Annotated in this window: 57 protein-coding genes (1 of these 57 running past the window's edge); 33 read left to right on the forward strand and 24 right to left on the reverse strand. The window is 46.2% G+C overall.

Annotated features, from left to right (window positions below):
- Positions 1–168 precede the first annotated feature (168 nt).
- The 4 genes from gyrB to dnaA form a co-directional block, all read right to left on the reverse strand.
- Complete coding sequence (gene gyrB, locus AB4209_RS15595; RefSeq protein ID WP_017058811.1) at positions 169–2,586, reverse strand: DNA topoisomerase (ATP-hydrolyzing) subunit B; 2,418 nt, start codon at positions 2,584–2,586, stop codon at positions 169–171.
- 17 nt (positions 2,587–2,603) lie between these two features.
- Positions 2,604–3,683, reverse strand: coding sequence for a DNA replication/repair protein RecF (gene recF, locus AB4209_RS15600; RefSeq protein ID WP_017058810.1), 1,080 nt, complete (start codon positions 3,681–3,683; stop codon positions 2,604–2,606).
- A 53-nt stretch (positions 3,684–3,736) separates the two neighbouring features.
- A complete protein-coding gene (gene dnaN / locus AB4209_RS15605) occupies positions 3,737–4,837 on the reverse strand; it encodes a DNA polymerase III subunit beta (protein ID WP_017058809.1) in 1,101 nt (366 codons plus the stop codon).
- An 81-nt stretch (positions 4,838–4,918) separates the two neighbouring features.
- Positions 4,919–6,340: a chromosomal replication initiator protein DnaA gene (gene dnaA / locus AB4209_RS15610; protein WP_017058808.1), complete on the reverse strand. Its 1,422-nt coding sequence runs from the start codon at positions 6,338–6,340 to the stop codon at positions 4,919–4,921.
- Positions 6,341–6,651: 311 nt separating this feature from the next.
- Between dnaA and AB4209_RS15615 the strand changes: the two genes are divergently transcribed.
- The 23 genes from AB4209_RS15615 (at position 6,652) to glmU (ending at position 26,847) form a co-directional block, all read left to right on the forward strand.
- Positions 6,652–7,401, forward strand: coding sequence for an amino acid ABC transporter substrate-binding protein (locus tag AB4209_RS15615; protein WP_009848135.1), 750 nt, complete (start codon positions 6,652–6,654; stop codon positions 7,399–7,401).
- Positions 7,402–7,536: 135 nt separating this feature from the next.
- Positions 7,537–8,208, forward strand: coding sequence for an amino acid ABC transporter permease (locus AB4209_RS15620; protein ID WP_009848134.1), 672 nt, complete (start codon positions 7,537–7,539; stop codon positions 8,206–8,208).
- The gene (locus AB4209_RS15625) at positions 8,205–8,942 is read left to right on the forward strand and encodes an amino acid ABC transporter ATP-binding protein (RefSeq protein WP_017063027.1); all 738 of its coding nucleotides are present in this window, start codon (positions 8,205–8,207) and stop codon (positions 8,940–8,942) included. The genes AB4209_RS15620 and AB4209_RS15625 overlap by 4 nt, the downstream gene beginning before the upstream one ends.
- 206 nt (positions 8,943–9,148) lie before the next feature.
- Positions 9,149–9,283, forward strand: coding sequence for a 50S ribosomal protein L34 (gene rpmH / locus AB4209_RS15630; RefSeq protein WP_004735800.1), 135 nt, complete (start codon positions 9,149–9,151; stop codon positions 9,281–9,283).
- A 45-nt stretch (positions 9,284–9,328) separates the two neighbouring features.
- On the forward strand, positions 9,329–9,652 hold the full coding sequence (gene rnpA, locus AB4209_RS15635; protein ID WP_017055478.1) for a ribonuclease P protein component: 324 nt from the start codon (positions 9,329–9,331) through the stop codon (positions 9,650–9,652).
- On the forward strand, positions 9,619–9,876 hold the full coding sequence (gene yidD, locus AB4209_RS15640) for a membrane protein insertion efficiency factor YidD (RefSeq protein ID WP_004735802.1): 258 nt from the start codon (positions 9,619–9,621) through the stop codon (positions 9,874–9,876). Before rnpA ends, yidD begins: the two co-directional genes overlap by 34 nt.
- 2 nt (positions 9,877–9,878) lie before the next feature.
- On the forward strand, positions 9,879–11,501 hold the full coding sequence (yidC, locus tag AB4209_RS15645) for a membrane protein insertase YidC (RefSeq protein WP_017069558.1): 1,623 nt from the start codon (positions 9,879–9,881) through the stop codon (positions 11,499–11,501).
- A 130-nt stretch (positions 11,502–11,631) separates the two neighbouring features.
- A complete protein-coding gene (gene mnmE / locus AB4209_RS15650) occupies positions 11,632–12,993 on the forward strand; it encodes a tRNA uridine-5-carboxymethylaminomethyl(34) synthesis GTPase MnmE (RefSeq protein ID WP_029235098.1) in 1,362 nt (453 codons plus the stop codon).
- Positions 12,994–13,043: 50 nt separating this feature from the next.
- Entirely contained in the window at positions 13,044–13,478 is a 435-nt protein-coding gene (gene mioC / locus AB4209_RS15655) for an FMN-binding protein MioC (RefSeq protein WP_017058804.1), read from the forward strand.
- 482 nt (positions 13,479–13,960) lie between these two features.
- Entirely contained in the window at positions 13,961–15,856 is a 1,896-nt protein-coding gene (mnmG, locus tag AB4209_RS15660; protein WP_017058802.1) for a tRNA uridine-5-carboxymethylaminomethyl(34) synthesis enzyme MnmG, read from the forward strand.
- Positions 15,856–16,488: a 16S rRNA (guanine(527)-N(7))-methyltransferase RsmG gene (rsmG, locus tag AB4209_RS15665; RefSeq protein WP_017058801.1), complete on the forward strand. Its 633-nt coding sequence runs from the start codon at positions 15,856–15,858 to the stop codon at positions 16,486–16,488. Before mnmG ends, rsmG begins: the two co-directional genes overlap by 1 nt.
- A gap of 14 nt (positions 16,489–16,502) precedes the next feature.
- Positions 16,503–17,276 carry a ParA family protein gene (locus AB4209_RS15670; protein WP_029235097.1) on the forward strand — a complete coding sequence of 258 codons (774 nt, stop codon included), beginning with the start codon at positions 16,503–16,505 and terminating at the stop codon, positions 17,274–17,276.
- Positions 17,277–17,299: 23 nt separating this feature from the next.
- Complete coding sequence (locus AB4209_RS15675) at positions 17,300–18,181, forward strand: ParB/RepB/Spo0J family partition protein (protein WP_017058799.1); 882 nt, start codon at positions 17,300–17,302, stop codon at positions 18,179–18,181.
- A 192-nt stretch (positions 18,182–18,373) separates the two neighbouring features.
- Entirely contained in the window at positions 18,374–18,763 is a 390-nt protein-coding gene (locus AB4209_RS15680; RefSeq protein WP_017058798.1) for a F0F1 ATP synthase subunit I, read from the forward strand.
- A gap of 8 nt (positions 18,764–18,771) precedes the next feature.
- Positions 18,772–19,569 (forward strand): F0F1 ATP synthase subunit A, encoded by a 798-nt coding sequence (gene atpB / locus AB4209_RS15685; protein WP_017058797.1) that lies wholly within the window; start codon positions 18,772–18,774, stop codon positions 19,567–19,569.
- A gap of 48 nt (positions 19,570–19,617) precedes the next feature.
- Positions 19,618–19,875 carry a F0F1 ATP synthase subunit C gene (gene atpE, locus AB4209_RS15690; protein ID WP_004411110.1) on the forward strand — a complete coding sequence of 86 codons (258 nt, stop codon included), beginning with the start codon at positions 19,618–19,620 and terminating at the stop codon, positions 19,873–19,875.
- Positions 19,876–19,934: 59 nt separating this feature from the next.
- Complete coding sequence (gene atpF / locus AB4209_RS15695; protein ID WP_032545592.1) at positions 19,935–20,405, forward strand: F0F1 ATP synthase subunit B; 471 nt, start codon at positions 19,935–19,937, stop codon at positions 20,403–20,405.
- Between the two features lie 15 nt (positions 20,406–20,420).
- Complete coding sequence (gene atpH / locus AB4209_RS15700; protein ID WP_017058795.1) at positions 20,421–20,954, forward strand: F0F1 ATP synthase subunit delta; 534 nt, start codon at positions 20,421–20,423, stop codon at positions 20,952–20,954.
- Between the two features lie 13 nt (positions 20,955–20,967).
- The gene (gene atpA, locus AB4209_RS15705; RefSeq protein ID WP_102321083.1) at positions 20,968–22,509 is read left to right on the forward strand and encodes a F0F1 ATP synthase subunit alpha; all 1,542 of its coding nucleotides are present in this window, start codon (positions 20,968–20,970) and stop codon (positions 22,507–22,509) included.
- A gap of 48 nt (positions 22,510–22,557) precedes the next feature.
- Positions 22,558–23,424 carry a F0F1 ATP synthase subunit gamma gene (atpG, locus tag AB4209_RS15710; protein WP_017058793.1) on the forward strand — a complete coding sequence of 289 codons (867 nt, stop codon included), beginning with the start codon at positions 22,558–22,560 and terminating at the stop codon, positions 23,422–23,424.
- A gap of 34 nt (positions 23,425–23,458) precedes the next feature.
- Positions 23,459–24,862, forward strand: a complete 1,404-nt coding sequence (atpD, locus tag AB4209_RS15715; RefSeq protein ID WP_372056428.1) for a F0F1 ATP synthase subunit beta — start codon at positions 23,459–23,461, stop codon at positions 24,860–24,862.
- An 18-nt stretch (positions 24,863–24,880) separates the two neighbouring features.
- Positions 24,881–25,303: a F0F1 ATP synthase subunit epsilon gene (locus AB4209_RS15720; protein WP_004735742.1), complete on the forward strand. Its 423-nt coding sequence runs from the start codon at positions 24,881–24,883 to the stop codon at positions 25,301–25,303.
- A gap of 182 nt (positions 25,304–25,485) precedes the next feature.
- Positions 25,486–26,847, forward strand: a complete 1,362-nt coding sequence (glmU, locus tag AB4209_RS15725; RefSeq protein WP_372056430.1) for a bifunctional UDP-N-acetylglucosamine diphosphorylase/glucosamine-1-phosphate N-acetyltransferase GlmU — start codon at positions 25,486–25,488, stop codon at positions 26,845–26,847.
- A gap of 124 nt (positions 26,848–26,971) precedes the next feature.
- Here glmU and punC read toward each other — a convergent pair whose 3' ends face one another.
- Positions 26,972–28,183: a purine nucleoside transporter PunC gene (gene punC / locus AB4209_RS15730; protein WP_017063021.1), complete on the reverse strand. Its 1,212-nt coding sequence runs from the start codon at positions 28,181–28,183 to the stop codon at positions 26,972–26,974.
- Positions 28,184–28,346: 163 nt separating this feature from the next.
- Between punC and punR the strand changes: the two genes are divergently transcribed.
- On the forward strand, positions 28,347–29,261 hold the full coding sequence (gene punR / locus AB4209_RS15735) for a DNA-binding transcriptional activator PunR (protein WP_017058788.1): 915 nt from the start codon (positions 28,347–28,349) through the stop codon (positions 29,259–29,261).
- Between the two features lie 100 nt (positions 29,262–29,361).
- On the opposite strand, the gene ilvA is transcribed toward punR, so the two are convergent.
- Genes ilvA through ilvG form a run of 5 tightly spaced genes read right to left on the reverse strand, consistent with a single transcriptional unit; the run spans position 29,362 to position 35,698 of the window.
- Complete coding sequence (gene ilvA / locus AB4209_RS15740) at positions 29,362–30,906, reverse strand: threonine ammonia-lyase, biosynthetic (RefSeq protein ID WP_017063019.1); 1,545 nt, start codon at positions 30,904–30,906, stop codon at positions 29,362–29,364.
- A gap of 3 nt (positions 30,907–30,909) precedes the next feature.
- Positions 30,910–32,751, reverse strand: a complete 1,842-nt coding sequence (ilvD, locus tag AB4209_RS15745; protein WP_017063018.1) for a dihydroxy-acid dehydratase — start codon at positions 32,749–32,751, stop codon at positions 30,910–30,912.
- Between the two features lie 33 nt (positions 32,752–32,784).
- The gene (locus AB4209_RS15750; protein WP_372056432.1) at positions 32,785–33,753 is read right to left on the reverse strand and encodes a branched-chain amino acid transaminase; all 969 of its coding nucleotides are present in this window, start codon (positions 33,751–33,753) and stop codon (positions 32,785–32,787) included.
- A 12-nt stretch (positions 33,754–33,765) separates the two neighbouring features.
- Positions 33,766–34,050, reverse strand: a complete 285-nt coding sequence (ilvM, locus tag AB4209_RS15755) for an acetolactate synthase 2 small subunit (protein WP_017055442.1) — start codon at positions 34,048–34,050, stop codon at positions 33,766–33,768.
- Position 34,051: 1 nt separating this feature from the next.
- Entirely contained in the window at positions 34,052–35,698 is a 1,647-nt protein-coding gene (ilvG, locus tag AB4209_RS15760; protein WP_102331971.1) for an acetolactate synthase 2 catalytic subunit, read from the reverse strand.
- Between the two features lie 472 nt (positions 35,699–36,170).
- On the opposite strand from ilvG, the gene AB4209_RS15765 reads away from it, so the two are divergent.
- Positions 36,171–37,694 (forward strand): YifB family Mg chelatase-like AAA ATPase, encoded by a 1,524-nt coding sequence (locus AB4209_RS15765; RefSeq protein WP_017058783.1) that lies wholly within the window; start codon positions 36,171–36,173, stop codon positions 37,692–37,694.
- 62 nt (positions 37,695–37,756) lie between these two features.
- Here the strand turns inward: AB4209_RS15765 and AB4209_RS15770 are convergent, their stop codons facing one another.
- The 6 genes from AB4209_RS15770 to AB4209_RS15795 form a co-directional block, all read right to left on the reverse strand.
- A complete protein-coding gene (locus AB4209_RS15770) occupies positions 37,757–38,713 on the reverse strand; it encodes a DUF2860 domain-containing protein (protein WP_372056434.1) in 957 nt (318 codons plus the stop codon).
- A 140-nt stretch (positions 38,714–38,853) separates the two neighbouring features.
- On the reverse strand, positions 38,854–39,453 hold the full coding sequence (locus AB4209_RS15775) for a thiol:disulfide interchange protein DsbA/DsbL (RefSeq protein WP_017063015.1): 600 nt from the start codon (positions 39,451–39,453) through the stop codon (positions 38,854–38,856).
- 55 nt (positions 39,454–39,508) lie between these two features.
- On the reverse strand, positions 39,509–40,495 hold the full coding sequence (locus tag AB4209_RS15780; protein ID WP_017058781.1) for a serine/threonine protein kinase: 987 nt from the start codon (positions 40,493–40,495) through the stop codon (positions 39,509–39,511).
- A gap of 72 nt (positions 40,496–40,567) precedes the next feature.
- Entirely contained in the window at positions 40,568–41,986 is a 1,419-nt protein-coding gene (ccoG, locus tag AB4209_RS15785; protein ID WP_017058780.1) for a cytochrome c oxidase accessory protein CcoG, read from the reverse strand.
- Between the two features lie 326 nt (positions 41,987–42,312).
- Entirely contained in the window at positions 42,313–42,576 is a 264-nt protein-coding gene (locus tag AB4209_RS15790) for a YihD family protein (protein ID WP_009848104.1), read from the reverse strand.
- 131 nt (positions 42,577–42,707) lie between these two features.
- Positions 42,708–42,875, reverse strand: coding sequence for a hypothetical protein (locus AB4209_RS15795; protein WP_004739323.1), 168 nt, complete (start codon positions 42,873–42,875; stop codon positions 42,708–42,710).
- 283 nt (positions 42,876–43,158) lie between these two features.
- Here AB4209_RS15795 and AB4209_RS15800 point away from each other — a divergent pair, with 283 nt between their 5' ends.
- Positions 43,159–43,950 (forward strand): sporulation protein, encoded by a 792-nt coding sequence (locus tag AB4209_RS15800; protein ID WP_017058778.1) that lies wholly within the window; start codon positions 43,159–43,161, stop codon positions 43,948–43,950.
- A gap of 156 nt (positions 43,951–44,106) precedes the next feature.
- Positions 44,107–44,760, forward strand: a complete 654-nt coding sequence (locus AB4209_RS15805; RefSeq protein WP_017063010.1) for a hemolysin III family protein — start codon at positions 44,107–44,109, stop codon at positions 44,758–44,760.
- On the opposite strand, the gene AB4209_RS15810 is transcribed toward AB4209_RS15805, so the two are convergent.
- From AB4209_RS15810 to def, 6 genes are all read right to left on the reverse strand, one after another.
- The gene (locus AB4209_RS15810) at positions 44,757–45,332 is read right to left on the reverse strand and encodes a DUF3157 family protein (protein ID WP_372056436.1); all 576 of its coding nucleotides are present in this window, start codon (positions 45,330–45,332) and stop codon (positions 44,757–44,759) included. The genes AB4209_RS15805 and AB4209_RS15810 overlap by 4 nt on opposite strands.
- Before the next feature lie 26 nt (positions 45,333–45,358).
- Complete coding sequence (locus tag AB4209_RS15815) at positions 45,359–46,804, reverse strand: TrkH family potassium uptake protein (RefSeq protein WP_017077319.1); 1,446 nt, start codon at positions 46,802–46,804, stop codon at positions 45,359–45,361.
- Between the two features lie 80 nt (positions 46,805–46,884).
- Positions 46,885–48,261: a Trk system potassium transporter TrkA gene (gene trkA / locus AB4209_RS15820; RefSeq protein ID WP_004735766.1), complete on the reverse strand. Its 1,377-nt coding sequence runs from the start codon at positions 48,259–48,261 to the stop codon at positions 46,885–46,887.
- A 109-nt stretch (positions 48,262–48,370) separates the two neighbouring features.
- Entirely contained in the window at positions 48,371–49,651 is a 1,281-nt protein-coding gene (gene rsmB, locus AB4209_RS15825) for a 16S rRNA (cytosine(967)-C(5))-methyltransferase RsmB (protein ID WP_017058774.1), read from the reverse strand.
- Positions 49,652–49,743: 92 nt separating this feature from the next.
- A complete protein-coding gene (fmt, locus tag AB4209_RS15830; protein WP_017058773.1) occupies positions 49,744–50,691 on the reverse strand; it encodes a methionyl-tRNA formyltransferase in 948 nt (315 codons plus the stop codon).
- 37 nt (positions 50,692–50,728) lie between these two features.
- Positions 50,729–51,241 (reverse strand): peptide deformylase, encoded by a 513-nt coding sequence (def, locus tag AB4209_RS15835; protein ID WP_017058772.1) that lies wholly within the window; start codon positions 51,239–51,241, stop codon positions 50,729–50,731.
- A gap of 140 nt (positions 51,242–51,381) precedes the next feature.
- Between def and AB4209_RS15840 the strand changes: the two genes are divergently transcribed.
- Genes AB4209_RS15840 through AB4209_RS15855 form a run of 4 tightly spaced genes read left to right on the forward strand, consistent with a single transcriptional unit; the run spans position 51,382 to position 54,644 of the window.
- Positions 51,382–52,473: a LysM peptidoglycan-binding domain-containing protein gene (locus AB4209_RS15840; protein ID WP_372056438.1), complete on the forward strand. Its 1,092-nt coding sequence runs from the start codon at positions 51,382–51,384 to the stop codon at positions 52,471–52,473.
- Positions 52,470–53,582, forward strand: a complete 1,113-nt coding sequence (gene dprA, locus AB4209_RS15845) for a DNA-processing protein DprA (protein ID WP_017071760.1) — start codon at positions 52,470–52,472, stop codon at positions 53,580–53,582. The genes AB4209_RS15840 and dprA overlap by 4 nt, the downstream gene beginning before the upstream one ends.
- A 3-nt stretch (positions 53,583–53,585) precedes the next feature.
- Positions 53,586–54,062 carry a DUF494 family protein gene (locus tag AB4209_RS15850; protein ID WP_372056440.1) on the forward strand — a complete coding sequence of 159 codons (477 nt, stop codon included), beginning with the start codon at positions 53,586–53,588 and terminating at the stop codon, positions 54,060–54,062.
- Positions 54,063–54,074: 12 nt separating this feature from the next.
- Positions 54,075–54,644: a type I DNA topoisomerase gene (locus tag AB4209_RS15855; RefSeq protein WP_004735775.1), complete on the forward strand. Its 570-nt coding sequence runs from the start codon at positions 54,075–54,077 to the stop codon at positions 54,642–54,644.
- A gap of 86 nt (positions 54,645–54,730) precedes the next feature.
- On the opposite strand, the gene AB4209_RS15860 is transcribed toward AB4209_RS15855, so the two are convergent.
- A complete protein-coding gene (locus tag AB4209_RS15860; protein ID WP_372056442.1) occupies positions 54,731–55,861 on the reverse strand; it encodes a 5-(carboxyamino)imidazole ribonucleotide synthase in 1,131 nt (376 codons plus the stop codon).
- A 5-nt stretch (positions 55,862–55,866) separates the two neighbouring features.
- Positions 55,867–56,352, reverse strand: a complete 486-nt coding sequence (gene purE, locus AB4209_RS15865) for a 5-(carboxyamino)imidazole ribonucleotide mutase (RefSeq protein ID WP_004735777.1) — start codon at positions 56,350–56,352, stop codon at positions 55,867–55,869.
- A 195-nt stretch (positions 56,353–56,547) separates the two neighbouring features.
- On the opposite strand from purE, the gene AB4209_RS15870 reads away from it, so the two are divergent.
- Together AB4209_RS15870 and hemF are read left to right on the forward strand one after the other, a co-directional pair.
- Complete coding sequence (locus AB4209_RS15870) at positions 56,548–57,105, forward strand: L-threonylcarbamoyladenylate synthase (protein ID WP_372056444.1); 558 nt, start codon at positions 56,548–56,550, stop codon at positions 57,103–57,105.
- A 19-nt stretch (positions 57,106–57,124) separates the two neighbouring features.
- Positions 57,125–57,671 carry the 5' portion of an oxygen-dependent coproporphyrinogen oxidase gene (gene hemF, locus AB4209_RS15875; RefSeq protein WP_372056446.1) on the forward strand. The gene runs 371 nt beyond the window's last position, so only the first 547 of its 918 coding nucleotides appear in the window; the start codon lies at positions 57,125–57,127; its stop codon lies beyond the right edge, outside the window.

Here is a 57,671-nt window from a genome sequence, read left to right on the forward strand (position 1 = left end):
TCGGCGCACCATAAAAAAGCACCATCCAAAGGATAGTGCTTTAAAATGATTTTAGTTTTTTGAGACGAAGCTATTTGGCTTTAGTTCAAGGAAGAGGCGCGGAGCATACGAATGTATGTGAGCACCTCTGACACAGAAATTAAGCCAAAGAGCGAAGTATCAAAGAGACTAAACGTCTAGGTTTGCTACTTTCAGTGCATTCTCTTCGATGAAGTTACGACGAGGTTCAACTTGGTCACCCATTAGCGTCGTAAACAACAAATCAGCACCAACAGCGTCTTCAATTGTTACTTGCATCATACGGCGAGTTTCAGGATCCATTGTGGTTTCCCAAAGTTGATCCGGGTTCATCTCGCCTAGACCTTTGTATCGCTGTAGGCTTAGACCACGACGAGACTCTTTCACTAACCAGTTCAGAGCATCAACGAAGCTAGAAACTTCTTGAGTACGCTCACCACGCTTAATGTAAGCGCCTTCTTCAATCAAGCCATCAAGAGCTTCAGAAAGATCCGCTAGCTTACCAAACTCTTTAGAGTTAATAAGATCGATGCTTAGTAGGTGTTCATGAGTCACACCATGAGTACGAACCACAATCTTAGGAACGCTTAAGCCTAGCTCTTCGTGTTTTTCAACTTCAAGGCTGTATTGGCTTGCACCTACTTCTTTCGCGTTTAGCTGTTCAACAAGCTGCTTACCCCAAGCTTCAACTGCCGCGTCATCATGACACTGCTCGGCCGTTAGACGAGGAACGTAAATCAGTTCGTGAACCAATGCGCGTGGGTAACGGCGGCTCATACGATCAACAAGCTTGATGCCTGCATTGTATTGCTGAACAAGCTTCTCTAAACCTTCACCTGCAAATGCTGGCGCTTCAGGGTTTACGTGCAGTTCTGCGTTGTCTAAAGCCAAAGATACTTGATACTGGTTCATCGCATCTTCATCTTTAATGTACTGCTCTTGCTTACCTTTCTTCACTTTGTAAAGTGGCGGTTGAGCAATGTAGATGTAGCCACGTTCAATCAGCTCTGGCATTTGACGGTAGAAGAACGTCAGTAGCAGGGTACGGATGTGAGAACCATCGACATCGGCATCGGTCATGATGATGATGTTGTGGTAACGCAGTTTATCTGGGTTGTATTCGTCACGACCAATACCACAACCAAGAGCGGTGATTAGCGTTGCTACTTCTTGAGAAGACAGCATTTTATCGAAACGTGCTTTCTCTACGTTAAGGATTTTACCTTTCAGCGGTAGGATTGCTTGGTTCTTACGGTTACGCCCCTGCTTAGCTGAACCGCCAGCAGAGTCTCCTTCCACAATATATAGTTCAGACAGTGCAGGATCTTTTTCCTGACAGTCAGCAAGCTTACCAGGAAGACCCGCTAAATCTAATGCGCCTTTACGACGAGTCATTTCACGAGCTTTACGCGCTGCATCACGAGCACGTGCTGCATCAATAATTTTAGAACAAACTGTTTTCGCTTCACCTGGGTTCTCAATAAGGAACTCAGACAACTTCTCACCCATTGTAGATTCAACGGCAGACTTCACTTCTGAAGAAACCAGCTTATCTTTAGTTTGGCTTGAGAACTTAGGATCAGGCACTTTAACAGAAACAATCGCCGTCAGACCTTCACGAGCATCATCACCAGAGGTCGCAGTCTTCGCTTTCTTAGAGAAGCCTTCCTTGTCCATGAAGCTGTTCAGAGTACGCGTTAGCGCCGCACGGAAACCTGCTAAGTGAGCACCACCATCGCGTTGAGGGATGTTGTTGGTGAAACAGTAGATGTTTTCTTGGTAGCCGTCATTCCACTGCATCGCAACTTCAACGGTAATACCGTCTTCGCGCTCAGAGTTAAAGTGGAAGATTTTTTGGATGATTGGCGTTTTGTTAGTATTAAGGTGTTCAACAAACGCTTGGATACCGCCTTCGTATTCGAAGTGATCCATTTTGTCTTCTTCGCGCTCGTCAATTAGCTTAATTGATACACCTGAGTTCAAGAATGATAGCTCACGTAGACGCTTAGCTAAAATGTCGTAATGGAACTCGATGTTAGTGAAGGTTTCTTCACTCGGCCAGAAACGAATCTCTGTACCTGTTTTATCCGTGTCACCGATAACCGCTAGTGGCGCTTGAGGCTCACCGTGGCTGTAGGTTTGAGTGTGGATTTTGCCACCGCGGTGGATAGTAAGAGTAACTTGCTTAGAAAGTGCGTTCACTACTGAAACACCAACACCGTGCAGACCACCAGATACCTTGTACGAGTTATCATCGAACTTACCACCAGCGTGAAGAACCGTCATGATTACTTCGGCTGCAGATACGTTTTCTTCTGGGTGCAATTCTGTTGGAATACCACGGCCGTCATCGCTCACAGACACAGAACTATCTTCATGGATAGTTACAATGATGTCATTACAGTGACCAGCTAGCGCTTCATCAATAGAGTTATCTACCACCTCAAAAACCATGTGGTGCAGACCGGTACCATCATCCGTGTCGCCAATGTACATTCCAGGACGCTTACGTACCGCATCCAGACCCTTCAGTACTTTAATACTCGATGAATCGTAATTATCTGACATAGTTACTCTCTGACTAATTATCCTTGCTCTATTTTGCCATGTTCCACATGAAACATCCTGCTATTTTCGTCATGCATATCTGCAATCTGATCAGCGGTAATAGAGCTTACAAAAACTTGAGCCTGGGTCGCCTTTAAACACTCAGCAAGACGTGCTCGGCGTTGGCTATCTAATTCGGAAGCGAAGTCATCTATCAAATAGATGCACTGCTTACCTGTCATTTGAGTGAGGTGTTGCCCTTGTGCTACTCGTAGCGCGCACACCATCAACTTCAATTGACCTCGTGACAAGACATCTTCCACTGGAGTGCCGTTCACTTTTATCTTCAGATCCGCTTTGTTTGGCCCACTAAAGGTGTAACCAAGCTGCTGATCCCTTTCAAAATTCTTTTCTAATATATCGGCGTACGGGGTGTCTTTGTCCCAGCCACGATAGTAGTTAATCTTTATCTCAAACTCAGGAAGGAAGGTCGCACAGATTTCTTCGGCGACTTCTTTGAGCTGATCAACGTAGGTGGCACGCCACTGACTGATGCTTTCTGCTAAACGGGCCAATTCTTGGTCCCAATAGCTCAGCTCTCGATAGTGCGTTGCCGTTTTCAATAAGGCGTTTCGCTGCTTATTGAGGCGCTTTACCCTGCCCCACGCATCATAAAAGCCCGACTCACTGTGGAAGACTCCCCAATCAATGAATGCTCGGCGATGCTTAGGTCCATCGGTTAGTAAATCAAACCCTTCAGGGTGAATCAACTGCAAAGGTAAGACTTGAGCTAACTGAGCCAACTTTTGCCCAGTTTGACCGCTTATTTTAACCTCTGTCGTGCCATCGCGCTGCTTATTAATGCCAATTGGCAGCTCAAATTGATCCGAGGTCATAAAACGGCCATGTACAAACAGCTCACTACACTCGTTTTGTATGATACGACCGGTAAGTGAACTCTTGAATGAGCGACCATGTCCGAGCAGATACACAGCTTCAAGGACACTGGTTTTGCCGCTTCCGTTAGCCCCTATAAGAAAGTTAAAGCCTGATGACGGTTGAATGTCACAGGCTTCAATATTTCTAAACTGCTTAACGATTAAGCGCGATAAAGGCATAACGTCTTCATATTAATCTTCAATCACGACTCGGTAGGTCAACATAGGGCTGCTTATAAGCGAATTGGCATAACAACGTACATCGCGCTGTCATCTTGTGCGTTCTCGATAAGAGCACTCGCATTGGCGTCTGACATTGAGATGCGAACCTGTTCACAACGCAGTGTGTTCAGAACATCCAATACGTAGCTTACGTTGAAGCCAATCTCTAGCGCGTCACCGTCGAAGTTAACATCGAGTACTTCTTCTGCTTCTTCTTGCTCTGGGTTGTTCGCGGTAATGCGCATCTCGCTATCCGCAAGGTTAACGCGAACACCACGGAATTTTTCATTCGATAGAATCGCAGCACGAGAAAATGCTGAACGTAATTCATCACAGCCAGCTTCAAGTGTCTTGGTGGTATTTTGCGGCATTACGCGGCGATAATCAGGGAAACGACCATCAACCAGCTTAGAAGTGAAGACATAGTTGTTCACTTCAGCTCGCACGTTAGAGTTACCAATTTGCAGTGTTACTGGCTGTTCAGGTGCATCCAATAGCTTCACTAACTCTTGAACACCTTTACGAGGAACAATGATCTGCTTCTGAGCAAAATCCGCACCCAGTTGTGCTTGAGATACTGCCATACGGTGACCATCGGTCGCTACGCTGCGCAGGATAGAGCCTTCAATCTCAAACAACATACCGTTGAGGTAGTAACGAACATCTTGGTTCGCCATTGAGAATTGTGTTTTCTCGATAAGACCGCGAAGTTCAGCTTGTGTCACTGACACTTCAACTTCACTGCTCCAGTCTTCAATATTTGGAAAATCTGCCGCAGGTAATGTTGCTAAAGAGAAGCGGCTACGACCAGAGCGAACCTGAATACGGTCACCATCCAATACCACAGTGATCACTGAGTTATCTGGCAATCCACGGCAGATATCTAGGAATTTACGTGAAGGTACGGTAATGCTACCCGCTTCGAAATCACCTTCAAGCGTTACACGGCTGATCAGTTCAACTTCTAGATCCGTCGCTGTCATCGACAACACGTTATCTTCTACTTTAATCAGTAGGTTTCCTAGAATTGGAAGCGTTGGCCTGCCACCGAGTGCGCCAGATACTTGTTGTAATGGCTTAATCAGGTGACTACGTTCAATGGTAAATTTCATATCTTGCTCTTACGGTCTAAATGGCACTGCGTAATAGTACGTGGCCAAGATTCTGCTTATTAAGGTTAAGAATACTGTGTATTAAGAAGAAAGGGTACGAATCAAGTTCGAATAATCTTCTTTAATGTCGTGGCTCTCTTCACGCAGCTGAGCAATCTTACGACAAGCATGCAGTACCGTCGTGTGGTCACGACCACCGAATGCATCGCCAATCTCAGGCAAGCTGTGGTTTGTTAGCTCTTTCGCCAGTGCCATCGCCAATTGACGTGGACGAGCAACAGAACGAGAACGACGCTTAGACAATAGATCAGCGACTTTGATTTTGTAGTACTCGGCTACTGTCTTTTGAATGTTATCAATAGTGACCAGTTTTTCTTGCAGTGCAAGTAGGTCACGCAGTGCTTCACGCACGAAGTCGATCGTGATCGGGCGGCCAGTGAAGTTTGCATTCGCAATAACACGGTTCAATGCGCCTTCCAGTTCACGAACGTTAGAGCGTAGACGCTTGGCAATAAAGAACGCCACTTCATCCGCAAGGTGAATTTGGTGGTCTTCGGCTTTCTTCATCAAGATCGCAACACGTGTCTCAAGCTCTGGTGGCTCAATCGCTACCGTCAAACCCCAGCCGAAACGAGATTTAAGACGATCTTCTACCCCGTTGATCTCTTTTGGATAACGGTCAGACGTTAGGATGATCTGTTGATTGCCTTCAAGCAGCGCGTTAAAGGTATGGAAGAACTCTTCTTGAGAACGCTCTTTATTAGCAAAGAATTGGATGTCATCGATAAGCAATGCATCAACACTACGGTAGTAGCGCTTAAATTCTTCGATCGCGTTGTTTTGCAGAGCCTTTACCATATCCTGAACAAAACGCTCTGAGTGCATGTAAACCACTTTCGCATTCGGCTTATTATCAACAATGGCGTTACCCACCGCATGCAACAAGTGCGTTTTACCTAAACCAGTGCCGCCGTATAGGAACAACGGGTTGTAGGCTGTACCTGGGTTATCAGAAACCTGACGTGCCGCAGCCAAACCGAGTTGGTTCGACTTACCTTCAACAAAGTTATTGAACTTATGTTTTGGGTTCACGTTTGAGCGGTGATTCAAGTCAACCGCGACAGGCTCTTCATCACGCCAGATATTATGGACAGGTTTGCGAGCTTGTAATTGCGCAGGTGCTGATGACTCAGCGGCCACATCAGCCGCAGTGCGAGTCTGAGTTGGTGTCGGTGTCGCAGGCTTTGGTGCAATCACACGCTTGCTTCCCACTTCAAAATGAAGATGTGGGATATCGTTACCGCAATATTCTTGCAGCAGACGGTTAATGCTATTTAGATACTTATCACGAACCCAATCGAGTACGAAACGGTTCGGTGCAAATAGAGTTAGAGTATTGTCATTGAGTTCCGCTTGTAACGGACGAACCCACATACTGAATTCTGTAGCTGGTAACTCTTCTTGAAGCTGTTGCAAACACTGCAACCAAAGCGAAGATGACACGGTGCCCTCACTCTATTTAAAGTAATATGAAATGACCGCTAATTTTACCTGTTGATAAGTCAGATCACCAGCAATTGATCACAGATCCAGTGAATAAGATCCAAGTTATTCACAATAAATTTGTAATTTATCGGTGGATCCACACATCTTGCCCCTAATTTACTCACACAATGATCCACTTATGCCCGGATCCTTGCTAGTTATCCCCAAATCGGGAATTCAATCTGGTTATGGTTAATAACATCTGGTTATTTATTCTAGTGAGCATTTTCCCAGTAACATCCAAACCCATAAATATAAGGAGTTACCAAATGAATAACTGGATTAAGGCTGCAATTGCGGCTATCGCACTCTCTGCTGCTACTGTTCAAGCTGCGACTGAAGTTAAAGTCGGCATGTCTGGTCGCTATTTCCCGTTTACGTTCGTTAAACAAGACCAGCTACAGGGTTTTGAAGTGGATTTATGGGATGAGATCGGTAAGCGTAACGATTACAAGGTTGAATACGTAACGGCAAACTTCTCTGGTCTGTTTGGTCTTCTTGAAACGGGTCGCATCGATACCATTTCAAACCAAATTACAATGACGGATGCACGTAAAGCGAAATACCTATTCGCAGACCCATACGTAGTAGACGGCGCACAAATTACCGTTCGTAAAGGTAATGACAGCATTAAAGGCATCGAAGACCTTGATGGCAAGACGGTTGCGGTAAACCTAGGCTCAAACTTTGAACAACTGCTTCGCAGCTACGACAAAGATGGCAAGATCAATGTAAAAACCTACGATACAGGTATTGAACATGACGTGGCACTGGGTCGTGCCGATGCATTCGTAATGGATCGCCTATCAGCACTAGAGCTTATCAAGAAGACTGGTCTACCATTACAACTAGCAGGTCAGCCATTCGAAACAATTGAAAACGCTTGGCCTTTCGTCGACAACGATAACGGCAAAAAACTGCAAGCAGAAGTAAATGAAGCATTAGCAGCAATGCGCGCAGATGGTACGCTAGAAAGTATCTCTCAGAAATGGTTTGGTGCGGACATTACTCAGAAGTAATTACTCACTTTCTCCATTCAAGGCCCACTGCTTTATACAGCGGTGGGCTTTTTGCTTTTGTGCACTGATTAAAAAACCTGATACAACAGTACTTACATATAGAACAACACTGCCAATAAAAATACGAGATAGATTATGGGATTTGACTTTAATTACATGCTAGAGCTGTTGCCAATACTACTGAAGTATTTAGGCACCACGATGGAGATGGCGACCTGGGGCTTGTTCTTTGCTCTGATCCTGTCTCTGATACTGGCGAATATTCGTGTATTCAAAATCCCAGTGCTCGACCAACTGAGCCAGCTGTACATTAGCTTCTTCCGAGGCACACCACTGTTGGTGCAGCTGTTCCTCCTTTATTACGGCTTACCACAAGTCTTCCCGTGGATGGTTGGGTTGGATGCCTTCAGCGCCGCTGTGATTGGCTTAACCCTGCACTTTGCCGCGTATATGGCAGAAAGTATTCGTGCCGCGATTATCGGTATTGATCGCAGCCAGATGGAAGCCAGCCTTTCGGTCGGTATGACAACCAGCCAAGCGATGCGCCGAGTGATCTTACCGCAAGCAACTCGCGTGGCACTGCCGTCGTTGATGAACTACTTCATCGATATGATCAAGTCGACTTCACTTGCCTTCACCCTAGGTGTCGCCGAAATCATGGCTAAAGCTCAGATGGAGGCTTCTTCAAGTTTCCGCTTCTTCGAGGCTTTCTTAGCAGTCGCACTGATTTACTGGGGCGTGGTGGTTATCCTCACTCGTATTCAAATTTGGGCCGAAGTGAAACTGAATAAGGCGTATGTACGATGATCAAATTACAAAGTATCCACAAGCAGTTTGGTGACACCGAAGTTTTGAAAGGGATCGACCTAGAAATCAAACAAGGTGAGATAATTGTCATCATAGGTTCAAGTGGTACGGGTAAATCTACCCTACTGCGTTGTGTGAATTTTCTAGAGCAAGCCGATCAAGGCACGATTTCGATTGATGATATCAAGGTTGATACTCAGAAACACACTAAGGCAGAGGTGCTTGCACTGCGTCGTAAGACCGGTTTTGTGTTCCAAAACTATGCACTGTTCGCTCACCAAACCGCGAGACAGAATATTGCTGAAGGTTTAATTACCGTTCGTGGTTGGAAAAAACAGCAAGCCCATGAAAAAGCACAACAAATACTTGATGATATTGGCTTAGGTGACAAAGGTGATAGCTACCCAGCCGCGCTCTCTGGTGGCCAGCAACAACGGGTGGGTATTGGCCGTGCAATGGCACTACAACCCGAGCTTTTACTGTTTGATGAGCCGACTTCAGCGCTCGATCCTGAGTGGGTTGGCGAAGTGCTTAACCTAATGAAAAAACTGGCAAATCAGCATCAAACCATGCTGGTGGTTACCCATGAAATGCAGTTCGCGAGAGAGGTCGCAGACCGAGTGATCTTCATGGCTGACGGTCATATTATCGAGCAGGGATCTCCACAGGATATTTTTGGTAATCCACAGGATCCTAAATTAAAAAAATTCTTAAATAAGGTTGGGATCGACTAAGGATCCTTGTGATTTTAGTTATTCTACGTATAATCCCCCGACCGGAATTTTAGTTAACCCAATCATTGACACTTTTTGTGACAGTGATTACAATTCCGCCTCTTTGTTGAGAGGCGTCGGTTTTCCTTTCTTATATAAAGAAGAGAAAAAATGCCCACGCCGGGTTTAACAAAAACCTAAAACTACTGATCAGTAAGGTAATTACAATGAAACGCACTTTTCAACCTACAGTTCTAAAGCGTAAGCGTACTCACGGTTTCCGTGCTCGCATGGCTACTAAGAACGGTCGCGCAACAATCAATGCACGTCGTGCAAAAGGCCGTAAGCGTCTTTCTAAGTAATCTTTGATTATTTTGAATAAGCTAGCCTTCGGTCGGGAGTTACGCTTGTTAACTCCCGAACATTATCAAAATGTCTTCAAGCAAGCTCATCGAGCTGGCTCCCCTCATTTCACCATCATTGCCCGAAATAACTCTCTTTCAAATCCTCGTCTTGGATTAGCCGTTCCGAAAAAGCAGATTAAAACCGCCGTGGGTCGTAACCGATTCAAGCGTCTTACTCGTGAAAGCTTTCGTAACACTCAACACAAACTTCCTAACAAAGATTTTGTTGTAATCGCTAAGAAGAGCGCGCAAGATTTAAGCAATGAAGAAATGTTCAAGCTACTCGACAAATTATGGCTTCGCCTGTCTCGCCCTTCGCGTGGATAGCGCTAATACCCATCTATTTTTATAGATGGTTTATTAGTCCACTCATCGGCCCACGCTGCCGATTTACTCCAACCTGCTCTTTATATGCGATAGAAGCATTGAAAGCTCACGGTTTTGTAAAAGGGTGTTGGTTATCAGGCAAACGTCTATTAAAATGCCATCCTTTGAACGAAGGGGGCTTTGACCCCGTTCCACCAGTCCAAAAACAAGACAGAGATAAATAACGATGGATTCTCAACGTAATATTCTGTTAATCGCATTGGCTTTGGTTTCTTTCCTACTGTTCCAACAATGGAACGTAGCTCAGAATCCAGCACCACAAGCGGTTGAGCAGGCACAATCTGGCAGCACCCTACCAGCGCCATCTTATGCAGATGATCTAGACCCGGCTCCTGGTCAAGTTGCTTCTTCTGCTAAAACTATCACAGTAACAACTGATGTACTGACTCTGTCAATTGATACGGTTGGTGGTGATGTCGTTAAAGCAAACCTAAACGATTACTCTGCTGAGTTCGATTCTGAAGATACGTTTGTTCTTCTTAAAAACGAACCAGGTCACCAATTTATCGCACAAAGCGGTCTAGTGGGTCCTCAAGGTATCGATTTAAGCAGCACAAACCGCCCAAGCTACACAGTTTCAGCAGACAGCTTCACGCTTGCTGATGGTCAGGATGAACTACGCATCCCGATGACTTACCAAGCGAACGGCCTTGATTACACGAAAACATTCATCCTTAAGCGTGGCAGCTACGCAATGGATGTTGAATACGATGTAGTCAACAACTCTGGTAACAACGCGACATTCGGCATGTACGCTCACCTGCGTCAGAACGTAATGGATGACGGCGGTAGCCTAACAATGCCAACTTACCGTGGTGGTGCTTACTCTACGGAAGATACGCGTTACAAAAAATACAGCTTCGACGACATGCAAGATCGCAACCTGTCTCTTAACCTAGCAAACGGTCAAGGTTGGGCAGCGATGATTCAGCACTACTTTGCAAGTGCTTGGATCCCACGCGACGAAGCAGGCAGCAACCTTTACACTCGTGTAATCGGTAACCTAGGCGACATCGGTGTTCGTATGCCGAACAAGACTATCGCTAATGGCGACGAAGCGAGCTTCAAAGCAACGCTTTGGGTTGGTCCTAAACTTCAAGACCAAATGGCTGAAACTGCACCTAACCTAGACCTAGTAGTTGACTACGGTTGGTTATGGTTCATTGCTAAACCACTTCATACTCTGCTTTCGTTCATTCAAGGCATCGTTGTGAACTGGGGTCTGGCAATCATCTGTCTAACTTTCATCGTTCGTGGTGCTATGTACCCACTAACGAAAGCTCAGTACACGTCTATGGCGAAAATGCGTATGCTTCAGCCTAAGCTGACTGCAATGCGTGAGCGTATCGGCGACGACCGTCAACGCATGAGCCAAGAAATGATGGAGCTTTACAAGAAAGAGAAAGTAAACCCACTAGGTGGCTGTTTACCTATCCTTCTGCAAATGCCTATCTTCATTTCGCTATACTGGGCACTAATGGAGTCTGTTGAACTGCGTCACTCACCGTTCTTCGGTTGGATTACTGACCTTTCAGCACAAGACCCATACTACATCTTGCCACTTCTGATGGGTGCTTCAATGTTCCTAATCCAGAAGATGAGCCCGACAACTGTAACGGATCCAATGCAGCAGAAGATCATGACCTTTATGCCGGTTATGTTCACATTCTTCTTCCTGTTCTTCCCTTCAGGTCTGGTTCTATACTGGCTAGTATCGAACATCGTAACTCTGATTCAGCAAACGCTTATCTACCGCGCGCTGGAAAAGAAAGGCTTACATTCTAAGTAAGTTCGATAATAGAAAGAGACAAAGAAAGGCGACCAAAAGGTCGCCTTTTTGTTTTTAGCTGATTACAATTCAGCTAATTGATTAATCGTGAGCGCCCCTTTTTGGCTTTCACATGCTAGCAGGCACAACTATGACTACAGATACGATTGTTGCTCAAGCGACTGCACCCGGCCGTGGCGGCGTCGGTATTATTCGCGTTTCAGGCCCACAAGCAGCCCAAGTTGCGCTTGAAGTTACCGGCAAAGTACTGAAACCACGTTACGCTGAGTACACCCCTTTTAAATCTCACGATGGTTTAGAGCTAGACCAAGGCATCGCGCTTTACTTTCCTAACCCGCACTCGTTTACCGGTGAAGACGTTTTAGAGCTGCAAGGCCACGGTGGTCCTGTGGTAATGGATATGCTCATCAAGCGCATCCTCGCTATTCCAGGGCTACGCGCAGCACGCCCAGGTGAGTTCTCGGAGCGTGCCTTCTTGAACGACAAGATGGATTTAACCCAAGCAGAAGCGATTGCTGACCTCATTGATGCCAGTTCAGAAGAAGCGGCGAAATCAGCTCTGCAATCGTTGCAAGGTGAGTTCTCGAAACGCATTAATACGCTGGTGGACTCTCTGATTCACTTACGCATCTATGTTGAAGCCGCTATCGACTTCCCAGAAGAAGAGATTGATTTCCTTGCTGACGGTAAAGTAAGTGCTGACTTACAAGCTATCATCGACAACCTCGAAGCGGTTCGCCAAGAAGCCAATCAAGGTGCCATCATGCGTGAAGGTATGAAGGTGGTGATTGCAGGTCGTCCTAATGCCGGTAAGTCGAGCTTACTGAATGCATTATCGGGTAAAGACTCCGCGATTGTGACTGATATTGCAGGTACAACCCGTGATGTACTTCGTGAACATATCCATATTGATGGTATGCCACTGCACATTATTGATACCGCAGGCCTGCGTGAAGCCTCGGATGAAGTCGAAAAAATCGGTATTGAACGCGCTTGGGAAGAAATTGCTCAAGCCGATCGCGTTTTATTTATGGTCGATGGCACCACTACCGATGCAACCGACCCGAAAGATATCTGGCCAGATTTCGTTGATCGTCTGCCGAATAACATCGGAATGACCGTGATTCGTAACAAAGCCGATCAAACCGGTGAAGATCTCGGGATTTGCCATGTTAATGATCCAACTCTGATTCGACTATCAGCAAAGACGGGACAAGGCGTTGATGCACTACGTAATCACTTAAAAGATTGCATGGGCTTTGCTGGTGGCAATGAAGGTGGCTTCATGGCACGTCGTCGCCACTTAGATGCCCTAGAACGCGCATCTGAGCATCTAGATATTGGCCAGCAACAGCTCGAAGGCTATATGGCAGGGGAAATCTTGGCAGAAGAACTGCGTATAACGCAGCAACACCTTAACGAGATTACTGGTGAATTCAGTTCCGATGACCTACTCGGCCGTATCTTCACCTCTTTCTGTATTGGTAAATAACCTTTAAAGGCCGGCTCATGCTGGCCTTTTTCTTTAGTAAGGACAGCTTAATGATCCACATTATTACAGGCAGCACCTTAGGTGGTGCAGAGTACGTTGGCGATCACCTTAATGATCTTCTTGAAGAGCAAGGCCACGAGATCACCCTTCATAATCAGCCTGAATTCGATGATATTCCCCAACAAGGCTTTTGGTTGCTGGTGACTTCAACTCATGGTGCGGGTGAATTTCCAGATAATATTAAGCCGTTTATCGACGCATTGACCCAGCAATCTCCAGATTTAAGCCCGGTTCGCTTTGCTGTCGTGGCGCTTGGTGATTCGAGTTACGATACCTTCTGTTTGGCGGGAAAATCAGTCCACAGCCAGATGAAAGAGCTCGGTGCTCAGCCTATTTCTGACTGTTTTACCATCGATGTATTGGAAACTCCGGTACCAGAAGACGCAGCAGAAGCTTGGTTCAACGATCATAGCGACCAGTTTTAACCTCTCTCCTCTCTCAAAAAGCGGCTTATGCCGCTTTTTTTGTCTCTGAACATCGTGATTGTGAATAACTTTTTTTCAAAAACATCGAAAATTAGCGATCTATTTTCAATTTCTTCTGTGGATAAGATCATACATATACGGTGATTAACCTATAGTTATCCAAATAACAAGTTTTAGGCTAATTTCCTCCTGTGAATAAGTAGCCATTTTGATCCCAGCTAATCCTCATCCTGATCAAAGTTAGATCACATCATTTGATCCAAAAAAGATCCATGATCTCGTTGATCATTTCCGACTTATCCACAGATACCATCGATCCTAATAATAGATCTAATAAAAGATCTCCTTAAAGATCTTATCTATATTAGTTAAAAACAGCTTTTTCGAAAAATCCCAAAAACGTTTTCTCAGGCTATGAAAACAGGTAGAATATCGCTCCTTTTTATCAATCTAGAAAACGTTTGAATACCTGAGGTCGGTTCATGCTTTATCACGAAAAATTTGACGTCATCGTTGTTGGTGGTGGCCATGCAGGAACGGAAGCCGCACTCGCATCTGCACGTACTGGTCAAAGTACGTTATTACTTACTCATAATATCGATACACTAGGACAAATGTCTTGTAACCCAGCCATTGGCGGGATCGGTAAGGGCCACTTGGTAAAAGAGGTCGATGCAATGGGTGGATTAATGGCGCAAGCTATTGATCATGCAGGTATTCAGTTCAGAACATTGAACGCATCAAAAGGCCCTGCGGTTCGTGCTACTCGTGCACAAGCTGACCGCGCACTGTACAAAGCCTTTGTTCGTAACGTTCTTGAAAACACGCCAAACCTGACTTTGTTCCAACAGTCGGTTGATGACTTGATCGTTGAACAGGATCAAGTGGTAGGTGTGGTAACGCAGATGGGCCTTAAGTTCCGCGCAAGCGCTGTGGTTCTGACTGTGGGCACATTCCTAGGCGGCAAGATCCATATTGGTATGGAAAGTTCTTCAGGTGGCCGTGCTGGTGATCCACCATCGATCGCACTGGCTGACCGTCTTCGTGATCTTCCATTCCGAGTTGATCGCCTGAAAACAGGTACTCCTCCTCGTATCGATGCGCGTAGCGTTGATTTTTCTGAGCTTGAGGTTCAGCACGGTGATAACCCGACGCCTGTTTTCTCGTTCATGGGCAGCCGAGCTCAACAACCTCGTCAAATTCCATGTTACATCACGCATACCAATGAAAATACGCATGACGTAATTCGTGCCAACCTTGATCGCAGCCCTATGTACGCGGGTGTGATTGAAGGCATTGGCCCTCGTTACTGCCCTTCGATTGAAGACAAAGTAATGCGTTTTGCTGACAAGAACAGTCACCAAATTTTTATTGAGCCAGAAGGTCTAACGACTCACGAGCTATACCCGAATGGTATCTCTACCAGTCTGCCGTTTGATGTACAGGTTCAAATTGTTCGTTCGATGAAGGGCTTTGAAAATGCTCATATCGTTCGCCCTGGCTATGCGATTGAGTACGATTTCTTTGATCCTCGCGACCTTAAGCTGACTTACGAAACTAAGTTTATCAAAGGTCTATTCTTTGCGGGTCAAATCAACGGTACCACTGGCTATGAAGAAGCGGCTGCACAAGGCTTGATGGCCGGTCTGAATGCAAGTTTGTTTACTCAAGGCAAAGAAGGCTGGAGTCCACGTCGTGACCAAGCTTACATGGGCGTGCTTATCGACGACCTATCTACCATGGGTACCAAAGAACCTTACCGCATGTTTACGTCTCGCGCGGAATACCGTCTGCTGCTTCGTGAAGACAACGCCGATATCCGCTTGACTGAAAAGTCGCGTGAACTTGGCCTTGTTGATGACGCTCGTTGGGCTCGTTTCAACGAGAAGATGGAAAACATGGAGAAGGAGCGTCAACGTCTGAAAGAGACTTGGATTAATCCAAAATCTGAAGATATTGATCAACTGAACCAAATTCTGAAAACACCAATGTCTCGTGAAGCGAGCGGTGAAGATCTTCTTCGTCGCCCTGAAATGACTTATTCACAACTAACGGCATTGGATCGTTTTGGCCCTGCATTGGAAGATCAACAAGCATCTGAGCAAGTTGAGATCCAAGTGAAGTACGATGGTTATATCCAGCGTCAACAAGACGAAATTGAAAAATCACTGCGTCATGAAAATACCAAATTGCCTGCTGATATCGATTACAGCAAGGTGAAAGGACTTTCTAACGAAGTGGTTCTTAAACTAACGACTGCTAAGCCTGACTCAATTGGTATTGCTTCTCGAATTTCAGGTATTACGCCTGCAGCAATCTCAATTCTGTTGGTTTATTTGAAAAAACACGGCCTGCTGAAAAAAGGTGAGGAAGCATAATGAGCGCATTACGCGAAAAACTGGATCACCTGATTGGCCAGACTGAACTTGAAGTATCTGAAAAGCAACGTGGCCAATTGGTTGGCTACGTTGAGTTACTGAACAAGTGGAACAAGGCTTACAACCTAACGTCAGTTCGTGACCCGCAAGAAATGATGGTGAAACATATCTTAGATAGCATCATTGTTAGCACTCACTTACAAGGCAAGCGCTTTATTGATGTAGGTACAGGCCCTGGTCTTCCTGGGATTCCGCTCTCAATCATGAACCCTGACTGCGAGTTTTACTTGCTCGATAGCCTAGGTAAGCGTATTCGTTTTATTAAACAAGTGATTCATGAATTAGGTATCGACAACGTGGTACCGGTTCAAAGTCGCGTTGAAGAATTTCAACCAGAAGAAAAGTTTGATGCAGTGCTCAGTCGTGCATTTGCGTCAATGACAGACATGGTAGAGTGGTGTCACCATTTACCTAAAGAGCAATCCGGTGTATTTTTGGCTCTTAAGGGACAACATCCTAGAGACGAAATCGACCTGTTACCTGAATGGTGTTCAGTGACAGACATTAAAGCTTTGCAAGTGCCAGAGCTTGATGGAGAGCGTCATCTAGTTACTTTATCGCGTCAGGGATAATCAGCGAGGCCATAGTGGGTAGAATCGTAGCAATTGCCAACCAGAAGGGTGGCGTAGGAAAAACAACAACTTGCATTAATTTAGCAGCATCAATGGCGGCAACAAAACGCAAGATATTGGTTGTTGACCTCGATCCTCAAGGTAATGCCACTATGGCGAGCGGTGTCGACAAGTATCAAGTTGAAGCAACAGCTTACGATTTGTTGGTTGAAGACACCCCATTTGATGAGGTGGTTTGCCGGAGTACATCTGGCAATTATGACCTCATCGCCGCGAACGGTGATGTTACTGCGGCAGAAATCAAGCTGATGGAAGTGTTTGCTCGTGAAGTTCGTTTAAAAAATGCACTCGAACCCATTCGCAATAACTATGATTTCATCTTTATTGATTGTCCGCCCTCATTAAACCTTCTTACAATCAACGCGATGGCTGCGGCCGACTCCGTATTGGTTCCTATGCAATGTGAATACTTTGCTTTGGAAGGTTTGACTGCATTGATGGATACCATCAGTAAGCTAGCGGCTGTTGTAAACGAGAACCTGAAGATCGAAGGTCTTCTGCGTACTATGTACGATCCTCGCAACCGCTTATCGAACGAAGTATCTGATCAACTCAAAAAACACTTTGGTAGCAAAGTCTACCGAACTGTGATCCCTAGAAATGTGCGTCTGGCAGAAGCCCCGAGTCACGGCAAGCCAGCAATGTACTACGACAAATATTCCGCAGGAGCTAAGGCTTACCTTGCTCTTGCTGGCGAAATGTTGCGTCGTGAAGAAGTCCCAGTATAGGTCCAACCAAAGGAATTCGCTCAATGTCTAAGCGTGGTTTAGGAAAAGGGCTAGATGCATTGCTTGCAACTAGCTCATTGGCTCGTGAAAAACAGCAAGTTGCTTCTCATAGTCAGGCGTTGTCGGCTGATGGTGAGCTTATTGAACTGGCTGTTGGTTGCTTGAAGCCTGGTGTATATCAACCGCGTAAGGATATTGCGCCTGAAGCGCTAGAAGAGCTGGCAGCATCAATTCAATCTCAAGGCATTATCCAACCGATCGTAGTTCGCCCATTGGCGCACGACCAGTTCGAGATTATTGCTGGTGAACGTCGTTGGAGAGCGGCTCGTCAAGCTGGCCTTAAACAAGTGCCATGTTTGGTCAAGAGAGTCGAAGACAAAGCCGCTATCGCGATGGCGTTGATTGAGAATATTCAGCGTGAAGATCTGAATGTTATCGAAGAAGCACAAGCGCTAGAGCGACTACAGAACGAATTTGAGCTGACACACCAACAAGTCGCTGATGTAATCGGTAAATCGAGAGCTACGGTGAGTAACTTATTACGTCTAAATCAGCTCGAAAATGAAGTAAAAGGTTTAGTTTCCAATAAACAACTGGAAATGGGGCATGCTCGAGCACTGCTTGCGCTTGAAGGTGATACCCAGGTTGAAGCAGCAAACACTGCGGCAACCAAAAAAATGACCGTGCGTCAAACTGAGCAACTTGTCAAAAAGTGCTTAAAACCAGACGTTGAAGGTGAATCGAAGCCTGAAGACACAGAAGCTATCGAACTTTCACGAAGACTCACGGAAAAATTGCAAGCAAACGTTTCAGTTACTCGTTCTGTTAGCGGTAAGTCAAAAGTGACAATTACTCTTGATGAGCCTCACAAATTAGAGCAACTTATTGCTAAACTAGAGTACTAAATGAGATAATTGATTTAGGTCAATTATGTAATAAACAAGTAATTTCGTACAAAAGTTGTAGGTTTGTATGCAAAAATGTAAATGATTGCTGCATTGTTATTGCAATCAATTTGGCTGAACGTATAATTTTCGCCAATTTCTCAGCACGCTTTTAAGCGAGTAGTAAAGAAGGCTTAAAAGAGGAACGAATACATGGTAGCGGCGTTAGCAAGACCAGGACGAGTGCTTGCAAAGCAAATGTTATTGATCGAGCTTAGCGCGGTTATATTAGTGGCGATAGGGTTAGGTTTAGCTGTTAATCCTGATTGGGGTTTTGCTGCATTAATCGGTGGCGGTATTTTTGTCATCGCAAATGCAGTTTTTTGTGTGTGTGCTTTCCTATTTAGTGGAGCTCGCGCAACTAAGTTAGTTGCGGCGTCGTTCTATGCAGGCGAAGCGCTAAAAATCCTTATCACAGTTCTACTATTCTCTATTGTCTACATGTATATGCAGGTGGAATTAGTTCCCCTCAAACTGACCTATTTACTGGTTCTAGGTATTAATATCTTTGCGCCAGTGCTTTTCATTAACAATAAAAAATAGGATGAGTTATGGCTGCGCCAACAGCATCCGGATACATTGAGCACCACTTACAAAACCTTTCTTTAGCTAAGTTTGGTCTTGTAGAGGAGACAAGTTTCTGGAACGTACATATAGACAGTCTGTTTTTTTCGGTGTTGACAGGGATGTTATTCCTTTGGGTTTTTCGCTCAGTCGCTAAGAAAGCAACAGTAGGTGTACCTGGTAAGCTTCAGTGTTTTGTTGAAATGGTAGTTGAATTCGTTGATGGCAACGTTAAAGACACTTTCCATGGCCGCAACCCTCTGATTGCTCCATTAGCACTGACTATATTCTGCTGGATTATTTTAATGAACTTGATGGACTTAGTGCCTATCGATTTCTTACCATATCCTGCGGAGCATTGGCTAGGTATCCCTTATTTGAAAGTGGTTCCTTCAGCTGATGTTAATATAACCATGTCAATGGCCTTAGGTGTTTTTGCTCTGATGATCTACTACAGCATCAAAGTAAAAGGCTTAGGTGGATTCGCCAAAGAACTTGCTTTACATCCATTTAATCACCCAATCATGATCCCGTTTAACCTACTGATTGAAGTGGTATCGCTACTCGCGAAGCCTCTATCACTTGGTATGCGTCTATTCGGTAACATGTTCGCAGGTGAGGTTGTATTCATTCTTTGTGCGGCAATGCTACCGTGGTATTTACAATGGGTAGGCTCTCTACCTTGGGCTATCTTCCATATCTTGGTTATTTTGATTCAAGCATTTGTTTTCATGATGTTAACAATTGTTTATTTATCAATGGCCCATGAAGATGGCGATCACTAAAAATTTTTAAGTTTTATTCTAACTATTAATGTTAATCGGAGAACGTAAATGGAAACTGTACTAAGTTTTTCAGCAATCGCTGTTGCTATTATTGTTGGTCTTTGTGCCGTAGGTACTGCAATTGGTTTTGCTATTCTTGGTGGTAAATTCCTAGAAGGCGCTGCGCGTCAACCTGAAATGGCTCCAATGCTACAAGTTAAGATGTTCATCATCGCTGGTCTACTGGATGCTGTTCCAATGATCGGTATCGTAATCGCACTACTATTCACGTTTGCTAACCCATTTGTTGGTCAACTAGCAGGCTAATTAACTGTTAATTAGTTAATTAAATTTTTGTAGTTGATTCTTAACGAGGGGTAGCTGTTGTGAATATGAACGCAACTCTGTTAGGTCAAGCAATTGCTTTTTCTATGTTTGTTTGGTTCTGCATGAAATATGTATGGCCACCAATCATGCAAGCAATTGAAGAGCGTCAGAAAAAAATTGCTGACGGTCTAGTAGCCGCTGAACGCGCTGCTAAAAACTTGGATCTAGCACAAGCCAACGCTTCTGACCAATTGAAAGAAGCGAAGCGCACCGCAACTGAGGTTATTGAACAGGCAAATAAACGCAAGGCTCAAATTATTGATGAAGCTCGCGAAGAGGCTCAGGCAGAACGCCAGAAAATCTTAGCGCAAGCGGAAGCCGAAATTGAAGCTGAGCGCACACGTGCCCGTGATGACCTGCGCAAACAAGTCGCAACTCTGGCAATTGCTGGTGCTGAGAAAATCCTTGAGCGTACAATCGATAAAGATGTACACGATGATCTTCTTAACAACATTACTGCAAAACTTTAAAGCAAGGGGCTGTATATGTCTGATTTGACTACAATCGCACGCCCCTATGCTAAAGCAGCGTTTGACTTTGCGGTAGAGAAAGGTGAGCTAGACCAATGGGGTCAGATGCTTACTTTTGCTGCCGAAGTGGCACAAAATGATGATGTTCACAATTTCTTAAGCAGCTCTCAAACTGCTGAAAAATTAGCTGAAGTATTCATTGTAATTTGTGGCGAACAATTTGATGAATTCGGCCAGAACTTGATAAAAGTAATGGCAGAGAATGGCCGCTTAATGGCTTTTCCTGATGTTTGCAAAGAGTTCTTATTGCTCAAACAAGAGCACGAGAAAGAGATCGACGTTGAAGTCACTTCAGCGGTTGAACTTTCTAAAGAACAACGCGCAGAGATCAGCAGCAAATTGGAACAGCGCTTAGCGCGCAAAGTTCAGCTGAATTGCAGTATAGATGAGACTCTACTTAGTGGAGTTATTATTCGAGCCGGAGACCTAGTCATCGATAACTCAGCGCGCAGTCGTTTAGACCGCCTGAGCGATGCATTGCAGTCTTAATGGGGATTGGAGCATGCAACTTAATTCCACTGAAATTAGCGATCTAATTAAACAACGTATTGAATCTTTCGACGTTGTTAGTGAAGCTCGCAATGAAGGTACTATCGTTTCGGTAAGCGATGGCATCCTTAGCATTCACGGCCTAGCGGACGTGATGCAAGGTGAAATGATTGAACTACCGGGTGGCCGTTACGCGCTAGCACTTAACTTGAACCGTGATTCGGTTGGTGCTGTTGTAATGGGCCCATATGCTGACCTACAGGAAGGCATGAAAGTTACAGGTACGGGTCGTATTCTCGAAGTACCAGTAGGTCCTGAAATGCTTGGTCGTGTGGTAAACACGCTAGGTGAGCCAATTGATGGTAAAGGTCCTATTGATGCGAAATTGACTTCGCCTGTAGAAATTATCGCACCAGGTGTAATCGACCGTAAATCGGTAGATCAACCTGTTCAAACTGGTTACAAGTCAGTTGACTCAATGATCCCTATCGGTCGTGGTCAGCGTGAACTTATTATCGGTGACCGTCAGACTGGTAAAACAGCGATGGCGATCGATGCGATTATTAACCAAAAAAATTCTGGTATTTTCTCTATCTACGTTGCAATCGGCCAAAAAGCGTCGACTATCGCTAACGTAGTTCGCAAACTAGAAGAGCACGGCGCACTAGCAAACACTGTTGTTGTTGTTGCATCGGCTTCTGAATCTGCAGCGCTGCAATACCTTGCACCGTATGCTGGTTGTGCGATGGGTGAATACTTCCGTGATCGCGGTGAAGATGCACTGATTGTTTATGATGATCTATCTAAGCAAGCTGTCGCTTACCGTCAGATCTCACTACTGCTTAAGCGTCCACCAGGTCGTGAAGCGTTCCCTGGTGATGTTTTCTACCTTCACTCTCGTCTACTAGAGCGTGCTGCTCGTGTAAGCGAACACTACGTAGAAGAATTCACTAAAGGCGAAGTGAAAGGCAAGACGGGTTCTTTAACTGCTCTTCCTATCATCGAAACGCAAGCTGGTGACGTATCTGCATTCGTACCGACGAACGTAATCTCGATTACCGATGGTCAGATCTTCCTACAAACTGAGCTATTCAACGCGGGCGTACGTCCAGCTGTTGACCCTGGTATCTCAGTTTCTCGTGTAGGTGGTTCGGCGCAGACTAAAATCATCAAGAAGCTATCTGGCGGTATCCGTACTGCTCTAGCTCAATACCGTGAACTTGCAGCATTTGCTCAGTTCTCTTCGGATCTTGATGAAGCGACTAAGAAGCAGCTAGACCACGGTCAAAAAGTTACAGAACTGATGAAGCAGAAGCAATACGCTCCTATGTCTGTATTTGACCAAGCTCTAGTAATCTTCGCTGCAGAGCGTGGATACCTTCAAGACGTTGAACTTTCTAAAGTTCTAGACTTTGAAGCTGCTTTACTGTCGTTTGCTCGTGGTCAATATGCCGATCTAGCAACACAGATCGACACAACGGGTGCTTTCAATAAAGAAATCGAAGCTGAGCTGAAGAAGCTTGTTGACGATTTCAAGGCAACCCAGACCTGGTAATTGGTAGGTGGTCTTAGGGCCACCTCATACCATTAACGGAGAGTAACGATGGCCGGCGCAAAAGAGATACGTAATAAAATCGGTAGTGTTAAAAGCACACAGAAGATTACGAAAGCAATGGAAATGGTAGCAGCTTCAAAAATGCGTCGTTCTCAAGACGCAATGGAAGCTACTCGTCCATATGCAGAAACAATGCGTAAAGTGATCGGTCATTTGGCTAATGGTAGCCTCGAGTATAAGCATCCTTATCTTGAGGAACGTGAAGCCAAACGTGTTGGTTACATCATCGTTTCTACAGACCGTGGTCTTTGTGGTGGTTTGAACATTAACTTGTTCAAAAAAGCCATGAACGACATGAAAGATTGGTCTGAGAAAGGTGCTGACGTTGAACTTGCAATTGTAGGTTCAAAAGCGACAGCATTTTTCAACAACAGCGGCGCGAAAGTAGCAGCTCAAGTTTCTGGTCTGGGCGATCGCCCAAGCCTTGAAGACTTGATTGGCTCTGTAAGCGTTATGCTGAAGAAATATGATGAAGGCGAATTGGATCGCCTGTTCGTAGTGTTCAACAAGTTTGAAAACACTATGGTACAAGAACCAACGATCGATCAATTACTTCCTTTGCCTAAATCAGACAGCGAAGACATGAAACGCGATCATGCTTGGGACTACATTTATGAGCCTGAGCCAAAACCACTACTAGATGCACTACTGGTTCGCTACGTCGAATCTCAAGTATATCAAGGTGTGGTCGAGAACCTTGCTTGTGAGCAAGCGGCTCGAATGATTGCTATGAAATCAGCAACAGATAACGCTGGTGACATTATTGATGACTTAGAACTTGTGTACAACAAAGCGCGTCAAGCGGCAATTACACAAGAACTTTCTGAGATCGTTTCAGGCGCAGCTGCGGTTTAAGCTTAGGTAAAACTAAATAGTTAGAGGATTAACGATGGCTACAGGTAAGATCGTACAGATCATCGGTGCGGTAGTCGACGTAGAGTTCCCACAGGGTGAAGTACCTCGTGTATACGACGCTCTGAATGTTAATGAAGTACAAGAACGTCTAGTTCTTGAAGTTCAGCAACAACTTGGCGGTGGCGTAGTTCGCGCAATCGTAATGGGTAGCTCTGATGGTTTACGTCGTGGTTTGACAGTTGAAAATACTGGCGCTCCAATCTCAGTACCAGTAGGTACTAAGACATTGGGTCGTATCATGAATGTCCTAGGTGACGCGATTGATGAGTGTGGCGAGATTGGTGCTGAAGAGCATTACGCCATTCACCGTGAAGCTCCAAGCTACGAAGAGCAGTCTAACGAGACAGCTCTTCTAGAAACTGGTGTTAAAGTAATCGACTTGATTTGTCCATTCGCTAAGGGTGGTAAAATCGGTCTATTCGGTGGTGCTGGTGTAGGTAAGACCGTTAACATGATGGAACTTATCAACAACATCGCACTTCAACACTCAGGCCTATCTGTATTTGCAGGTGTAGGTGAGCGTACTCGTGAAGGTAACGATTTCTACTTTGAGATGCAGGAAGCAGGTGTTGTAAACATCGAAAAACCTGAAGAATCAAAAGTAGCGATGGTTTACGGTCAGATGAACGAGCCACCAGGTAACCGTCTACGTGTTGCCCTGACTGGCCTAACAATGGCAGAGCGCTTCCGTGACGAAGGTCGTGACGTTCTACTGTTCGTTGATAACATCTACCGTTACACACTAGCAGGTACTGAAGTATCAGCACTTCTAGGTCGTATGCCTTCTGCGGTAGGTTACCAACCTACACTGGCTGAAGAAATGGGTGTTCTACAAGAGCGTATCACGTCAACTAAAGCTGGTTCTATCACGTCTGTACAGGCGGTATACGTTCCTGCGGATGACTTGACTGACCCGTCTCCAGCAACAACGTTCGCTCACTTGGATGCAACGGTTGTACTTAACCGTAACATCGCATCTATGGGTCTATACCCTGCGATCGACCCGCTAGATTCTACTTCACGTCAACTGGATCCATTGGTAGTTGGACAAGAGCACTACGACATCGCTCGTGGCGTTCAGTCTACTCTTCAGCGCTATAAAGAGCTGAAAGATATCATTGCTATCCTAGGTATGGACGAGCTATCTGAAGAAGATAAGCAAGTTGTATCTCGTGCTCGTAAGATTGAGAAGTTCCTTACTCAGCCTTACCACGTAGCGGAAGTATTTACTGGTGACCCAGGTGTTTACGTACCTCTTAAAGAGACTCTACGTGGCTTCCAAGGTCTACTATCTGGTGAATACGATGACATTCCAGAGCAAGCGTTCATGTACTGCGGTACTATCGACGATGCTATTGAGAATGCTAAGAAGCTATAAGGCTAACTAGGAGGCGATATGGCAGCAATAACCTTTCATCTAGACGTTGTAAGTGCAGAGAAACAAATTTTCTCAGGCCTTGTTGAGACGTTTCAGGTGACCGGTAGTGAGGGTGAGCTTGGTATTTTCCATGGTCATACTCCACTGCTGACCGCTATCAAGCCTGGTATGGTGCGTATTGTTAAGCAGCACGGCCACGAAGAAATCATTTATGTTTCTGGTGGTATGGTAGAAGTTCAGCCTGGTACAGCGACTGTACTGGCTGATACAGCTATCCGTGGTGAAGAGCTAGACGCAGCAAAGGCGGAAGAAGCTAAACGCAAGGCTGTGGAGAATATCCAAAATCAGCATGGCGACATAGACTTCGCACAAGCGGCCGGTGAACTGGCTAAAGCCATTGCTCAGTTACGAGTGATCGAACTGACAAAACAGCGTCGTTAATCTTTTTAAGATTACAGACTCTGAGATAAAGGCGACCTAAGGGTCGCCTTTTTGCATTTTTAGATTCTCAAAAATGCTTCTTTTACGTATCACTACTGGTTAAATGGTTATTGCGATTTAATTTTTTGCCCCAAAACGGTTACAATATCGGCTTAATAAAAATAACGTTGGATAGGTTTACAATGAAGTTTAGCGCGGTAATTCTCGCGGCGGGCAAAGGCACTCGCATGTATTCAAACACACCAAAGGTTCTGCACACACTTGCGGGTAAGCCAATGGTGAAGCATGTTATCGATACATGTAATGGTTTAGGCGCTCAAAACATCAACCTGGTTTACGGCCACGGTGGTGATCAGATGAAGGCTACCTTAGCTGAAGAATCTGTAAACTGGGCACTGCAAGCTGAGCAGCTGGGTACGGGTCACGCTGTGGATCAAGCATCTACACACTTTGCTGATGATGAAAAAGTATTGGTGCTATACGGTGATGTTCCACTGATCTCACCTGAAACCATTGAAAACCTATTAGACGCTCAACCAAACGGTGGCATCGCGCTACTTACTGTCGTGTTAGACAACCCAATGGGTTACGGACGTATTATTCGTCGTAATGGCCCTGTTGTGGCTATCGTTGAACAGAAAGATGCAACGGATGAGCAGAAGCTTATCAAAGAGATCAACACTGGCGTTATGGTGGCGACTGGTGGCGATCTCAAGCGCTGGTTGTCTGGCCTAAGTAACGACAACGCACAGGGTGAATATTACCTGACTGACGTTATCGCAGCGGCTCACGACGAAGGTCGTGCAGTTGAAGCGGTACACCCAGTAAGCCCAATTGAAGTGGAAGGCGTAAACGACCGCTCTCAACTGGCTCGTCTAGAGCGCGCTTACCAAGCTGAGCAAGCAGACAAACTATTGAAGCAAGGCGTAATGCTACGCGACCCAAGCCGCTTTGATCTACGTGGTGAACTGCAGTGCGGTATGGACGTTGAGATTGATACTAACGTTATCATCGAAGGCAGCGTAAGCATTGGCGATAACGTGGTTATCGGCACTGGTTGTGTATTGAAAGACTGCGAGATTGATGACAACACCATCGTTCGCCCATACAGTGTGATCGAAGGTGCAACAGTAGGTGAAGACTGTACGGTTGGTCCTTTCACTCGTCTACGCCCTGGCGCTGACATGCGCAATAACTCGCACGTTGGTAACTTTGTCGAAGTGAAGAACACTCGCCTTGGTGAAGGTTCTAAAGCGAACCACTTAACGTATCTAGGCGATGCTGAAATTGGTCAGCGCGTAAACGTGGGTGCGGGTGCAATTACTTGTAACTACGATGGTGCGAATAAGTTTAAGACCGTCATCGGCGACGACGTATTCGTTGGTTCAGATAGCCAATTAATAGCGCCTGTGACGATTGGTAATGGTGCTACCGTTGGTGCTGGCTCTACAGTGACACGCGATGTTTCTGAAAATGAGCTAGTTATCAGCCGTGCGAAAGAACGTAAGATTGCTGACTGGCAGCGTCCGACTAAGAAAAAGTAGTCTCTTAACAAATAAGATGATTTAAATGAAAGTCAGTAGTACCGCTACTGGCTTTTTCTTATTTATCTAGATATAAAAAAAGAGCGAGTAATCTCGCTCTTTTTTGTTTTCGTTAACTTAGAAACTAGTCTTGTTTCTCGTCAGCGACTACTCGAGAGTTGTCAGGTGTCGCGAAGTGTTCAGAAAGCTCTTTGTTCGAAACAATATAGCCAACCCACAACGCACCCAAACAGATCACAACGGCAATACCCGTCGCGCTTAGTGCTTGGCTAGCCATTGCCGCGACCAATGCACTTGATAGGCCACTGATACTGATTTGCAGGCTGTTTTGTAGACCAGCAGCTGTTGCTGGGCTTTGTTTAGCGCTTGATAGAGCACGGTTTACTACGATTGGGTAAAGTGCGCCGTTTGCGACAGCAATCAAACAGAAAGGCGCAAGTAGAGGCCAGATTGACGTCAGTTCCCACTGTGATGCGATAAAGATAAGCATCGCCGCTACACTGAACAAACCGATAAGGTTTCTTAGTACAACGCCATCGCCATATTTCTTCACTGCTTGCTTACCGAAGTAACCACCCGCCATGAACGCGATTGTTTGTGGGATAAAGCTCAAACCGATGTCTTTTGCTTCATAACCTAGTTGAGCCATGATCTCTGGCATACCCGTTAGGTAAGCGAAGAACGCTGCAGATGCTGAAGCAAACATTAAGACATTGCCCATGTAAGGCTTTGATTTAAGTAACATCTTGATGTCTGTCTTAATCGATGTCTGTTTTACTTCAGGCGCTTCTTTTGGTTGAGCCATTGTTGTCGCCACTAGCAGTGCACCCATCAAGGTTAATGTGATGAAGATGCTGTGCCAGCCAAAGCTATCCGCCAGTAACACACCTAGCTGAGGTGCTAATGCAGGAGATAGCGCAACCAAAGGCATGATGGTTGCAAAAATTTGTTGGCTACTGCTTTGTGAGTAACGCTTGATAACCATTGCTTGCCAGATTACCGCAGGAGCACATACGCCGATCGCTTGAATGAAGCGCAGTGTCAGTAGATGCCATACCTCGGTGCTGAATGCTAAGCCGAATGAAGCTGCAGTAAAGATAACAAGACCAACCGCCAGCGTATTACGGTGACCATACTTGTCACTCGCCAGACCCCAAAGAAGCTGACCCATTGCCATACCGCCAAGGAATACCGTTAGAGACAAAGCAATCTGCTCTGGGCCGGTTGCGAAATCAACTTCCATTGCCTTAAATGCAGGAAGGTACATATCGGTCGCAATAAAGCCAAGCATTGAAAGAACTGCAAGGTAGACCAATTGAAATTTAGAAATATTCATAAGATGCCATTAAGCTAAAGGTAATGATTTTTTTATCATCAAAAAAATTGTTTGATATACAGAAGTGAAAGCCCCTGTTTATTTATGCTGACATTCTATTTTTCAGACCTGATAAAATAAAACGCTAAAATATGTGGTTATCAATCAAAAAAATTGAAGGCTTATGTTCTCTAAATCCTCTTTAGAAATGCTCGATACGGTAGCGCGCTTGGGCAGTTTTACCGCGGCGGCTGAGCAGTTGCACAAAGTGCCCTCGGCGATCAGTTATGGTGTCAGACAGGTCGAACAAGAACTGGATGTGCTGCTTTTCAGGCGTTTACCGAGAAAGGTTGAGCTCACTCCGGCAGGTGAACTGTTCATTGAAGAGGCGCGTGCACTACTGAGGCAAATGGAAGAGGTCAGTGCCCAGACTCGTCGAGCAGCTCGAGGTTGGAAGAAAACCTTGCGTCTGACGCTCGATAATGTGGTGAAGCTCGACAAGATGAAGCCGATGATTGAAGAGTTCTATCAAACCTTTGAGTTTGCAGAGCTTCAGATCAACATGGAGGTGTTTAATGGCTCTTGGGAGGCGATTGCACAGGGCAGAGCGGATATTGTGATTGGTGCGACCTCGGCGATTCCGGTCGGCGGCGACTTTGAGGTTAAAGATATGGGACGCCTAGATTGGGCGTTTGTGATGTCGCCAAGCCACCCGTGTGTGCGAGAGCAAAACCTCAATGAAGAGTTTGTTAGCCAGTATCCCGCAATATGTTTGGACGATACCTCTAGTGTGCTCCCTAAGCGACACACAGGCCATTACTCAAATCAAAGACGCCTATTGTTACCTAACTGGTATAGCGCCATAGAGTGTCTTAAGAATGGAGTTGGGGTGGGTTATATGCCGAGGCACATTGCCGCGCCAATTATCGAGCAAGGCTTGCTGGTGGAAAAAATACTGCCTGAACCGAGCCCGCAGAGTCATTGTTGTTTGGTCTGGCGAAAAGACGATAACCATAAACTGATCGAATGGATGGTGAAGTACCTAGGATCGAGTGAGCAACTTCACCAAGATTGGTTGGATCATCGCAAGGCGATCTAATGATCTGTTTACAAGAAGATCCTTTTCAAGCTTAAGCTGAATCAGCATCAATAAAAAGAGCGAGTAAAAACTCGCTCTTTTGGGTTTGATAGTTTAATTCTTAAGACAAGAAGAACTTGTAGGAAGGGTTATCGGTTTCATCTTTACACTGATAACCAAGCTCTCGTAAATGTGTTGAGAACTGAGCTAAATCATCATCGCCAAGTTCGAAGCCACACAATACGCGACCATAATCGGCACCGTGGTTACGATAGTTGAACAGGCTGATGTTCCAGTGGGTACCTAAGGTATCAAGGAACTTAATCAAGGCTCCTGGGTATTCAGGAAACTCGAAGCTGTATAGGCGCTCTTTCAATGGTTTTGATGGTTTGCCGCCAATCATATAGCGAATGTGTAGTTTTGCCATCTCATCATCAGAAAGGTCGACGACTGGATATCCGCCCTCACGTAGGTCATTGATGATGTGCTCAAGTTCTTCCTGACCACCTTGCAGACGTACACCAACGAAGATATTCGCTAGGCTTTCGTCGTTGTGGCGGTAGTTAAACTCCGTCACCGCTCGGCCGCCAATAATATTGCAGAACTCTAGGAACGCCCCTTGTCGCTCAGGGATAGTCACCGCAAGTAGACCTTCTCGCTTCTCACCTAGTTCACAACGTTCAGAGACATAACGCAGACCGTGGAAGTTGGTGTTAGCACCAGACAATACCGTTGCTAATTGCTTGTCTTGCAGTTGGTTCTGTTCAGCAAACTTTTTCAAACCAGCCAGAGCAAGCGCTCCTGAAGGTTCAGCAATCGCACGAGTGTCTTCAAAGATGTCTTTGACCGCAGAGCAGATCTCATCGCTAGACACGGCAATGTGACCATCGATGTACTGCTGACACAGACGGAATGTCTCTTCACCAATGCGCTTAACCGCAACGCCATCGGCAAACATGCTGACTTGATCCAGTACTACTGGCTCACCGGCATCCAGTGCTGCTTTCAAGCAAGATGAATCTTCAGGTTCAACCGCGATGACTTTTATTTCCGGCATCAATTGCTTAACTAGCACGGCAACACCCGCAGCCAAACCACCACCACCGACAGGCACAAAGATGTAATCCATGTGACCATTTTGCTGAAGCATTTCCATACCCATGGTGCCCTGTCCGGCGATCACCAATGGGTGATCGAATGGAGGCACAAAGGTGTAGCCATGTTCAGCGGAAAGGCGTTCTGCTTCAGCTTTAGCTTCATCAAAGTTGCTGCCGTGTAGAACTACGTTACCGCCAAAGCCACGTACCGCATCAACCTTGATGTCTGGTGTGGTTTTTGGCATCACAATCGTGGTTTGAATACCAAGCTTAGAACCGGACAGCGCCATACCTTGAGCATGGTTACCTGCCGATGCTGCAATCACACCTGCGGCTTTCTGTTGCTCTGAAAGGCTTGATACCATGTTGTAGGCACCACGTAGCTTGAACGAGTGGACCGGCTGACGGTCTTCACGCTTTAGCTGAACCTGATTACCAATGCGAGCACTTAAGCGAGGCATCTCTTGCAGAGGTGTCACGATTGCGGCTTCGTAAACTGGCGCTCTCAGGATCTGACGCAGATAATCTGCGCCAGTTTGTTTTTGGGGACTGACCGTGTCATCACTCATAGACTAGCCCTCTAGCTTAGACTTATCACGCACGGCGCCTTTGTCGGCACTGGTTGCCATGCTTGCGTAAGCTTTCAGTGCGAATGAAACTTCACGCTGACGGTTTTCTGGTTTCCAGCCTAGTGCGTCTTGCTTAACACGACGCGCTTCTAGCTCGGCTTCAGGCACATCAAGTGTGATTGAACGGCTAGGGATGTCGATAGTGATGATATCGCCAGTGTTTACTAGACCAATCACACCGCCACTTGCTGCTTCTGGAGAAGCGTGACCGATAGACAAACCGGATGTACCGCCAGAGAAACGTCCGTCAGTTAGAAGAGCACAAGACTTACCTAGACCCATAGATTTTAGGTAGGTAGTTGGGTAGAGCATTTCTTGCATGCCCGGACCACCTTTAGGACCTTCGTAACGGATAACAACCACTTCGCCTGCTTTTACTTTACCCGCTAAGATGCCGTCTACGGCTGTGTCTTGGCTTTCAAATACGATAGCAGGACCTTGGAATTTCAGGTTCTCTTCATCAACACCTGCTGTCTTAACGATACAACCGTCAACGGCGATGTTGCCTGAAAGTACGGCTAGGCCACCTTCTTGGCTGAATGCATTCTCTTTAGTACGGATACAACCTTCTTTACGGTCGTCATCAAGACGATCCCAACGGCAATCTTGTGAGAAGGCTTTGGTGGTACGAATACCTGCTGGGCCCGCGCGGAAGAACTTAAGTACCGCTTCGTCTTCTGTCTGCATGATGTCGTATTGAGCTAGCTGCTCTTGCATGCTTAGGCCAAGTACAGTGCGAGTTTGGTTGTTCAGTAGGCCTGCGCGGTCTAGTTCACCTAGGATAGCCATAACACCACCAGCGCGGTGAACGTCTTCCATGTGGTATTTAGGTGTTGAAGGCGCAACCTTACATAGGTGTGGAACGCGGCGAGACATCTCGTCGATATCACCCATATCAAAGTCGACTTCACCTTCTTGAGCTGCTGCCAATAGGTGAAGAACGGTGTTACTCGAGCCACCCATTGCGATATCTAGAGCCATTGCATTTTCAAAGGCTGCGCGGTTCGCGATGTTACGAGGCAGTGCTGATGCGTCATCTTGCTCGTAGTAACGCTTAGTCAGGTCAACGATACGCTTACCAGCATTGATGAATAGCTCTTCACGGTCAGCGTGCGTTGCTAGCATAGAACCGTTACCAGGCTGAGATAGGCCTAGCGCTTCAGTTAGACAGTTCATTGAGTTAGCCGTGAACATACCTGAACAAGAACCACATGTCGGACACGCAGAACGTTCTACTTGCTCACTTTGCTCATCAGAAATCGTTGGATCGGCACCTTGAATCATTGCATCAACAAGGTCTAACTTGATGATTTGATCGGAAAGCTTGGTTTTACCTGCTTCCATTGGGCCGCCTGATACAAAGATCACTGGGATGTTAAGGCGCATTGCAGCCATCATCATTCCCGGAGTGATTTTGTCACAGTTAGAGATACATACCATCGCATCCGCACAGTGAGCATTCACCATGTACTCTACTGAGTCTGCGATAAGCTCACGTGATGGCAGTGAGTACAGCATGCCACCGTGACCCATTGCGATACCATCATCAACTGCGATGGTGTTGAATTCTTTAGCGATACCGCCCGCTTTCTCGATTTCACCTGCTACCAATTGACCCATATCTTTAAGGTGAACGTGGCCTGGTACGAATTGAGTGAAAGAGTTTACAACTGCGATGATTGGCTTACCGAAGTCATCATCTTTAACGCCAGTTGCACGCCATAAAGCGCGCGCACCAGCCATGTTGCGTCCGTGGGTAGTCGTTGCTGAACGATAGATTGGCATTGCTTAAATCCTTATAAAATATTTGGCTGTTGCTTACTTAGTTGTTTGCGTTTGGTTTTCTGAAGTTTGGCCTGCTGGATAAACGTAGTCTAACCAGCCCCACTTATCTTCAGTGGTGCCATTGAATAGACCAAAGTAAGCCGCTTGAACTTTTTCAGTGATAGGACCGCGTTTGCCTTCACCTACTGTAATTTTGTCTACGCTGCGAACCGGAACGATTTCCGCCGCTGTGCCTGTCATGAATACTTCATCAGCAAGGTATAGCGCTTCACGAGCAATGTTCTCTTCACGGATCTCATAACCCATGTCTTTTGCTAGTGTCATGATCGAATCACGCGTGATACCCGGCAGAATCGCACTGGTCGCTGGTGGTGTGGATAGCACGCCGTTACGTACCACAAAGATGTTCTCACCAGCCCCTTCAGAAAGGTAACCATCAACACTCAGTGCGATGCCTTCATCGTAACCATGACGGCGAGCTTCGCCACCAACTAATAGTGAAGATAGGTAGTTACCACCGGCTTTTGCTGCGGTTGGGATCGTGTTTGGAGCGGCACGGTTCCAGCTAGAAATCATTGCATCAACGCCGTTTTCTAGTGCTTCTTCGCCTAGGTAAGACCCCCAAGGGAAAGCAGCGATGATCAGTTCCATCTCAGTATTTTCTGGCGGGCAGACACCCAAACCAACGTTACCTACGAAACCTAGAGGGCGGATGTACGCTGACTCTAGCTTATTTTGGCGTAGCGTTTCGCGAGTCGCTTCCATAATTTCTTCCTCAGTGTAAGGAATAGGGAGGCGATAGATTTTTGCTGAGTCTTTTAGGCGCTTAGCATGTTCAGGGTGACGGAAGATAACCGGCCCTTTTGGTGTGTTGTAACAACGAACACCTTCAAACACAGAAGTACCGTAGTGCATTGCGTGAGTCAGGACGTGAACGTTCGCCTCTGCCCAAGGAACCATCTCACCGTTAAACCAAATATAGTCTGCTGTTTTAGCTGTCATGTTTGCGGTTCCTTATGCGTTTATCTTTTGTTGTAAGTTGTTGTTTGGCAGTTCATTACGGCTGATCGAGATAACGTCAACGGTACGCACATCCCACAGCTTTTCGATTTGATTGACCAAAAAAGAGATTGGACGGTCACTGTCTACAATGATCTCTACACTCGCCACTTTACTTTCGTGGTTTTGAGTGCCCGCGACTTGCTTAACAATAAAGCCACGGTGGCGGATAACACGAAGAACACGCTCTAGTAGTACAGGCTTATCATCGGCTTTGATGTCTAATAGGTATCTTTTCATGTTATGTGTTCTCCAACATCTCACTGTTTGAAGCACCTGGCGGTACTAGTGGCCATACGTTCTCTTCTTCATCAATAAGAACATGAAGTAGGTAAGCGGTTTTGCTTTCTAGCATCTCTTTCAGTGCTGGCTCTACTTCTTCTTTGCGCGTGATGGTTTTACCCGGGATATCGAAGGCTTTCGCTAGCATCACGAAGTCTGGGTTGTCATCTAGGATGGTTTCACTGTGGCGGCCATCGAAGAACAACGATTGCCATTGGCGAACCATACCCAAGCGAGAGTTGTTTAGAAGCACCATCTTCACTGGGATTTGGCGGCGTTTCAGTGTGCCAAGCTCTTGCACGTTCATCATGAACGAGCCATCACCAGAGATTAGAATAGATTGGTCATCAGGACGCCCAACCGAAGCACCCATTGCAGCTGGCAAGCCAAAGCCCATGGTGCCTAAACCGGCAGAGGTAATGAAGTTCTGTGGATCGCGAGGCTGAATGTGCTGAGCTGCCCACATTTGGTGTTGGCCCACATCAGTCGATACGATAGAGCTTGCTGGCATCATGTCTGACAGTTGCTTCAACAGCAGTGGAGCAAAAATCAGATCACCAGGGTGGTCGTAACGCCATTTGAATGAGCTACGAAGACCTTCAGAGTGATGAACCCAAGAGGAGATGTCTTGGCTTAGCTCTAGTTGAGGCATGATCTTGTTGATGTCACCGCGAATTGGCGCATTGGCAAGACGCAGTTTGCTGAACTCAGCGGCATCGATATCGATATGGATAACCTTAGCATGCGGCGCAAAGGTATCGAGTTTGCCAGTTACTCGGTCATCAAAACGAGCACCGACAACAATCAACAGGTCACTCTCTTGAACCACAAGGTTAGCGGCTTTAGTGCCGTGCATACCCAGCATGCCAAGGTAGTGTGGGTCGTCACGTTCGATAGTGCCCAAGCCTTTCAGTGTGCTTACTGCTGGCATTGGGTTTAGGCGTAAAAACTCACGAACCGCATCGGTTGCTTTAGCAAGTTGAACACCACCACCTACGTATAAAACAGGACGGGTCGCTTGAGACAAAAAGTACTGTGCCTGTTCAATGGCATCAGTTGTCGCAACAGGAATTGCGGGTGGAGTAAATTCAGGAAGAGCGTTAACAGGTGCTTCTGCTAGTTGAACGTCTTTAGCGATATCGACGATAACCGGGCCAGGGCGGCCAGACTTTGCTACCACAAACGCTTCAGCGAGGGTTGGAGCTAGCTCTTCAATATCAGTTACTAGGTAGCTGTGTTTAGTACATGACAGAGACATACCAATCACATCCATTTCTTGGAATGCATCGGTACCAATGTGGGAACTTGCAACTTGACCAGTGATGGCAACCATTGGGATAGAGTCCATAAAGGCATCAGCAAGGCCAGTAACTAGGTTGGTAGCACCTGGGCCAGACGTTGCCATACAAACAGCGACATCTTGTGTTGCTCGAGCCATGCCGATCGCGGCCATAGCGGCGCCTTGCTCATGGCGACATAGGATATGTTCAACCCCGCCGTCATAGAGTGCATCGTAGATTGGCATGATGGCACCACCGGGGTAACCAAATACGGTCTCAATTCCTTGTTGCTTGAGTGCGGATACGACTAGTTCTGCGCCTTTCATCGGAATTCTCCCGTATTACCTTTATTTTGGTAACTGTTTCCTTTGTCTCTGCACATCTTGTGCTCCCATTCTTCCTGTAAATCGGCAAAGCCGAAAATGCTCAAAAATATAAAAATCGAATGTTTAAATTAGAAAAAACCCCCGGACTTGTCAGTGCGGGGGTTTTTTCTAATTCGTGGTTACTTTCTTCCCACTCGCCCCCGCGCAGTCTTAATAATGACTACGATAATCAGGTTAATCAGTGCGTAAATGCGAGCGTTAAAAATCATAATATTCGAGTTTTCTCGTTTATTGTCTTCAGTAAATGTCTACATCTCTAGTGTTATCACACAAATCTGCCGCATGACAAGGGAAATGTCATTCTTTTTTCACATTAAAATACCATTCCACCAAGCTATATAACAACCTTATCGCTTTGGTGAGCAACGAATATCCAGAGCGAATACTTTTAAATCAAAGACAAAGGAAAGTTATGGGACTCGCGATAATTCATAGCCGAGCTAGTGTGGGTGTAGAGGCGCCAGAAGTGACCGTTGAGGTGCATATAAGCAACGGAATGCCTGGCTTCACGCTGGTGGGTCTACCTGAAACAACGGTCAAGGAATCTAAAGATCGAGTGAGAAGCGCGATCATCAATTCTCGCTTTGAGTTTCCATCGAAAAGAATCACGGTTAATCTCGCCCCAGCCGATTTGCCCAAAGAAGGTGGCCGTTTTGACCTGCCCATCGCGCTTGGGATTTTGGTGGCGTCAGATCAGCTTCCGACATCAAAAATAGCTCAACATGAATTTATCGGTGAGTTGGCATTGTCAGGAGAACTTCGCTCGGTAAAGGGCGTTTTGCCTGCGACGTTAGCCGCCGACAGTGTAGAGCGATGCTTAGTTGTCCCACATCATAACGGTGATCAGGCTGCGCTGGTGGGCAAGGGAGCGCATAAATCTGCACAAACCTTGTTGGAGGTTTGTGCTGACATGTGTGGACAGGCTCAGCTTGGGCTATATAGAACGGAACATCATCAGGCTGATGTTTCAGTGCTTCGCGACCTACAAGATATTATCGGCCAACAACAAGGCAAGCGAGCTCTAGAGATAGCCGCTGCTGGGAATCATAACTTATTGTTTCTTGGCCCACCCGGAACCGGAAAAACTATGCTCGCTTCTCGACTGCGTGACCTATTACCTGAAATGAGTGATGACGAAGCGATGGAAACCGCGTCGGTGGCCTCGTTAACGCAACAAGAAATCAATCAATACAACTGGAAGCAACGACCTTTTCGCTCTCCTCACCATTCCAGTTCAATGGCGGCATTAGTGGGTGGTGGTTCGGTGCCTCGCCCCGGAGAGATCTCTTTAGCGCATAACGGCTTATTGTTCTTAGATGAGATGCCGGAGTTTGAGCGCAAGGTGCTTGATTCATTACGAGAGCCACTAGAGTCGGGCGAGATCATTATCTCCCGTGCTGCGGGCAAGACTCGTTTTCCTGCGCGTTTTCAATTGGTCGGTGCACTTAACCCAAGTCCAACGGGTTATTACGAAGGTAACCAGGCGCGCGCCAACCCACAGATCATTCTGCGTTACCTCAATCGCTTATCTGGGCCCTTGCTGGATAGGTTCGATATGTCATTGGAGATACCTCTGTTGCCAAAAGGAATGTTGGCCGAAGGCGGTGATCGCGGTGAAACCACTCAAGTAGTTAAGCAAAGGGTTAGGCAGGCGCGAGAGTTAATGCTATCTCGCAACCATAAATCGAATGCACTGTTAGGTAGCCGAGAAATTGAGAAGTATTGCCCACTGCGACGCGAAGATGCAGAGTTTCTTGAGACAGCACTACATCGCTTGGGTTTATCGATTCGTGCTTATCATCGAATTATTAAGGTGGCACGAACCATTGCCGACCTTGACGGTAACGAGCAGATCGAAAAGAAACATCTATCAGAAGCGCTAGGCTATCGCGCGATGGATCGCTTGCTGAAACAACTCACGGCTCAAGCTGTCTAGCAAGCAGAAAAAGCCTGCTTAGATGCAGGCTTTCGTTGGATTGCAGTTCATACTCGCTAAGGTTAGAACTTGTAGTTCAAGCCAACTGAAACTATATATTGAGACTCGTCGTAGAAGGTAATGTTCGAGTCGCTGGTGCCGTAGCCTGCCAGTGAAATAAACGACCAGTTTTCCCAATCCATGAATTGATCATACTCATAGGCGGCGAATAGGTTGATATTGTCGTCGCTGCGTTTCTTGTCGTAGATCGGGTTGCTCGCATCGTAAGAGCGTTGGCTGTAACCCGCTGTTAGTGCGTACTGGTGACGCCCCATGCCACCAAACAAGCTTACCTCACCACCGAATTGGTCGTAAGATTCAGCTTTACCATCAGCATCACGTGTTTGATAGATGACGGATGGAATAAGCATCATGGTACGACTGAGTGGCAGGCGATATTGACCTTTCAAGTAGAGAGTATTGGCATCTCGTTTGAGCTCTTGATCTTGAATATCATCCTTGTCGACATCTTTGGTCGCATAGGCCATGTCTAGCGAGAAAGCTGAGCCCGCAATGTTGCTTAGCTTCAAACGAAACGCATTGCCAGTTTCATCGGTCTTGGTGCGAGCTGATGTGGTGTTGTATGGATCAGCCCAAGTTTCACCAGACATAATGGTTGGCAGCAGTGAAGCGTCGATCACCATGCCTGACTCAAGTTGGTATTTGTAACCGACTTCGAGAACTACAGTACCTGTTGCTACATCATCTCGCGCGGTACCTGTGTATACCTGATGGTTTAGCTTTTCACCAAAGGTATAAGCAACACTACCTAAAGGAGCAACCAGAAAAGAGCTTTCCGAAGAAGCCTTCTGATCTGTGGATGAAAGATTGCTATCAGCATCGGTATTAAAGTTCGAGGTGGAAGAGGTAACCCCGGTATTGAGAGAGATTTCACCATTGAAACCTTGTTGGTCTGCAAGCTTGGCAAAAGCGGGAGAAGCCGCAACGCTCAATGCCAAGAGAGTTATTTTTATTTTCATTCAAGGGCTCCTTGCCCACCGGTTCTTAGGACGGGTTATTAATAGCAGTAAAGCTTTAAACTTCCAGGTTAATTATTTATCAATAATGATTTTTGAACTAGCAAAAAAAAAGGAAGCCGAAGCTTCCTTTCATCAATGGCTTACTTCTTTAATAAGAAGTTCACGAGCTCGAAGTACTCATCAAGAGAGTTGATACCTTGAGCTTCTACTAGGTAGCGGTTGTTAACCACAACAGCGGGTACACCTGAAAGGCCGCTGTCTTTGAATGCTTTGTCGAAGCGACGAACCATAGAATCTACAGCAAAGCCGTTATACGCAGCATCGAATTTCTTCGCATCAACGCCTTCGTCTAGGAAGATTTGACGCAGTTCTTCTTCATCACGTGGTGGCTTGTTCATTGTGTGGATGCGGTTAAACATCACTGGCACCATTTTATCTTCAACTTTCAGTGCAATCATTGTCGCGTAAGCTTTGCTCATTGGCAGACCCATGTTGCCACCCATGAATGAAACATGGTTCTTCTGTAGCTTAGCGTCTTTAGGTAGCTGTTGTTTTAGCTGCTGGATGATTGGCTCAAAGCTATTACAGTGTGGGCAGTAAAAAGAGAAGAACTCTGTCACCATTGGTTTTTTTGATGCTTCTAGGTCGAGAACTTTGTAGTGTTCACCTTCGTTAAATTTCGCAGCGTGAGCGGTAAGGCTCAACATGATCAATGAGAAAAATGCGAATAGCTTTTTCATTTATCCAATCTCCATTATGTTTGAATTTTTATCTAGTTGTATGTTGCGATTGCTGTTACCACTGAGGCATTAACGAAAGTGGTGGCTCTTGCAGGGTAGCAATTTGCTCTTTACAAGCAAGTACTTGTTGCTCCCAATATTTCGGATCATTAAACCACGGGAAGGCCAGAGGAAACGCAGGATCGTGCCATCGTTTCGCCAACCATGCCATGTAATGCACCATACGTAGACCGCGTAGTGGTTCGATTAGTTTCAGTTGTGCGGTATTAAAATCGCAAAACTCTTGGTAACTCTCTAGCAAAATATCCAGTTGCATCAGCTTATCTTGGCGCTCGCCATTGAGCAGCATCCACAGATCTTGTATCGCAGGGCCGTTACGTGCGTCATCAAGATCGACGAACATTGGCCCATCGCGCCACAAAATATTGCCAGGGTGGCAGTCACCGTGCAGGCGGATATTCTCAATGTTGCTCGGCCACTGGCTCTCTAGCTCTTTGATCAGAAGGTCAACGTCATTGAAGAAGGCATTTTCTAGGTGCGTCGGGATAAACTGAGAGTTCTCTAGAATCTTACGTGGCTGATAAAGGTATTCATCTAAGCTGATGGTCGGGCGATGCTGGAATGTTCTTCCCGCGCTGGCTTTATGAATACGACCAAGAAAGCGTCCTACGCCTTCCAATTGATCTAGATTGTCAACTTCATACTGTCTGCCGCCAACACTTTCAAATAGTGCAAATAGGTAGCCTTGGTATTCATGTAAGGTTGCACCGTTGATTCGCATTGGAGGCGCAACCGGCATCTCTTGCTCGATAAGCTCGAGTGCGAAGTCATGCTCTTCTTGGATCTGTGCCTTGTTCCAGCGTTGCGGACGATAAAACTTAACGACGTAGCGCTTACGGTCTTCATCGGTGAATTGATACACCCGGTTTTCGTAGCTGTTGAGAGCGAGAAGCCCGGATTCAGCACGAACTCCAATGCTCTCCAGTGCGTACCACATGAAGTCAGGAGTCAGGTTATCAAAGTTAAAGGCTTGCATCGTCATAGAATAAAAAAGGCTCATTACTGAGCCTTTTTCCATTTATTGGGTTGTTATACCAAGACTAAGGTGCGGGTATCAGAGCTTCTTGATAAAGCGGCTTTCGACTTCCATCGTAAACTCTTCATTATCCGAGAGTATAAACTGAATTGTCGAAACTGGTGAGCTCAGTTTTTCTGGGTCGGCGCCTAAACTGATAGGTAGGTTCAAAACCTCGCCTGGATCGACAGTAATCGTCTGTTTACCATACCAGATAGAATCGGGCAGTCCGCTAACACCGAGTTTGTACTCTTGCTCTTGTTGAGTCTTGTTGATCACTTTCAAGGTGTAGGTGTTTTCAACCAACCCTTGGTTATTGACTCTAAACAGTTGGTTTCGGTCACGCAGAACACTTAGGCCGGCAGGATCAACGCTCGCGATTTGGGCGAAGAACAAGCCCAGCATCACGATCAAGATAGCGCCATAGCCCAACAGCTTGGGACGCATTACCTTGGTCGAGTGACCTTCAAGTCTGTGCTCGGTGGTGTAATTGATCAGGCCTTTCTCATAGCCCATACGCTCCATCGTGTTGTCACAGGCATCAATACACGCGCCGCAGTTAATACACTCGTATTGCAGGCCGTCACGGATATCGATACCCGTAGGGCACACTTGTACACACAGATTACAGTCAATACAGTCGCCTAGACCAAGCTCTTTTGGATCGGCTTTACGAGAGCGAGGGCCACGGCTTTCACCACGTTCTGTGTTGTAACCAACGATGAAGGTGTCTTTATCGAACATTGCCGACTGGAAACGCGCGTAAGGACACATGTGCAGACAAACAATTGAACGCATCCAACCCGCATTGGCATAAGTACATCCAGCAAAGAACAGTACCCAAAACACCGGCCAGAAAGACGAGTTAAAGGTAAAGAAGCCAACCACTAACTCTTTGATTGGGATGAAGTAACCAACAAAGGTTAAGCCCGTCGCAATGGCAATCGCCCACCACGCAATGTGTTTGAGGGTTTTTCTGAGGATTAAATTGCTCGTCAGTTTGCCCGAGTCTTGTTTTCTTCGCTTATTGGCAGCGCCTTCTAGCTTCTCTTCGAACCAGATATACATGAAGGTCCAGACGGTTTGCGGGCATAAATAGCCACACCAGACGCGGCCTAAGAAGGTGGTTATGAAAAACAGGCCAAACGCGGCAATCATAAATAGGATCGCGAGTAGGGTCAGATCTTGCGGGTATAAGGTGGTGCCAAAGAAGTTGAACTGTTGGCTGCCGATATCGAGCAAGATCGCTTGACGTTCACCAAAGGGAATCCATGGGATAAGCGCAAAAAGTAAAAGTAAGAACCAACCGCCATAGCGACGCAGTTGTTGGAATTTACCTTTGCTTTCTCGAACATAGATTCGGTTACTTGGGTTAAATCGATCTCCATTACCTTTATGTGTTTTCGGGTTAAAGGTTTTAGGAGTCACATCTTTGATATCGATTTTATCCTGACTCATGGACTATCCTTTTTGTGGCTTGTTTGCCCGGTTAAGTCGGGCATGACGACATTACTTGAAAGTATGGTTTAGAGAACCTGTTGAAATTGAGCTTGGTGCATTTGTTGTTATCGCACTCACTCTTATTATTTTAGAAGATTCTTATGGATGGCGATTATAGCGACAATCTTGTTCTCATTTCTTTAACGCTATCAACCTTTAACAACAAAAGTCATAACAGTTGTGACGAAAAAATAGCGAACAGAAACAAAAAAGCGACCTGGTGGTCGCTTTTTAAAATTGAGTGTTTTATCTATACGGCAATTGAGCTCTAAACTAACGGGCGACTAAAGAAGGCCACGTGCTTTTAGAATTGCGGTTTTGAAATCATCTTCTTGGTCTTTTTTCAGGCCCGGGATCATCTCATCTTTTTCGCTGTTGCGCATTTTTAGGTGATAGATAAGAACATCGTCAGTCAGTTCTTCAAGCTTGCCTTGGTAGCCCGCTTCTTTTGATAGCTTAATGATGAACTCTAATAGGTTAAGCTCTTGATCTTTCTGCCACTCAGGCTCCATCAGTTCAAGCAGTTCTTCAATGCGGTGACACTTCATACTTTATTTCTCCACAAATTTTATAATGATTTGTGGCTAAGGTATCAAATCGGGTAGGGAATACCAATGTGTAAACACATTTCAAGATGGGAGCGGGCAAGAAAAAAGCGCAGTAAAAACTGCGCTTTTTGTTAAGCGGCTTTAATCACTTTCGTTGTAGTCGGTGCTAATAAAGCAGTCTTCTCAACTAGAGTCATTGTAGGAGCCAATTTCTTAGCCGTTGGAGCAGCAACAAAGCCACTACGACGACGCATCGCACTACGGTTGGTGTGCGAGAACCTGACAGCTGTTGGGCGCATTAATTTACCTAACGGTCAGGCATATCCATTGCCAATCTAATGGCCTGATTTACCATGAGCTCCACCTCAATTGCTTGAAGCGTCACTCGTCTGGCTTTCGCCAATCCGAAGAATAAATCAGGATAATGATATGCATGCATATCAAGGCTTAGATTATCACTATCTAAGTTATCGATCGACGCCTGAGTGATAAATAGACGATATTAGAGCTAAAATAGTGTGAGCAGTATATTTGAGTTTGAACCTCTTTCAGGCTTAAGATGATGCTTTAAAGGAGGTGCATATGTCGTTCTTAAAGAAAACGTTAGCAAGTTTTGGAATTGGATCTGCCAAGGTGGATTCTGTATTGCAACAGGAAGTGCTTTATCCAGGCAAGAAGGCGAGCATTATTGTGCATGTCTATGGTGGCGCTCAGCCACAAGAGATCGACAATATCGATCTCAACTTGTGCTGTCGTTACGTCAAAGAAATTACTATGAATTCGCAAAGGCAAGAGGGCGGTCAAACACGTCGAATGCACCAGACATACTCGTTGGCCAAATGGAGCCTGCCGTATGCCTTTGTTATTCAGCCGGGTGAAACCCGTGATTTTGAATGTGAGTTTGATGTCCCGCTGAACACACCTGTCACGATTGGTGATTCAAAGGTGTGGCTAGAAACCGGGCTCGATATTGCGATGGCGATTGATCCATCGGATAAGGATATTTTAACGGTTCGCCCAGATGCACTTCTTGATGGTATTTTTAATGAACTAGAAGCTCAAGGTTTACGCATTCGCCAAGTTGAGTGCGAAGCAGTAGAGGGCTTTGAACTGCCATTTGTTCAAGAGTTTGAGTTTGTCCCTACCACTGGTCCATATCATGGCCGCTGGCGTGAACTGGAAGTGGTTGCTCATCGTGATGAAACCGAGCTTAAGTTGTGGTTTGAGATAGACCGTAATCGCGATGGTGCAAAAGGCATGTTGGCGAGCTTGTTAGGCATTGGCCAACTGCAGCGTCAATTGAGTGTGCCATTGGATACGTCACCACAAGATGCGGGCAAGATGGTACTTGAGTATCTAGACAACGCATCTTAGTTAGCTCTTTGGTTCTGTAGCTTTAGAGACCTTAGCTTCATCACACCGTTTAGGCGTTATTAATGTCATAAAAGATGTCATAAAAATTTAAGCTTACACGTGTAAGCTTAATGTGCAATACTAGGCAAATCGAACATTTACTCTAGTAGGATAATCATGTCTGCATCATCGGCGAGCGAATACAGTGACATCGAAGAACGCGCCAATGCGATAACCCATGGCTTGGGTGTTGTGCTTGGCGTGGTTGGTTTAATCCTGCTGCTGATTCGTGCGTTCGACCATCAAGCCGACATACTGACTATTGCGAGTATGGCGGTATATGGCAGCAGTATTATCCTACTCTTTCTCGCTTCCACGCTTTATCACTCGATCACCACAGAAAAGACCAAGCGATTACTGAAAACTCTCGATCACTGTGCGATCTACTTATTGATCGCTGGCAGTTACACGCCATTTTTATTGGTGAGTTTAAGAACACCATTGGCGATGGGTTTGATGGCAGTGATTTGGGGTATCGCGCTAGTCGGAATCATTATGAAGATTGCCTTCGTCTACCGATTTAAGCGTTTGTCATTGGTGACTTACTTGGCGATGGGTTGGTTATCGCTGATTGTGGTTTATCAACTGGCGATGAATATCGAGATGGGTGGTTTGGTGCTACTAGCACTCGGTGGCGTGATTTACTCGTTGGGTGTGATTTTCTATGTGGCAAAACGCATCCCTTACAATCATGCCATCTGGCATTTGTTTGTGTTGGCGGGCTGCGCTTGCCATTTCTTCGCTATCTATCTGTACGTGACTCCGGTTTAACGAGTCAGCACCTCAGTAATCTCAGCTTTAATCTGATATTCAGGGTGTTGTTCTAGGTCGAGCTTGATGAGCTTGCCTTCTTCACCCGTCTTTGGTCGTAGGTATGTGTCGGCCATTCGTTTGATTGATTTCCACACAGCAACTTCTTCTTCTGCCAACAACTCACCTTCTGCAGTAAATACGCTGATGTTAAGTGATACCAAAATGACCGCTTGAGTGCCTTGGTTAGTGATGGCTGTCGGAATGATAAGCTCACCGTCTTCATAGCGACTTGCACCCAGTACAACATCCACTCCTGACTGAGACAGCTGTAAGCTTGGCTTTTTACTATTAACCACAATCGTAGTGCCACGCGTGTTCGTTGCGACAGGTACGGCTATGACAGGCACTGCAGTCTCTGATGTTGTCGTTGCTGCTTCCGTTTGCTTTGGTGCCACGTATTGCCAAGTAAAATCATCTTTGAGTAACACTTGCTTGCCATCAGGCAAGGTGACCATTTGATCAGCAAAGGCAGAACTTACGAATACTGAGTTTGCGAGCAATGCGCTAGCGAGAAGTACGTATGATTTCATCTGTGTTTCCTTGATTTTGTGCTTGGTTAACGTCGCCAAAAGGCTGGGAAAAATAGAACAATGAGCGTCAATATCTCGAGTCGCCCCATCAGCATTCCTAAGCTTAGCAACCATTTAGCGGCGTCGGGCAGTGGAGCAAAGTTCCCGGTTGGACCGATAACGCTGCCCATACCAGGACCAACGTTGGCAACGGCTGTGATAGCGCCAGATATACTGGTCACGGGATCAAGCCCCATCGCGCTCAAGCCACCTGCAATTAAGATAATCGTAATAAAGAACATCAAACCAAATGCGACTAGTGAACGCACAATATCGTCATTCACCGGTCGCTGATTGTAGCGTTGAACAAACACGCCCGACGGGTGAATCAGTTTCATCATCTGCTTATGAAGCATGGTCATCGCGATCTGGAAGCGGAAGATCTTGATACCACCAGAGGTTGAACCTGAGCACGCGCCCGCCATCATTAAAAAGGCAAACAGCGTGGTAGGCAAAGCGCCCCACGCGGTGAAATCTTCTAAGCCAAAACCGGTTGTGGTTACGACTGACACAATATTGAACATCGAAACACGCATCGCATCCATGACCGTGTAGCCATCTCTAACCACCAACCATGTCGATATCACGGCACTGGTGACTAAGAATAGATAGGTGAAGCCTCTCACTTGCGCGTCTTTGTAGAGGATTGAGAGTTTTCTGCCACGCAGTGCGCTAACGAACAGTAGGAACGGCAGACCACCAAGGAACATGAACAGGGTTCCCACCCAGTGAGCACTGTTAGAGAAGTGGTTCATCGAGCCATCTGATGTTGAGTAACCACCCGTAGACAGTGTTGTGAAGGCATGATTGATCGCGTCAAAGATGCCCATGCCTGCAAAGAGATAGCTAATGATGCACAAGCCAGTCAGAACCAGATAAACCGCCACGATGTTCTTCGCGACCGTTTTTGCTCGTGGGCTGCTTTTATCTGACCAGTCGGATGATTCGGTTTGGAACAGGCGCATACCACCGACGTTGAGCATTGGCAGAACCGCTACCGCCATAACGATGAAGCCGATGCCACCTAACCATTGCAATATAGAACGCCACAACAGAATGCTTGGTGCCATGCTGTCTAAGCCGCTTAATACGGTTGAGCCTGTTGTGGTGATACCAGACATGGTTTCAAAATAGGCGTCAGTGAAGCTGATGTGGTTGATGAAGACAAACGGCAGTGCAGCAAAGGCACTGGCTATCGTCCATACCAGAGAGGTGATCAGGAACATGTCCCGCACCCCAAGTCGGAACTTAGCGGAGCGCCCTAAGCTCAAGCAGATGAACGCCACAATGTGCGTGATCACTACCGATTGACCAAACTCGAGGAAGCCACCGGTGCCTGTGAAAAAGGCAACCAATGTGGGGATGTACATGAAAAGGGCGAGTTTTGATAACACTAACCCTATCACTAATAATATCGGACGAAAGTTGACCATAGCTTAATAGACCATCGCTTTGTGCCGAAGCGTCGTTCTCACAAGAAGAAGGTTGCGAGAAGATACTTACGAGAACAAGGCTATAAGAAGAACGGGCTCGGTTGGAATAGAGACTCAACATCAGGTACGTATTTCTTGTCCACTAGGAACATCACTACGTGGTCATCTTGTTCGATTACGGTTCTATCGTGCGCGATAAGTACTTCTTCTCCGCGAACAATCGCACCAATAGTGGTGCCCGGTGGTAGCTTGATGTCGCCAATCGCTCGGCCAACCACTTTCGATGTGGTTTCGTCACCGTGAGCAATGGCTTCGATCGCCTCTGCAGCGCCGCGACGTAGAGATGATACGTTAACAATATCAGCACGACGAACGTGAGTAAGCAGCGCAGAAATGGTCGCTTGCTGTGGAGAGATAGCAATATCAATCACGCCACCCTGAACAAGGTCTACGTAAGCACCACGCTGAATCAGTACCATTACCTTCTTGGCACCCATTCGCTTCGCCAGCATTGCTGACATGATGTTGGTTTCATCTTCATTGGTTAGGGCAATGAACACGTCCACTTGATCGATGTTCTCTTCGGTTAGCAGCTCTTGGTCTGCCGCATCGCCACAGAAGACGATGGTGTTTTCTAATTCTTCAGACAGCTTTTCGGCACGAGTGTAGCTGCGCTCGATAAGCTTGATGCTGTAGCTCTGCTCAAGGCGTTTTGCCAAGCTTGCACCAATGTTACCACCACCGACAATCATGATGCGGCGGTACGGTTTCTCTAGGCGTTGTAGCTCACTCATTACTGAGCGGATATGGTTACTCGCTGCCACAAAGAAAACCTCATCATCGGCTTCAATGATGGTGGTGCCTTGTGGGCGAATAGGGCGACCTTGACGGAAAATAGCGGCAACACGGGTATCAATGTGCGGCATGTGCTCACGCAAAGCAGACAGTGCGTTACCCACCAGTGGACCACCGTAGTAGGCTTTTACTGCTACTAGGCTAACCTTCTGTTCAGCAAAGCTCACAACCTGCAGTGCGCCTGGGTATTGAATCAGGCGCTCGATGTAGCTAGTCACTAGTTCTTCGGGTGCGATCAGGTGATCGACTGGGATGGCACCTGATTTGAATAGCGCTTCTTTCTCTTCTAGGTATTGAGGAGAACGAATACGAGCAATTCGGTTCGGCGTATTGAAAAGAGAGAAAGCAACCTGACACGCAGCCATGTTGGTTTCATCCATGTTAGTTACGGCAACTAACATGTCGGCATCTTGCGCACCCGCTTCACGTAGTGTGTTTGGGTGGCTGGCATAACCGTTTACAACCCTAAGGTCGTACTTATCCTGAAGTTCACGAAGTCGGTCAGCATTACGGTCGACAATGGTGATGTCGTTGTTTTCACCAACCAGGTTTTCAGCAAGGGTACCGCCAACTTGTCCAGCACCTAGGATAATGATCTTCATAGCCTTTCTCTTTTCTTTACCGTGGTAATTCTAGTTATCTAACTTTGTTTTGATAATGCACTAGAAAGAAACAGCGGCTAAGAAATAAATTCTTAGCCGCTGTTAGTTGTTATGCCTGTTTTACTAGAACTGCGTAGTAGAAGCCATCCATATCTTCTTCTCCAGGTAGTATTTGACGACCCGGATTTTCGATATCAGACCCAACCAGCGTTGCGTTTTCAGTACGTGCTAGGAATGCTTTCACTTGCAGCACGTTTTCTTGCGGCGTGATAGAACATGTCGCATAAACCATGGTGCCGCCTTCTTTCAGCTGACGCCACATTGCATCCATAATCTCGCTTTGCAGTTCAGCCAGCGCATCAATGTCAGACGCACGACGTAGCCACTTGATGTCAGGGTGACGGCGAATAACGCCAGTCGCTGAACAAGGTGCATCAAGCAGAATACGGTCGAACTTATCACCCATCCACCACTCTTCAGGGTAGCGAGCATCACCACAAATTACGTCGGCACGCAGTTGCAGGCGCTCAAGGTTATCGTAAACGCGGTCTAGACGTTTGATGTCGCAGTCAATCGCAACCACTTCAGTATCTTGAGTGTGCTCAAGAATGTGTGCCGTTTTACCACCTGGTGCAGCACAACAATCTAAGATCAGCTCACCATCTTTTGGTGTTAGGTAATCAACCGAAAGCTGAGCGGCAGCGTCTTGCACTGATACCCAACCTCTGTCGAAGCCAGGAAGCAAAGTAACATCACAAGGTGCAGCTAATTTTATGGCATCAGCAGCTTCAGGGTGCAATGTGTATTCAATGTTTTCGTTTTTAAGCAGTTCAACATACTCGTCACGAGTGTGGTGTTGGCGGTTAACGCGCAGCCACATTGGTGCCTTGCTGTTGTTTGCTTCAACCAGTTGCTCCCATTGATCTGGGTAGCTCTCTTGAAGCATTTTTAGAATCCAGCTTGGGTGGCCGTATTTGCCTGCATTGTGGCTAACGGCTTTCTCGTCTAGTTCTTCTTGGTCACGTAGGTAGCTACGTAGTACAGCGTTGATCAAACCACTCAGGCTTGGACCACGCAGTGTTTTAGTACCCTCAACCGTTTCAGCAACCGCAGCATGCGAAGGGATACGCATAAAGCTTAGTTGGTAAATGCCCACCAAGATTAGGTGGTGGAATACACGCTTTTTACCTTTAAGCGGGTTTTCCATCAGTTCGTTAGCGATTGACTCTAAACGAGGCAGGTAACGAAGTGCGCCGTAGCAAATCTCTTGCAGTAGAGCATGGTCTCGCGGACGGATCGTTTTTTGAGCCGCAGGGAGAGCGTGTGAAAGAGAGTGGCCTTTATCGACAACTTGGAATAGGACATTTGCAGCAGCAGCGCGAACATTCATGAGGGGTACCGAATATTTATTTGAATACATGAGGGCATCTCTGCCCTCGTAAAGGTTTTCTTAGCTGCGTAATTAGCAGCTTTAAAAGCGGATTAAGAAAGCTGTGTACCAACTTCAAACCAGCTTGCACGTGAGTTCAAGATATCCTGAACTGACATGGCTTTTTTACCTGGAACTTGCAGCTGTTCAAGAACAAGTACGCCTTGTCCTGTCGCTACATAGATACCAGTTTTATCCGCTTGCAGAATGGTACCTGCAGGCTTATCAGAAGTTTGCTCTGCCACACGGCTTTGCCATACTTTAATGCTGTTCTCAGCGGCTTCAAAGTGGCTCATTGGCCATGGGTTGAAGGCACGAACGCAGCGCTCAATATGAGCTGCTTCATCACTCCAGTTGATACGCGCTTCTTCTTTACTTAGCTTCTTCGCGTAGTTAGCAAGCTCATCGTCTTGCTTCTCTGCAACCGCTTTGCCAGAAGCGATGTCCGCTAGACATTCAACAAGCGCGTCAGGGCCAAGGCCCGCTAACTTCTCGTACATTGATGCGCTGGTATCTGTCGCTTCGATAGGCAGCGTCGCGATACTTAGCATGTCGCCAGTATCTAGGCCGATATCCATCTGCATGATCGTCACGCCTGTCTCTTTATCACCTGCCCAAATAGAGCGTTGAATCGGAGCAGCACCACGCCAGCGCGGTAGGATAGAGCCATGTACGTTGATACAACCTAAGCGAGGTGTATCTAATACAACTTGCGGAAGCAATAAGCCGTAAGCGACAACAACCATGATGTCAGCGTTCAATTCAGCTAGCTCTTGCTTAGCCTCATCTGACTTGAAGTTTTCTGGTTGGTAAACCGGAATATTGTTTTCAAGTGCGATGTTTTTTACTGGGCTCGCAGTGAGTTTTTTACCGCGGCCTGCTGGGCGATCTGGCTGTGTGTAAACAGCAACAACTTCATGCTCCGAAGACAACAACGCCGCCAAGTGACGGGCGGCGAAATCCGGAGTACCTGCAAAGACAATTCTTAAAGACTGACTCAAGGTAGGCTTCCTTCTAATTTAGTAATAGCAGCGGTTATTAACCTTGTTTCTCGTTGAAACGTTTAATCTTCGCTAGCTTATCTTGGATACGTTTACGCTTTAGTGGCGATAGGTAATCAACAAACAACTTGCCTTCTAGGTGGTCAAGTTCGTGCTGAACACAGATAGCCAGAAGGTCGTCAGCGTCGAATGTGAATTCGTTGCCGTCACGGTCTAGTGCTTTAACCGTTACTTCTGCAGCGCGAGGTACTAGAGCTCGAGCGCCTGGTACAGATAGGCAGCCTTCTTCGATTCCATCTTCGCCGCGCTTCTCAGTAATTTCAGGGTTGATAAGCACCATTGGCTCATCACGTGTTTCTGAAATATCGATAACAACGATGCGTTGATGGAAATCTACTTGCGTTGCCGCAAGGCCGATACCTTCTTCGTCGTACATGGTTTCAATCATGTCATCAACGAACTTTTGAATCTCTGGGGTAACTTCTTTTACCGGTTTCGCCACGGTACGTAGACGATCATCTGGTAATGTTAATACTTGTAATACAGACATATACACTCGAAATATTGAACTGTGCCGAAACAGCTTAAACCTTGTTGGCTCAATTCTAGACATTTTAGAGGTCAAATGACAGCATCCTGAAGGTAATTCTCAAATCAGATGTCATATATTCAGACCAAGGAACCTAGGTCATGCGTCATTTTTCTCCCATTTTTTCTCTTGTTTGTGCCTCGCTTTCGTTCGCCGCTACGGCTGAAAATAGCGCTCAACCTTTAACCATTAAGCAGGGCGCACCTGAGGCGTATGTGGTGGTAAAGGGTGATACCTTATGGGATATATCTGCGATGTATCTCGATAGTCCATGGTTGTGGCCAAGGTTATGGCAGGTCAATCCAGAGATAGAAAACCCTCATCTCATTTATCCCGGAGATAAACTGTCTTTGGTTTGGATTAATGGCGAGCCTGTATTGAGCCTCAAGCCTGTTATCAAGCTTAGCCCTAAGATTCGTGTCTTTGAGAAGAAAGCAGTACCTACCGTCAACGAGGGACTGGTTCTACCTTATTTACAGTCTGATCGCTTGGTAGAGCAGCAAGATATCGAATCGGCACAACGAGTATTAGGAACCAGTGATGGTAAACGTTTCTTATCGGGTGCAGACCGGTTGTTTATCTCAGGTAACCAACAACATCAAAAGTGGGGTATCTACCGCGCAGTTGAAACCTACCAACGGCAGCAACCCCAAGCAAGTATGACCTCTTTGCGTTTGGTCGCCACGGCGCGCCTGAAAGAGGTGGATGCTGAGTTCAGTAGTTTACAGATAGAGACTCAACTGCAAGAGGTGTTACTTAATGACCTCGTGTTACCAGAGCTTGGCGTTGATCAGGTGAAGCTCTCAACCACATTTTATCCAGCGCCTAGTGCTGCGGGGCAATTTGCTAATATCTTGGGTTCGTTAGATGGCAGCCAATACAGTGCAAAGAATCAGGTCGTGGTTATTAACAAAGGCTCACAAGACAATCTTCGCCAAGGCTCTATGTTTACGCTTAGTGAAAGCGGCGCGGTGGTGTTTGGGAAGCAGGGTGAATATAGCTATAAAGAGTCAGCGGCGAGCGATAAGGTGCAATTGCCAAGTACGTCACTCGGTAGTTTGATGGTCATTCGTCCTTATGAGTATTTTAGCTTGGCCTTGATCACTCAGAGCTCTAAGCCTGTAAGTAATGACATTCTGGCAGTATCGCCTTTGGATCTTGCTTTGACAGAAGAGGTTAAGGGCACCGAGTGAATGAGCAACAACTGAGTGCTTGGCTAACTCTAAGTTTTGTTCCTCAATTGGGTGGCAAACGCCTTTCTCGCCTGCTGAGTATCGATTCCCCTTCGAACATTGTTGGCTACTCAAGCCAGCAGCTGCAAGTGATGGGTTTATCAGGCAAACAAATTTCTTATCTAAGAGAGCAAGCCCCAAGAGAAGTGGAGGCTTGCTTATCATGGCAAGCAAAACAGCCTAACCATCACATCATTACCCCTAATTGCCCACATTATCCCAAACTGCTTAATGAGATTGCCTCTGCGCCCAGTGTTCTTTTCGTTAAAGGTCACGTTGAAAAACTGATCGAGCCTCAAATCGCGATGGTCGGCAGCCGCAATGCCAGTATTGAAGGACTGCAGACCGCCAAGTCCTTCGCCAAAGAGTTTGTCCAAAACGGTTTAATTGTCACCAGTGGCTTAGCTTTAGGTATCGATGGCTATGCTCATGATGGTGCTCTAGATAAAAGAGGGGAAACTTTTGCAGTGTTGGGGTCTGGCTTGGACTCCATTTATCCTGCCCGCCACCGAAATCTAGCTGAGAGGATCTGTGAGAACGGAGCGCTGATTTCAGAGTTTCGACCGAGTGCTAAACCAAGACCTGAACATTTCCCCCGTCGTAACCGTATTATAAGTGGCTTGTCGTTAGGAACCTTGGTGGTGGAAGCGGCTGAGAAGAGTGGCTCTTTAATTACCGCTCGCTATGCCATGGAGCAAGGTCGAGAAGTGTTTGCGCTGCCCGGTTCTATTCATAGCCCAACCAGTCGCGGAGGTAACAGTCTCATCAAAGCTGGAGCATGTTTAGTGCAAAATGCTCAAGATGTTCTGATTGAAATAAAGAGTCTGTTAAACTGGTCTATAGATCAGCAGCCGAGCTTATTCGAACCTACGCCGAATGAGGGTGAAAATGAACAATTGCCATTTCCACAGCTGTTAGCTAACGTAGGATTAGAGGCGACACCCGTTGATATTTTGGCACAGAGAACCCATATACCTGTGCATGAAGTCATGATGCAGCTTTTAGAGCTTGAGCTCTCAGGGCATGTTGTTGCAGTTTCCGGTGGCTATATTCGAAAGGGGAGAGGCTAAGCTATGATGATGGACATACTGATGTACTTGTTTGAAACCTACATCCATAGCGATTCTGAATTGCAGGTGGATCAAGACGAACTTGAAGATGAACTTCTTCGAGCGGGGTTTCACCAAGATGATATTTATAAGGCTCTCCATTGGTTAGAAGACCTTGCTGCACTGCAAGATACCGATAACCAAGCGGCGATTACTATGTGCTCTAATACCTCGATGCGTGTTTACACAAGTAAAGAGATTTCACGCATTAATATGGAGTGTCGAGGTTTCTTATTGTTCCTTGAACAGATCAACGTACTCACGACAGAGATTCGTGAAATGGTGATTGATCGTGTGATGGGGCTTGAGACGAGCGAATTTGAATTGGATGATCTGAAATGGATTATCTTAATGGTGCTATTTAATGTGCCGGGTAATGAAAGTGCTTACACGCAAATGGAAGAGCTGTTGTACACCAAAGAGCAAGGTATCTTGCATTAATACAGGCTTGTCATGAGTAGTAAGATTGATAATCAGCTTTTTTCGGCACATGAACATGCATTAGAGCATGAACCATGTCCACAGTGTGGTGGAGAGCTTCAGCTTCGTCATGGTAAGCATGGCCCATTTTTAGGCTGTAAGCAGTATCCTAGCTGTGATTACATCAAACCTCTGCATCAGAACGATGGCCACGTAGTGAAAGAGCTGGGTGTGCCGTGTCCTAAATGCCAAAACGAATTGGTATTAAGGCAAGGTCGCTTTGGGATGTTCATTGGTTGTAGCAGCTACCCAACGTGTAATCACATCGAATCTTTGGACCAACCAAAAGAACAACCTGAAGAGCAGCCACTTGTTGCTTGTCCTGAGTGTGGCAGAGGCCATTTGGTTGAGCGTAAATCTCGCTATGGCAAAACCTTTTATGCGTGCGATAACTATCCTAAGTGTAAGTTCGCCGTTAATCAGCCACCTGTTATAGGTCGTTGTGAAGAGTGCCAGTTCCCGTTGTTACTTGAGAAGAAAACGGCCAGTGGAACCAAGAAACAATGTGCTGATCGCAAGTGTCACCACATTCAATCTCAATAACCTGATGTTATAGACAAAAAAACGGCGCTCAATGAGCGCCGTTTCTATATCCAATAAACGTTCTATATTCATCAAGCAATGTAGATTTACTTCATCTGCTCAGCAAATTCATGCACAGCAGGGTAGGCTTGCTTATCGAGAATGTCTGCCAGTGAGCATAGCGCTCTTTGCAGCTCTGCGTTGTAGTCAGCGCTCACGTTAATGTGGCCCATCTTACGACCTACACGCTTCTCTTTACCATACCAATGAACATGACAACCACCTTGAGCAAGAATTGCTTCAGGTAGGGTATCTTCACCAAGGATGTTGATCATTGCGGTTGGACGAGTCAGCTTAGTGCTGCCTAATGGCATCCCACATACGGCACGTAGATGGTTCTCAAACTGACAAGTTTCAGCGCCTTGTTGTGTCCAGTGGCCAGAGTTATGAACGCGTGGTGCAATCTCATTCACCAGCAGTGAACCTTGAACATCAAAGAACTCTAGCGCGAGTACGCCAACGTAATCTAAGCGTTCAGCAATGGCAGTGAACATGGTTTTCGCTTGCTCTTGCAGTTCAATGTCATCAATCGCTGTCGATAAGCTCAACACGCCGTCGGTGTGAACATTTTCAGCCAGTGGGTACACTTGGATCTCGCCATTGGCGCCACGAGCACCGACAAGTGATACTTCGCGGTCAAACGGAACGAATTCTTCAGCCACAATAGCTTGGTTGTCGGTCGCGGTAATGCACTCAGCCATTTCTGCCCAAGTCGCATCAACATTATCTAATGTCTTTAAGCGCCATTGACCTTTGCCATCGTAGCCACCAAGTGTGCTCTTCAATACCATTGGTAAGCCAACGTGAGCGATCGCAGCGTCAAAGTCTTCGCGAGAGTTAATCACGTAGTACTTAGCATTTTTCACGCTTGCTTCGTCTAACAGGGCTTTTTCAAGGCGACGGTCACCGCCAGCTTTGATTGCTTCTGTTGTCGGTAAGAACTTACCGCTGCGCTCACACACCTCAAGTACATCATGAGGGATATGCTCGAATTCAGCAGTAATGACGTCCGCACGCTCAATCGCATTGTCTAAGCCGCTGCCTAGAATCGCTTGCGTTAATGGGTGAACAATATTTTTGCTGCCAACATCAAAAGCAGAAATTTCAATATTCAGCGGCGCCCCAGCTAGGGACATCATGCGAGCAAGTTGGCCCGCGCCTAACACAAGAACATGCATGGGAATTAGTCCTCTGCAGGGTTTGGATTAGCCAGAACCGTTTCTGTTTGCTCAGAGCGGAACGCTTCTACTTTTGCCATCACTTCTTCATTGTGAGTACCAATGATTTGGGCTGCTAGGATACCAGCATTGGCAGCGCCAGCTTCACCGATAGCCAAAGTACCTACCGCAATGCCTTTTGGCATCTGTACGATAGAAAGCAGAGAATCCATGCCCTTGAGTGCTTTAGACTGAACAGGAACACCTAAAACAGGTACGCTTGTGAAAGCTGCAGCCATGCCCGGAAGATGCGCTGCACCGCCAGCACCAGCAATGATCACTTTAATACCGCGCTCTTTCGCACTGGTTGCGTAATCTGCAAGCAACTGAGGTGTGCGGTGAGCAGAAACCACTTTTGTTTCGTACGCCACGCCAAACTGATCCAACATTTCTGCAGCTAGCTTCATTGTTGGCCAATCAGATTTAGAACCCATGATAATACCGACAGTCATCTCAAACTCCTTCAGGTACGATTTAATTAGTGATTAGATATTTTGCGCGCATTATACGGGTAAAATTGCTTAAGGAAAACGTTTGCGTCAGTCTAAGTTGTTAATTGATACATTTTATAAACAAATAGCTTTAGTCACAGTGAATGATAATTTGTACACTTAGCGAGTTCGATAACAGAATTAATGAGGCAACCCTTGGATAACTTTCAACATACTTTGCAGGCATTACAACAAGGTGAAGTCATTGCTTACCCGACTGAAGGCGTTTTTGGGGTCGGTTGTGATCCCGATAATCCACAAGCCATTAAGAAATTGCTCGATTTAAAACAGCGGCCGATGGAGAAAGGGTTGATCCTAATTGCAGCGAGTTACGAGCAGTTGCTGCCCTATATTGATGAAAGCCAGTTGACGGAAGCGCAGTTAGCGACCGTAAAAGCAACATGGCCGGGACCAGTGACTTGGATAATGCCAACCAGCAGTAAAGTAACTGAGTGGGTCAGTGGCCAATTTGAATCCATCGCGGTGCGAGTGACGGATCACCCTTTAGTTCAAAGAATGTGTAATGAATTCGGTAAGCCGTTAACCTCGACCAGTGCTAACCTGACTGGTGAACCGCCTTGTATGACGACTGAAGAAGTTCAACAGCAACTGGGTCAATATTTGGTGGCTATTCTCGAAGGTCAAACGGGTGGTCGTGAGAAGCCAAGCGAAATTAGAGATGCAAAAACGTCGAAAATATTAAGACAGGGTTAAACCCTGCAAAGGAAGAAAGATGTCAGCAATTGATAAAGAAGCAGTAAAACAGTTTTTACTGAGCCTACAAGATTCGATTTGCCAGCAGCTTGATCAAGCTGATGGCACTGCACTGTTTGAAGAGGATGCATGGGAGCGTGAACCTGGCGAGCGCCTTGGTGGCGGTGGTCGAACTCGTGTGATGACCAACGGTGCGGTATTTGAACAAGGTGGGGTTAACTTCTCTCACGTAGCGGGTAAGGCAATGCCTGCCTCAGCAACCGCTCATCGCCCTGAATTAGCTGGACGTAAGTTTGAAGCGATGGGGGTTTCATTAGTTATCCACCCTAAAAACCCATACATCCCAACCTCACACGCGAACGTACGATTCTTTATTGCCGAAAAGGAAGGGGAAGATCCTATCTGGTGGTTCGGTGGTGGTTTTGATTTAACGCCATTCTATCCTGTCGATGAAGATTGCCAATCTTGGCATCAAACTGCTAAAGACCTGTGTGCACCATTTGGTGATGACGTTTACCAAGAACATAAGGAGTGGTGTGATAAGTACTTCTATCTACCTCACCGTG

Origin of the sequence: Vibrio sp. 10N.286.48.C11, assembly GCF_041469805.1 — a bacterium.
Lineage (GTDB): Bacteria > Pseudomonadota > Gammaproteobacteria > Enterobacterales > Vibrionaceae > Vibrio > Vibrio crassostreae_C.

Bases quoted from the DNA above. Each gene is read 5' to 3' on its own strand.
- AB4209_RS15805 (WP_017063010.1), top strand. From the start codon at position 44,107: ATGTCTGCATCATCGGCGAGCGAATACAGTGACATCGAAGAACGCGCC.
- dnaN (WP_017058809.1), bottom strand. From the start codon at position 4,837: ATGAAATTTACCATTGAACGTAGTCACCTGATTAAGCCATTACAACAA.
- AB4209_RS15800 (WP_017058778.1), top strand. From the start codon at position 43,159: ATGTCGTTCTTAAAGAAAACGTTAGCAAGTTTTGGAATTGGATCTGCC.
- atpD (WP_372056428.1), top strand. From the start codon at position 23,459: ATGGCTACAGGTAAGATCGTACAGATCATCGGTGCGGTAGTCGACGTA.
- AB4209_RS15770 (WP_372056434.1), bottom strand. From the start codon at position 38,713: ATGAAAATAAAAATAACTCTCTTGGCATTGAGCGTTGCGGCTTCTCCC.
- atpE (WP_004411110.1), top strand. From the start codon at position 19,618: ATGGAAACTGTACTAAGTTTTTCAGCAATCGCTGTTGCTATTATTGTT.
- mnmG (WP_017058802.1), top strand. From the start codon at position 13,961: ATGCTTTATCACGAAAAATTTGACGTCATCGTTGTTGGTGGTGGCCAT.
- rsmB (WP_017058774.1), bottom strand. From the start codon at position 49,651: ATGAATGTTCGCGCTGCTGCTGCAAATGTCCTATTCCAAGTTGTCGAT.
- atpH (WP_017058795.1), top strand. From the start codon at position 20,421: ATGTCTGATTTGACTACAATCGCACGCCCCTATGCTAAAGCAGCGTTT.
- AB4209_RS15780 (WP_017058781.1), bottom strand. From the start codon at position 40,495: ATGACGATGCAAGCCTTTAACTTTGATAACCTGACTCCTGACTTCATG.
- ilvD (WP_017063018.1), bottom strand. From the start codon at position 32,751: ATGCCAATCTATCGTTCAGCAACGACTACCCACGGACGCAACATGGCT.
- rpmH (WP_004735800.1), top strand. From the start codon at position 9,149: ATGAAACGCACTTTTCAACCTACAGTTCTAAAGCGTAAGCGTACTCAC.
- recF (WP_017058810.1), bottom strand. From the start codon at position 3,683: ATGCCTTTATCGCGCTTAATCGTTAAGCAGTTTAGAAATATTGAAGCC.
- AB4209_RS15720 (WP_004735742.1), top strand. From the start codon at position 24,881: ATGGCAGCAATAACCTTTCATCTAGACGTTGTAAGTGCAGAGAAACAA.
- AB4209_RS15795 (WP_004739323.1), bottom strand. From the start codon at position 42,875: ATGCGCCCAACAGCTGTCAGGTTCTCGCACACCAACCGTAGTGCGATG.
- atpB (WP_017058797.1), top strand. From the start codon at position 18,772: ATGGCTGCGCCAACAGCATCCGGATACATTGAGCACCACTTACAAAAC.
- ilvA (WP_017063019.1), bottom strand. From the start codon at position 30,906: ATGAGTGATGACACGGTCAGTCCCCAAAAACAAACTGGCGCAGATTAT.
- AB4209_RS15750 (WP_372056432.1), bottom strand. From the start codon at position 33,753: ATGACAGCTAAAACAGCAGACTATATTTGGTTTAACGGTGAGATGGTT.
- atpG (WP_017058793.1), top strand. From the start codon at position 22,558: ATGGCCGGCGCAAAAGAGATACGTAATAAAATCGGTAGTGTTAAAAGC.
- AB4209_RS15775 (WP_017063015.1), bottom strand. From the start codon at position 39,453: ATGAAAAAGCTATTCGCATTTTTCTCATTGATCATGTTGAGCCTTACC.
- AB4209_RS15765 (WP_017058783.1), top strand. From the start codon at position 36,171: ATGGGACTCGCGATAATTCATAGCCGAGCTAGTGTGGGTGTAGAGGCG.
- AB4209_RS15615 (WP_009848135.1), top strand. From the start codon at position 6,652: ATGAATAACTGGATTAAGGCTGCAATTGCGGCTATCGCACTCTCTGCT.
- AB4209_RS15850 (WP_372056440.1), top strand. From the start codon at position 53,586: ATGATGATGGACATACTGATGTACTTGTTTGAAACCTACATCCATAGC.
- ccoG (WP_017058780.1), bottom strand. From the start codon at position 41,986: ATGAGTCAGGATAAAATCGATATCAAAGATGTGACTCCTAAAACCTTT.
- rsmG (WP_017058801.1), top strand. From the start codon at position 15,856: ATGAGCGCATTACGCGAAAAACTGGATCACCTGATTGGCCAGACTGAA.
- glmU (WP_372056430.1), top strand. From the start codon at position 25,486: ATGAAGTTTAGCGCGGTAATTCTCGCGGCGGGCAAAGGCACTCGCATG.
- AB4209_RS15815 (WP_017077319.1), bottom strand. From the start codon at position 46,804: ATGGTCAACTTTCGTCCGATATTATTAGTGATAGGGTTAGTGTTATCA.
- AB4209_RS15810 (WP_372056436.1), bottom strand. From the start codon at position 45,332: ATGAAATCATACGTACTTCTCGCTAGCGCATTGCTCGCAAACTCAGTA.
- gyrB (WP_017058811.1), bottom strand. From the start codon at position 2,586: ATGTCAGATAATTACGATTCATCGAGTATTAAAGTACTGAAGGGTCTG.
- def (WP_017058772.1), bottom strand. From the start codon at position 51,241: ATGTCTGTATTACAAGTATTAACATTACCAGATGATCGTCTACGTACC.
- yidD (WP_004735802.1), top strand. From the start codon at position 9,619: ATGGCTTCGCCTGTCTCGCCCTTCGCGTGGATAGCGCTAATACCCATC.
- ilvM (WP_017055442.1), bottom strand. From the start codon at position 34,050: ATGAAAAGATACCTATTAGACATCAAAGCCGATGATAAGCCTGTACTA.
- AB4209_RS15855 (WP_004735775.1), top strand. From the start codon at position 54,075: ATGAGTAGTAAGATTGATAATCAGCTTTTTTCGGCACATGAACATGCA.
- ilvG (WP_102331971.1), bottom strand. From the start codon at position 35,698: ATGAAAGGCGCAGAACTAGTCGTATCCGCACTCAAGCAACAAGGAATT.
- AB4209_RS15860 (WP_372056442.1), bottom strand. From the start codon at position 55,861: ATGCATGTTCTTGTGTTAGGCGCGGGCCAACTTGCTCGCATGATGTCC.
- trkA (WP_004735766.1), bottom strand. From the start codon at position 48,261: ATGAAGATCATTATCCTAGGTGCTGGACAAGTTGGCGGTACCCTTGCT.
- AB4209_RS15790 (WP_009848104.1), bottom strand. From the start codon at position 42,576: ATGAAGTGTCACCGCATTGAAGAACTGCTTGAACTGATGGAGCCTGAG.
- AB4209_RS15620 (WP_009848134.1), top strand. From the start codon at position 7,537: ATGGGATTTGACTTTAATTACATGCTAGAGCTGTTGCCAATACTACTG.
- purE (WP_004735777.1), bottom strand. From the start codon at position 56,352: ATGACTGTCGGTATTATCATGGGTTCTAAATCTGATTGGCCAACAATG.
- mnmE (WP_029235098.1), top strand. From the start codon at position 11,632: ATGACTACAGATACGATTGTTGCTCAAGCGACTGCACCCGGCCGTGGC.
- AB4209_RS15625 (WP_017063027.1), top strand. From the start codon at position 8,205: ATGATCAAATTACAAAGTATCCACAAGCAGTTTGGTGACACCGAAGTT.
- punR (WP_017058788.1), top strand. From the start codon at position 28,347: ATGTTCTCTAAATCCTCTTTAGAAATGCTCGATACGGTAGCGCGCTTG.
- yidC (WP_017069558.1), top strand. From the start codon at position 9,879: ATGGATTCTCAACGTAATATTCTGTTAATCGCATTGGCTTTGGTTTCT.
- atpA (WP_102321083.1), top strand. From the start codon at position 20,968: ATGCAACTTAATTCCACTGAAATTAGCGATCTAATTAAACAACGTATT.
- mioC (WP_017058804.1), top strand. From the start codon at position 13,044: ATGATCCACATTATTACAGGCAGCACCTTAGGTGGTGCAGAGTACGTT.
- AB4209_RS15840 (WP_372056438.1), top strand. From the start codon at position 51,382: ATGCGTCATTTTTCTCCCATTTTTTCTCTTGTTTGTGCCTCGCTTTCG.
- punC (WP_017063021.1), bottom strand. From the start codon at position 28,183: ATGAATATTTCTAAATTTCAATTGGTCTACCTTGCAGTTCTTTCAATG.
- AB4209_RS15675 (WP_017058799.1), top strand. From the start codon at position 17,300: ATGTCTAAGCGTGGTTTAGGAAAAGGGCTAGATGCATTGCTTGCAACT.
- AB4209_RS15680 (WP_017058798.1), top strand. From the start codon at position 18,374: ATGGTAGCGGCGTTAGCAAGACCAGGACGAGTGCTTGCAAAGCAAATG.